This is a genomic window from Hymenobacter jeollabukensis, from assembly GCF_005771675.1.
Lineage (GTDB): Bacteria > Bacteroidota > Bacteroidia > Cytophagales > Hymenobacteraceae > Solirubrum > Solirubrum jeollabukense.
This window is the reverse complement of the sequence record NZ_VAJM01000002.1, coordinates 343766-401098: the sequence shown is the minus strand read 5'-3', so window position 1 is coordinate 401098 and position 57333 is coordinate 343766. Positions and strand designations below refer to the sequence as shown.

Annotated in this window: 50 protein-coding genes (2 of these 50 only partly in view); 24 read left to right on the top strand and 26 right to left on the bottom strand. The window is 64.8% G+C overall.

Features of this window, described 5'->3' with window-relative positions:
- Together FDY95_RS05800 and FDY95_RS05795 are read right to left on the bottom strand one after the other, a co-directional pair.
- On the bottom strand, window positions 1–190 hold the 5' end (the start) of the coding sequence (locus FDY95_RS05800) for a porin family protein (protein ID WP_138075803.1). The gene continues 449 nt to the left of window position 1, outside the view; the window shows 190 of its 639 coding nt (coding positions 1–190); its start codon is at window positions 188–190; its stop codon lies beyond the left edge, outside the window.
- An 82-nt stretch (window positions 191–272) separates the two neighbouring features.
- The gene (locus FDY95_RS05795; protein ID WP_138075802.1) at window positions 273–890 is read right to left on the bottom strand and encodes a porin family protein; all 618 of its coding nucleotides are present in this window, start codon (window positions 888–890) and stop codon (window positions 273–275) included.
- 115 nt (window positions 891–1005) lie between these two features.
- On the opposite strand from FDY95_RS05795, the gene FDY95_RS05790 reads away from it, so the two are divergent.
- Window positions 1006–1629 carry a DUF4159 domain-containing protein gene (locus FDY95_RS05790; RefSeq protein WP_138075801.1) on the top strand — a complete coding sequence of 208 codons (624 nt, stop codon included), beginning with the start codon at window positions 1006–1008 and terminating at the stop codon, window positions 1627–1629.
- Between the two features lie 3 nt (window positions 1630–1632).
- On the opposite strand, the gene FDY95_RS05785 is transcribed toward FDY95_RS05790, so the two are convergent.
- On the bottom strand, window positions 1633–2217 hold the full coding sequence (locus FDY95_RS05785; RefSeq protein ID WP_171025548.1) for a hypothetical protein: 585 nt from the start codon (window positions 2215–2217) through the stop codon (window positions 1633–1635).
- Window positions 2218–2540: 323 nt separating this feature from the next.
- On the opposite strand from FDY95_RS05785, the gene FDY95_RS05780 reads away from it, so the two are divergent.
- The 6 genes from FDY95_RS05780 to FDY95_RS05755 all read left to right on the top strand — a co-directional run bounded on the left by FDY95_RS05780 (window position 2541) and on the right by FDY95_RS05755 (window position 11079).
- On the top strand, window positions 2541–3320 hold the full coding sequence (locus FDY95_RS05780) for an outer membrane beta-barrel protein (protein WP_138075799.1): 780 nt from the start codon (window positions 2541–2543) through the stop codon (window positions 3318–3320).
- 109 nt (window positions 3321–3429) lie between these two features.
- A complete protein-coding gene (locus tag FDY95_RS05775; protein WP_246073940.1) occupies window positions 3430–4407 on the top strand; it encodes an AAA family ATPase in 978 nt (325 codons plus the stop codon).
- Window positions 4408–4523: 116 nt separating this feature from the next.
- Entirely contained in the window at window positions 4524–5408 is an 885-nt protein-coding gene (locus tag FDY95_RS05770; protein ID WP_171025547.1) for a DUF58 domain-containing protein, read from the top strand.
- A 109-nt stretch (window positions 5409–5517) separates the two neighbouring features.
- On the top strand, window positions 5518–7056 hold the full coding sequence (locus tag FDY95_RS05765) for a BatA domain-containing protein (RefSeq protein ID WP_171025546.1): 1539 nt from the start codon (window positions 5518–5520) through the stop codon (window positions 7054–7056).
- Window positions 7053–9269: a DUF4175 domain-containing protein gene (locus FDY95_RS05760; RefSeq protein ID WP_138075795.1), complete on the top strand. Its 2217-nt coding sequence runs from the start codon at window positions 7053–7055 to the stop codon at window positions 9267–9269. Before FDY95_RS05765 ends, FDY95_RS05760 begins: the two co-directional genes overlap by 4 nt.
- A gap of 1 nt (window position 9270) precedes the next feature.
- The gene (locus FDY95_RS05755) at window positions 9271–11079 is read left to right on the top strand and encodes a hypothetical protein (RefSeq protein ID WP_138075794.1); all 1809 of its coding nucleotides are present in this window, start codon (window positions 9271–9273) and stop codon (window positions 11077–11079) included.
- Window positions 11080–11436: 357 nt separating this feature from the next.
- Here FDY95_RS05755 and FDY95_RS05750 read toward each other — a convergent pair whose 3' ends face one another.
- Entirely contained in the window at window positions 11437–11667 is a 231-nt protein-coding gene (locus FDY95_RS05750) for a hypothetical protein (protein WP_138075793.1), read from the bottom strand.
- Window positions 11668–11805: 138 nt separating this feature from the next.
- Between FDY95_RS05750 and FDY95_RS05745 the strand changes: the two genes are divergently transcribed.
- Together FDY95_RS05745 and FDY95_RS05740 are read left to right on the top strand one after the other, a co-directional pair.
- Complete coding sequence (locus FDY95_RS05745; protein WP_138075792.1) at window positions 11806–12393, top strand: RNA polymerase sigma factor; 588 nt, start codon at window positions 11806–11808, stop codon at window positions 12391–12393.
- Between the two features lie 43 nt (window positions 12394–12436).
- Window positions 12437–13597 (top strand): trypsin-like peptidase domain-containing protein, encoded by a 1161-nt coding sequence (locus tag FDY95_RS05740; RefSeq protein WP_138075791.1) that lies wholly within the window; start codon window positions 12437–12439, stop codon window positions 13595–13597.
- Window positions 13598–13975: 378 nt separating this feature from the next.
- Here the strand turns inward: FDY95_RS05740 and FDY95_RS05735 are convergent, their stop codons facing one another.
- Window positions 13976–14824 (bottom strand): hypothetical protein, encoded by an 849-nt coding sequence (locus FDY95_RS05735; protein WP_138075790.1) that lies wholly within the window; start codon window positions 14822–14824, stop codon window positions 13976–13978.
- Window positions 14825–15016: 192 nt separating this feature from the next.
- Here FDY95_RS05735 and FDY95_RS05730 point away from each other — a divergent pair, with 192 nt between their 5' ends.
- The 4 genes from FDY95_RS05730 to FDY95_RS05715 all read left to right on the top strand — a co-directional run bounded on the left by FDY95_RS05730 (window position 15017) and on the right by FDY95_RS05715 (window position 17450).
- Window positions 15017–15589 carry a DUF4142 domain-containing protein gene (locus tag FDY95_RS05730; protein ID WP_138075789.1) on the top strand — a complete coding sequence of 191 codons (573 nt, stop codon included), beginning with the start codon at window positions 15017–15019 and terminating at the stop codon, window positions 15587–15589.
- A gap of 52 nt (window positions 15590–15641) precedes the next feature.
- On the top strand, window positions 15642–15881 hold the full coding sequence (locus FDY95_RS05725) for a hypothetical protein (RefSeq protein WP_138075788.1): 240 nt from the start codon (window positions 15642–15644) through the stop codon (window positions 15879–15881).
- Window positions 15882–16013: 132 nt separating this feature from the next.
- Window positions 16014–16616 (top strand): DUF4142 domain-containing protein, encoded by a 603-nt coding sequence (locus tag FDY95_RS05720; protein WP_138075787.1) that lies wholly within the window; start codon window positions 16014–16016, stop codon window positions 16614–16616.
- Between the two features lie 129 nt (window positions 16617–16745).
- A complete protein-coding gene (locus tag FDY95_RS05715) occupies window positions 16746–17450 on the top strand; it encodes a TMEM175 family protein (RefSeq protein WP_171025545.1) in 705 nt (234 codons plus the stop codon).
- 1 nt (window position 17451) lies between these two features.
- Here the strand turns inward: FDY95_RS05715 and FDY95_RS05710 are convergent, their stop codons facing one another.
- Complete coding sequence (locus tag FDY95_RS05710; protein WP_138075785.1) at window positions 17452–17859, bottom strand: hypothetical protein; 408 nt, start codon at window positions 17857–17859, stop codon at window positions 17452–17454.
- Between the two features lie 131 nt (window positions 17860–17990).
- Window positions 17991–21083 carry an excinuclease ABC subunit UvrA gene (uvrA, locus tag FDY95_RS05705; protein ID WP_246073939.1) on the bottom strand — a complete coding sequence of 1031 codons (3093 nt, stop codon included), beginning with the start codon at window positions 21081–21083 and terminating at the stop codon, window positions 17991–17993.
- A 271-nt stretch (window positions 21084–21354) separates the two neighbouring features.
- Between uvrA and FDY95_RS05700 the strand changes: the two genes are divergently transcribed.
- Window positions 21355–21828 carry a hypothetical protein gene (locus FDY95_RS05700; RefSeq protein WP_138075784.1) on the top strand — a complete coding sequence of 158 codons (474 nt, stop codon included), beginning with the start codon at window positions 21355–21357 and terminating at the stop codon, window positions 21826–21828.
- A gap of 68 nt (window positions 21829–21896) precedes the next feature.
- On the opposite strand, the gene FDY95_RS05695 is transcribed toward FDY95_RS05700, so the two are convergent.
- A complete protein-coding gene (locus FDY95_RS05695) occupies window positions 21897–22616 on the bottom strand; it encodes an SH3 domain-containing protein (protein ID WP_138075783.1) in 720 nt (239 codons plus the stop codon).
- 184 nt (window positions 22617–22800) lie between these two features.
- Between FDY95_RS05695 and FDY95_RS05690 the strand changes: the two genes are divergently transcribed.
- Entirely contained in the window at window positions 22801–23505 is a 705-nt protein-coding gene (locus tag FDY95_RS05690) for a hypothetical protein (RefSeq protein WP_138075782.1), read from the top strand.
- A gap of 131 nt (window positions 23506–23636) precedes the next feature.
- On the opposite strand, the gene FDY95_RS05685 is transcribed toward FDY95_RS05690, so the two are convergent.
- Window positions 23637–25292, bottom strand: a complete 1656-nt coding sequence (locus FDY95_RS05685) for an FAD-dependent oxidoreductase (protein ID WP_138075781.1) — start codon at window positions 25290–25292, stop codon at window positions 23637–23639.
- A gap of 82 nt (window positions 25293–25374) precedes the next feature.
- Here FDY95_RS05685 and FDY95_RS05680 point away from each other — a divergent pair, with 82 nt between their 5' ends.
- The gene (locus tag FDY95_RS05680; protein ID WP_138075780.1) at window positions 25375–25620 is read left to right on the top strand and encodes a hypothetical protein; all 246 of its coding nucleotides are present in this window, start codon (window positions 25375–25377) and stop codon (window positions 25618–25620) included.
- A gap of 10 nt (window positions 25621–25630) precedes the next feature.
- Entirely contained in the window at window positions 25631–26164 is a 534-nt protein-coding gene (locus FDY95_RS05675; RefSeq protein ID WP_171025544.1) for a DUF3592 domain-containing protein, read from the top strand.
- Between the two features lie 69 nt (window positions 26165–26233).
- Here the strand turns inward: FDY95_RS05675 and FDY95_RS05670 are convergent, their stop codons facing one another.
- The 3 genes from FDY95_RS05670 to asnS form a co-directional block, all read right to left on the bottom strand.
- The gene (locus FDY95_RS05670) at window positions 26234–26809 is read right to left on the bottom strand and encodes a transposase (protein WP_138075778.1); all 576 of its coding nucleotides are present in this window, start codon (window positions 26807–26809) and stop codon (window positions 26234–26236) included.
- Between the two features lie 76 nt (window positions 26810–26885).
- Entirely contained in the window at window positions 26886–28736 is a 1851-nt protein-coding gene (locus FDY95_RS05665; RefSeq protein ID WP_138075777.1) for a tail fiber domain-containing protein, read from the bottom strand.
- Window positions 28737–29258: 522 nt separating this feature from the next.
- Window positions 29259–30653 (bottom strand): asparagine--tRNA ligase, encoded by a 1395-nt coding sequence (asnS, locus tag FDY95_RS05660; protein ID WP_138075776.1) that lies wholly within the window; start codon window positions 30651–30653, stop codon window positions 29259–29261.
- Window positions 30654–30984: 331 nt separating this feature from the next.
- Between asnS and rpoN the strand changes: the two genes are divergently transcribed.
- Together rpoN and FDY95_RS05650 are read left to right on the top strand one after the other, a co-directional pair.
- The gene (gene rpoN, locus FDY95_RS05655; protein ID WP_138075775.1) at window positions 30985–32565 is read left to right on the top strand and encodes an RNA polymerase factor sigma-54; all 1581 of its coding nucleotides are present in this window, start codon (window positions 30985–30987) and stop codon (window positions 32563–32565) included.
- Between the two features lie 85 nt (window positions 32566–32650).
- On the top strand, window positions 32651–33271 hold the full coding sequence (locus FDY95_RS05650) for a hypothetical protein (protein ID WP_138075774.1): 621 nt from the start codon (window positions 32651–32653) through the stop codon (window positions 33269–33271).
- A gap of 6 nt (window positions 33272–33277) precedes the next feature.
- Here FDY95_RS05650 and FDY95_RS05645 read toward each other — a convergent pair whose 3' ends face one another.
- Window positions 33278–34675 (bottom strand): FAD-dependent oxidoreductase, encoded by a 1398-nt coding sequence (locus tag FDY95_RS05645; RefSeq protein ID WP_138075773.1) that lies wholly within the window; start codon window positions 34673–34675, stop codon window positions 33278–33280.
- A 587-nt stretch (window positions 34676–35262) separates the two neighbouring features.
- Between FDY95_RS05645 and FDY95_RS05640 the strand changes: the two genes are divergently transcribed.
- Window positions 35263–37896 (top strand): TonB-dependent receptor, encoded by a 2634-nt coding sequence (locus FDY95_RS05640; RefSeq protein ID WP_171025543.1) that lies wholly within the window; start codon window positions 35263–35265, stop codon window positions 37894–37896.
- Between the two features lie 125 nt (window positions 37897–38021).
- Here the strand turns inward: FDY95_RS05640 and FDY95_RS05635 are convergent, their stop codons facing one another.
- The 8 genes from FDY95_RS05635 to FDY95_RS05600 all read right to left on the bottom strand — a co-directional run bounded on the left by FDY95_RS05635 (window position 38022) and on the right by FDY95_RS05600 (window position 45981).
- Window positions 38022–38624: an alpha-ketoglutarate-dependent dioxygenase AlkB family protein gene (locus tag FDY95_RS05635; RefSeq protein WP_138075771.1), complete on the bottom strand. Its 603-nt coding sequence runs from the start codon at window positions 38622–38624 to the stop codon at window positions 38022–38024.
- Between the two features lie 3 nt (window positions 38625–38627).
- Window positions 38628–39272: a hypothetical protein gene (locus FDY95_RS05630; RefSeq protein WP_138075770.1), complete on the bottom strand. Its 645-nt coding sequence runs from the start codon at window positions 39270–39272 to the stop codon at window positions 38628–38630.
- Between the two features lie 96 nt (window positions 39273–39368).
- Entirely contained in the window at window positions 39369–40667 is a 1299-nt protein-coding gene (gene kynU, locus FDY95_RS05625) for a kynureninase (protein ID WP_138075769.1), read from the bottom strand.
- 242 nt (window positions 40668–40909) lie between these two features.
- The gene (locus FDY95_RS05620; protein ID WP_171025542.1) at window positions 40910–42271 is read right to left on the bottom strand and encodes a SulP family inorganic anion transporter; all 1362 of its coding nucleotides are present in this window, start codon (window positions 42269–42271) and stop codon (window positions 40910–40912) included.
- Window positions 42272–42275: 4 nt separating this feature from the next.
- Window positions 42276–42713 (bottom strand): hypothetical protein, encoded by a 438-nt coding sequence (locus FDY95_RS05615; protein ID WP_171025541.1) that lies wholly within the window; start codon window positions 42711–42713, stop codon window positions 42276–42278.
- Between the two features lie 248 nt (window positions 42714–42961).
- Window positions 42962–43996 (bottom strand): amidohydrolase family protein, encoded by a 1035-nt coding sequence (locus tag FDY95_RS05610; protein WP_246073937.1) that lies wholly within the window; start codon window positions 43994–43996, stop codon window positions 42962–42964.
- Window positions 43997–44063: 67 nt separating this feature from the next.
- Complete coding sequence (locus FDY95_RS05605) at window positions 44064–45350, bottom strand: glycosyltransferase family protein (RefSeq protein ID WP_138075766.1); 1287 nt, start codon at window positions 45348–45350, stop codon at window positions 44064–44066.
- Window positions 45351–45453: 103 nt separating this feature from the next.
- Window positions 45454–45981 carry a 3-hydroxyanthranilate 3,4-dioxygenase gene (locus tag FDY95_RS05600; RefSeq protein ID WP_138075765.1) on the bottom strand — a complete coding sequence of 176 codons (528 nt, stop codon included), beginning with the start codon at window positions 45979–45981 and terminating at the stop codon, window positions 45454–45456.
- 209 nt (window positions 45982–46190) lie between these two features.
- Between FDY95_RS05600 and FDY95_RS05595 the strand changes: the two genes are divergently transcribed.
- Window positions 46191–46982 (top strand): SDR family oxidoreductase, encoded by a 792-nt coding sequence (locus FDY95_RS05595; RefSeq protein WP_138075764.1) that lies wholly within the window; start codon window positions 46191–46193, stop codon window positions 46980–46982.
- Window positions 46983–47214: 232 nt separating this feature from the next.
- Here the strand turns inward: FDY95_RS05595 and FDY95_RS05590 are convergent, their stop codons facing one another.
- The 4 genes from FDY95_RS05590 to FDY95_RS05575 form a co-directional block, all read right to left on the bottom strand.
- Entirely contained in the window at window positions 47215–47751 is a 537-nt protein-coding gene (locus tag FDY95_RS05590; protein ID WP_138075763.1) for a carbohydrate binding domain-containing protein, read from the bottom strand.
- A 139-nt stretch (window positions 47752–47890) separates the two neighbouring features.
- Window positions 47891–48175, bottom strand: a complete 285-nt coding sequence (locus FDY95_RS05585) for a hypothetical protein (protein ID WP_138075762.1) — start codon at window positions 48173–48175, stop codon at window positions 47891–47893.
- Window positions 48176–48477: 302 nt separating this feature from the next.
- The gene (locus FDY95_RS05580; RefSeq protein WP_246073936.1) at window positions 48478–49899 is read right to left on the bottom strand and encodes a glycosyltransferase family 39 protein; all 1422 of its coding nucleotides are present in this window, start codon (window positions 49897–49899) and stop codon (window positions 48478–48480) included.
- Window positions 49900–50201: 302 nt separating this feature from the next.
- A complete protein-coding gene (locus FDY95_RS05575; RefSeq protein WP_138075760.1) occupies window positions 50202–50741 on the bottom strand; it encodes a hypothetical protein in 540 nt (179 codons plus the stop codon).
- A 77-nt stretch (window positions 50742–50818) separates the two neighbouring features.
- Here FDY95_RS05575 and FDY95_RS05570 point away from each other — a divergent pair, with 77 nt between their 5' ends.
- Genes FDY95_RS05570 through FDY95_RS05560 form a run of 3 tightly spaced genes read left to right on the top strand, consistent with a single transcriptional unit; the run spans window position 50819 to window position 55856 of the window.
- A complete protein-coding gene (locus FDY95_RS05570) occupies window positions 50819–53293 on the top strand; it encodes a hypothetical protein (RefSeq protein WP_138075759.1) in 2475 nt (824 codons plus the stop codon).
- A 52-nt stretch (window positions 53294–53345) separates the two neighbouring features.
- A complete protein-coding gene (locus FDY95_RS05565; protein ID WP_138075758.1) occupies window positions 53346–54293 on the top strand; it encodes a glycosyltransferase family 2 protein in 948 nt (315 codons plus the stop codon).
- Window positions 54294–54305: 12 nt separating this feature from the next.
- Complete coding sequence (locus FDY95_RS05560) at window positions 54306–55856, top strand: DUF2079 domain-containing protein (protein WP_138075757.1); 1551 nt, start codon at window positions 54306–54308, stop codon at window positions 55854–55856.
- A 101-nt stretch (window positions 55857–55957) separates the two neighbouring features.
- Here the strand turns inward: FDY95_RS05560 and FDY95_RS05555 are convergent, their stop codons facing one another.
- A protein-coding gene (locus tag FDY95_RS05555; protein WP_138075756.1) for a hypothetical protein crosses the window boundary here: on the bottom strand, window positions 55958–57333 show its 3' portion. The gene runs 370 nt beyond the window's last position; only the last 1376 of its 1746 coding nucleotides appear in the window; its start codon lies beyond the right edge, outside the window; it ends in the stop codon at window positions 55958–55960.

Below are 57333 nucleotides of genomic sequence, written 5' to 3'. Positions count from 1 at the left end.
GGCCCACCAGGTTGTAGTTGTAGAACGCGCCCGCGTGCCAGGACGTGTTGTAGCGGGTGCTCTGCTGAATCTGCTCCCCGTCGAGCACGGCGGCATTCACGCCGCCCTTGATACCAAAGTACTGCGCCTGGGCGGCAGTGGAGAGGCCCAGACCAGCCGAGCAAAGCAGAAAAAACAAGGGTTGTTTCATAGCCGAAGAGAGTAAGCGTGGTGCCAACAGTAGCCGATCTGTATACGCAGGTCGGGGTCGGGGTATTGCCCGGCGGCGCGGTTTAGCGCGCGGCGGGCTTCTTCCCGAAGAGCTTGCCAACGCTTAGCTGCAGCACGCGGTTGTGCAGCCCGCCCAGGCCCGCCCGGTCCCGGAGGGCTTGACTATCCTTATCGTTGTCGATGCTGGTGAGGCCGTAGTTCAGCCGGCCATCCAGCATCCAGCCGGTGGGGCTTTCCCAGCCGATGCCGCCCACCGCGGCCACGTCGGACTTATAGGCGTCGTTGGAGTCGCCCAGCAGCACGCCCAGCTGCGGGCCCACGTTCAGGTAAAGGCCCGGACCGATGTACTGGCGTAGCAGCACCGGCACGTTCAGGTACATGGAGTTGCGCTTGTCGGAGGCAATGTAGTAGTTCCCGCCGCCGGTCATCTGAATGTACTCGATGCGGGCGCCTTGGCTGCTGAGGTTGGCTTCGAGCTGCACGGCGAAGTTCTGGCTGGTGGGCTTGAAGCGCACCATGCCGCCCGCCACCACGCTGTTCAGCCACTTCGGGCTGGCATTGACGACGCCGCTCAGCGTAGAGCGCGACAGGCCCGCCTTCAGGCCGAAGCAGGTTTTGGATTGGGCCCAAGCGGGCGCGGCGGCCAGCAGCAGGCCAGCGGCGATTAAAACACGTTTCATCAGTAGACTTGCAAACCAGCAATACGAATGGGCCCACAAGTTATCCTCCGAGCACGGCTTGGTGCAAGCCACCTTCGCAACTCATTCGTTGTCTATTGCCCGCTACCTGCCCCCCATGCCCACGCCTTTCACCTTCGTGCGCCTCAGCTACCGCTCCGGCGACTGGGACGCCGTGGACGAGCGGATGCCCGCCAACCTGCTGCACTCGCTCATCGAGTACACCACCGTCAAGGTCAACCTCAAGGAAAAAGTGGTAGCCCTGGACTCGGCGGAGCTGTTTCAGTACCCGTTCTGCTACCTCTCGGGGCATCGGCTGGTGCAGTTCACGACGGCCGAGAAGAAGAACTTCGTGCAGTACGTGCGCGGCGGCGGCTTCGTGTTCGTCGACGACTGCAACCACGACATTGACGGGCTGTTTGCCCGCTCATTCGAGGAGCAGATGCGGCAGTGCTTCGGCACGGGGGCGCTGAAGAAGCTGCCCAACACGCACCCCATTTACTCGCAGTTTTTCACCTTCAAGGAAGGACCGCCCAACACCGCTTTCGAGCTGAACGGCTGGGGCGACGACCTCGTGCACGACTACCTCAAGGCCGTGGAAATCAAGGGGCGCATCGGGGTGCTGTACTCCAACAAGGACTACGGCTGCGAGTGGGACTACGACTTCCGCAACAAGCGCTTTTTGGCCGAAGACAACACCAAATTCGGGGTCAACATCCTGCTCTACGCTCTGACGTCCTGACCGTTACAGGCACAACCTGATGGTGCAGCGAAAGTCGTAGTTGATGGGCAGAATCACCACCGGCAGCAGCTCGTTGGCCACCATCTGGCTCATTGGAGTCCGGTCGTAAGCGCCGTTTTGCCAGAGCATATGCTGGCCCGAACACGCCGCCGCGAAGCCCATCATCAGTTGCGGGCGCTGCCTGGTCAGAGCGCCTTCCACACCCATCACGAAGCCGGCGCTAACCCAGCCCGATTTGGGCGTGGCCTCCCGGTAGCGCAGCATGGGCCAGGCCATGCGCCGGTAGGCCAGTAGCGGGCCCAAGTAAAAGATGCTGGGGTCGTCGGCGCGGTCGGTGAGCTTTTCGGCTACCAGGTGCAGGTGGGCCGCTACGCCCTCCACCTCGCGCGGCCGGGCCCCGCCGCGGTGCAGCCAGTCCAGCTGCAGCGTTTTGCGGGTACTCAGGTAATATTCCGCCGATACCAGCCAGCTGGGCCGCACCCAACCGGTCGACAGGGCCACTGCTACCGGCCGGGCCAGGTCGGCTTTCAGGATCAGGCGCCCCCGCAACGAATCTACTGGACTAATCGTCTGGGCATCAGCCGCCAAAACAGCCGCGCACGTTACGCCCAAAGCCACTGTTATCACCCTCAATGTCTGGCCTGCACGCCGCCAGTAGGCTCGGATATTCATCGGGTAAGGGCTCCGGATGGTCACGGCGTTAAGTCGGGTGAATTTACCCGTTTGCGGCTCCCTAGCCGGCCGTTCGTTCCCCGATTCAGACATTGGTTTTCCGGCCTATCCTCTAGTGGTCAAGGCTTAGCCCTCTCCCTACCCATTCAACCTGCTCCGGTTTCAGACTTTACCACCTCCATCGTTGCGCGCGGCGCATTAACTTGCCGCGCATCATTTGTTCTGATTTTTTTCCCGGTATGAAAACTCCGTTACTCTTCACCGGCCTGCTGGCAGCCGGGCTGCTCACCCACCCGGCCGTGGCCCAGATTGACATCCACTTCCAGACGCCGGGCCCGCTGAAGCTGCGCTACGGCCTGCGGGCGGGCGGCCTCTCGACGCGCACCACCACGCCCACGCAGTACATTGTTTACGACGGGCAGGCCCACCTCTACGGCTACCAGGGCGGCATAGCGGCCGAAGCAGCCTGGGGCTGGCTGGCCGTGCAACCGGCCCTCGTCTACACCCAGAAAGGCCACCTGTACGACGCCGTGACACCTTATACCTACCAGGGCGGGCAGTACAAGGCCCGCCGCCGCGACGAGTTGCGGATCAATTACCTGGAGCTGCCCATCAATCTGGTAGCCACCGTGCACCACGTGCAGCTGCTGGCAGGCCCGTACGTGGCCTGGGCCTTGTCGGGCTACACCAAGCAGTGGTCGGTAGCCGAGGGGGCGACGCCGCCGGGCGCCACCTTCGGCACCGTCTACCGCGACGACCTGCATTTCGGCCGCGGCCACAACTACCGCGTCGTCGATTACCGCCGCTTCGATGCGGGCCTCAACGCGGGCCTGGGCTACCAGGTGGGCCCGGCGCAGGTGCAGCTGACGTATGCCCTCGGGCTTACCGACTTCGACTACCCCGCTCCCGACCCGGCCAACCGCAACCCGTACTCCGGCTATTCGGGCAATACCATTAACAAGCACCGCGGCTGGCAGCTGCACGCCACGTATTTCTTCGGCGGCAAGCAGGCAGAGTAGGCGGCCGATGCGCGACCGGGTAGCCCCGGCGAATAATTTGGGGAGCAGAGGCAGCCCGCGCCCTAAAAAGCCGGACTTTGGACCGGTTTCCTTTTGCTTCCCTACCGCCTTGACCGAACAAGAACTCCACCGCCTGCTCGACAAACTGCCCCGCCTGCGCCAGGAAATCGGCAAGGTCATCGTGGGCCAGCACGAAGTGCTGGATGAAGTGCTGGTGGCCCTGCTGGCCGGCGGCCACGCCCTGCTCGAAGGCGTGCCCGGCCTGGCCAAGACCCTGCTGGTGCGCACCTTAGCCCAGGCCACCGACCTTTCGTTCCGCCGCATCCAGTTCACGCCCGACCTGATGCCCACCGACATTCTGGGCACCGAGGTGCTGGAGGAAGACCACGCCACCGGCCGCCGCTCGTTTCAGTTCGTGCGCGGGCCGGTATTTGCCAACCTCGTGCTGGCCGACGAAATCAACCGCACCCCGCCCAAGACCCAGGCCGCGCTGCTGGAGGTGATGCAGGAATTTGAGGTGACCTACGCCGGCCAGACGCACCCGCTGCCCGACCCGTTTTTCCTGCTGGCGACGCAGAACCCCATCGAGCAGGCCGGCACCTACCCGCTGCCCGAAGCCCAGCTCGACCGTTTCCTGCTCTACATCCGCATCGGCTACCCCTCGGAGCAGGAGGAGCTGGCCATTCTGCAGGGCACCACCGGCATCGGCGGGCAGCAGCCCGAGCCCGTGGTGGGGGCCGCGGAGCTGAGCCAGCTGCGCCGGCTGGTGCGCGAGGTCAGCATCAGCCCCGAGCTGCTGCAGTACGTCACGCGCCTCGTGCGCGCCACCCGGCCCGAAGGCTCCCCGGTGCAGTTCATCCAGGACTACGGCCGCTGGGGCGCCGGCCCCCGCGCCGGGCAGGCGCTGGTGCTCTGTGCCAAGGCGCGCGCCCTGCTCCACGGCCGCTTCGCCGCCACCTTGGACGACGTGCGCCAGCTGGCCGCCCCGGTCTTGCGCCACCGCCTGCTGCTGAACTTCCAGGCCGAAGCCGACCGCCTCACCCCCGACGACGCCGTAGCCGCGCTGCTCCAGGCGGTGAAATGGTGAGATGGTGAAATAGTGAGTTTGATGTGCTGGTGGCGCAAACCACGCAGGTTGCGCAGCCAGAACGATACTCACTAGTTCATCATCTCACCACCTCACCATTTCACCATCTCACCACTGTGCTCGACGCTGCTGCCCTTCTTGCCCTTGGCAACCTGCCCCTGGTGGCCCGGCTGATTGCCGACGGCGCCCAGGCCGGGCTGCACCCCAGCCGGCGGCGCGGCGCGGGCCTGGAGTTCAGCCAGTACCGCCCCTACCAGACCGGCGACGACCTGCGCCGCCTCGACTGGCGCCTGGCCGCCCGCTCCGACCGCTACTACCTGCGCGAATCGGACGTGGACACGCGCCTGACGGTGCGCCTTGTGCTCGATGCCAGCGCCTCGATGAACCACGCCGACGCGGCCGGCGTGAGCAAGCTGGCCTACGCCCGCCTGCTGCTGGCCGGCCTCGCCCACGTGGCCCAGCAGCAGGGCGACTCCCCCGGCCTCTACGTGCTCGGCCCGGCCGGGCTGCGCACCACGCCGCCGCGCGCCGACGCGGGCCAGCTGCCACGGCTCTTTCACGCCCTGAGCACCACCACGGCCGCCGGCCTGCTGCCCACCGATGCCGCCACGGCCGGCCCGCTGCTCAGCCGCCAGGGCAACACGCTCACGGTCGTCGTCTCGGACTTCTACGACCTGGAGCCGGCCGGCCCGCTGGATCGTTTGCTCACCCAGCTGCGCGCCGCCGGCGGCGACGTACTGGCCCTGCACCTACTGGCCCCCAACGAATTGACCTTGGATTATCCGGCCGCAGCTACACTCGAAGACCTGGAAACCGGCCAGCGCCTACAGCTCGACCCGGCCCAGCGCCCGGCCTACCAGCAGCAGCTGCAGGCCTGGCTGCGTCAGACCGAGCAAGCCATCCGCGGCCACGGCCTCGACTACTACCGCCTGCTGACCGACGAGCCGCCGGCCGGGGCCCTGCGCACGGTGCTGCGCCGCCGGCAGGGCGCGGCCCGCTGAGCCCCTCGGATGTAACGTCCTCCGGCTATTTTGCGCCCGGCTCCGGCCACCACCTAAGCAGCCTCGTCCGCAGTGCGGCCGTCTGTCCTCCGCCACTATCCTTCTCCCGTTGCTGTTCTTCGCCAATCCTGCCGCCTTGTGGGCCCTGCTGGGGCTGCTGGTGCCGCTGGCCATCCACCTCTGGAACCGGCGGCCGGGCCGCGTGGTGCCGGTGGGGGCCCTGCGCTGGCTGACGGCGGGAGCTAACCGCCGCATGCGCCGCCTGCACCTCACGCAGTGGCCTTTGCTGCTGCTGCGCCTGACCGTGGTGGCGGTGCTGGCTGCGGCGCTGCTGGGGCCGCGCTGGCAGCGGCCGGCCCGGCCCGCCCGGCCGCAGGTGCTGGTTAGCCCCGAGGCGCTGGCTTCGCCGAGCTGGCCGCTGCTGCGCTCTACGGTCGATTCGCTGCGCCGGCGCGGGGCCGAGCTGCGCCTGTTCGCGCCGGGCTTTCCGCGCCTCGCTGATTCCGTGGCCAGCCAACCTCAGCCCTTGGCCAATAACTCTGATTCAAGCACTATTACCGCTTGGTTCTGGCCACTGGCCGCCGAAGCCGCCGACAGCTTCCCCAGCCAGCCGCTATATCTGTTTACATCGGCCTCGCTCGCGCATTTTGCGGGTTCGCGCCCGGCGCTGCCGCCCCGGCTGCGCTGGCAGCTGCTGCCCCTCGACTCCGCCACGCGCCCCTGGCTGCAGGCCGCCGCCCGCCCTACGGCCGATTCGCTGTGGCTGACCATCGGCCGGACCGACGCCAGCGGCATAACCTTCCGCCGTCGGCGCTTGGCCTGGCCCCAGCAGTTGCCGCAGCTGCTCACGGTGCCCGGCCTGCCGCCGCTGCAGCTGCGGGCGCGCGGGGCTGGCTTCGTCATTCAGCCCGCTGACTCGACTACGGCGGCTGTACCCGTAGTGCGGCCTCTGCGCATCGGCATCGGCTACGACAGCACCCGCCGCGCCGATGTGCGCTATGTGCGGGCAGCGCTGCGGGCCGCTGCCCCCGCGCTGCCGGCGGGTTTGCTCCTTCGCATGCACCCGGCCGCGCGGGCCGAAATCCTCGCCGCCGATTCGCTGGACTGGTTGCTCTGGCTCACCGATGCTCCCCTGCCCGCCGCGCTGAACCGGCAGGTACCCAATGGGCTGCGGGTGCTGCACGATGCGCCAGGTCCGGGCCGGACGGCCGCCGCCACCGTTGCTTTCCACGACTTTCAGGACGCCACTACGCGCCTGCTGCGCCGCAGCAACGCACCGGCCGGCACCACGCCCTGCTGGACCGACGCCACCAACCAGCCCGTGCTGAGCGAGCAGCGCCGGGGCCGGGGGGCCGACTTCTACCTATGCACGCGGTTTCATCCGCAATGGAGCACGCTGCCCGACGACGGTCAGCTGCCGGCGCTGTTACTCTCGCTGCTCGACTCGGTGGCGCCAGCCCGGCCGGAAGTCCGCAGCCTGGACGCGCGCCAGCTCCGCGCCAGTGGCCCCACGCCTCCGCCCGCCACACCAGGGCCCGCGCGGCGCGCCTCCCGCGACTTGCGGCCCTGGCTGGCGCTGGCGGCCGGGCTGTTGTTCGGCCTTGAACGCGTGCTGGCTTCCCGCCGCCTTTCCCGCGCTGCCGCATGATGACAACCACCACTTCTATTGCTACGCCGCAGGCAGCCCGGCAAGCGCTACAACGGGCCCAGCGGCGCTATCAGGCCCAGAAGGTTGCCTCTGTTTCGCTGGTGGCCGGGGCGGCGGCGTGGACGCTGGTTGCGGCTTACGTGCGCTGGCCGCAGGCCACGCCGATGCTGCTGGGCATCGGCGCGGCCGGGCTAACCTTGCTGTTTGCCGCGCTGTGGCCGCAGCGGCGCGTCGATACTACGTGGACCGTCCGCCGCTTCGACCGGCATTTCCCCGCGCTGGAAGACAGCACCGGCCTGCTGATGGCGGAGCCGACGACCTTGCTGACCCAGCTGCAGCAGCAGCGCGTGGCGGAGCGGCTGCTACAGCTCCCGTTGGCCGAAGCCCTGCCCGTGGCGTGGCGGCCCCGGGTGCTGCTGGCGGTGCTGCTGGGAATGGTTGGCACGGCGCTGTGGCTGATTCCGCGGCCCGGCCCCGCATCAGCCCCGGCCCTACAAGCTCATTTTCCGACGCGACCAACGACGTCACCTGTGCCGCCCGCGTCACCGCGCCTGCTCAGCACGGAGGTACGCATCGTACCGCCCGCCTACACCCGCCGGCCGGCAAAGGCCGCGCCGCAGCTGTCGTTTCGCTGCCCGCAGGGCTCAGTAGTGCGCTGGACCTTGCGCCTGAGCGCGTCGGCGCCCGCCCCGCAGCTGCTGCTGACGGGCCAGCGGCCGGTGCTGTTTCGGGCCGTAGCGGGCCAGCGGGCAACTTACGTGGCCGAATACCGCTTCACCCGCTCGGGGTTGTACCGCTTGCTGGTGGCCGGCCAAACCTCCGACGACTACGCCGTGGAAGTGCAGCCCGACGCGCCCCCCACGCTACGCCTGCTCGCTCCGCGACCCTACACGCTGATTGAGCGCCACCAGCCGCCCGCCGTCACGGTGCGCACCGAGCTGCGCGACGACTACGGCCTGACCCGGGCCCGGCTGGTCGTCACCACGGCCCAGGGCGCGGGCGAGGCGGTGAAGTTCCGGGAAACGGTGATGGACCTCAGCGCCGGGCTGCGCGGGCAGCCCCGGCAGCACCGCACCGCCACCACCCTGCGCCTGCCCGCCCTGGGCCTCACCTACGGCGACGAGCTGTACGTGTACGCCGAAGCCTGGGACGCCGCCGGCCACCGCACCCGCACCGACGCCGCCCTGGTGCAGTGGCAGGACACCGCCGCCACCGGCGACGACGTGGCCGCCATTTCCCTCGGCGTCAATCAGATGCCCGCCTACTTCCGCAGCCAGCGCCAGATCATCATCGACACGGAGAAGCTGCTGGCCCAGCGCCGCAAGCTGCCGGCCGCCGAATTTCGCGCCCGCGCCAACAGCCTCGGCGACGACCAGAAAATCCTGCGTTTGCGCTACGGCAAGTTCCTTGGCGAAGAAGGCGACCATGCCATGACCGAAGCCGCCGCCACCCTGCCCATTGCCGAAGACGACGCGGACGAGCCCGCCCCTCACGCCGAAGCCGACGAGCACGACCACCACGCCGCCGCGCCCACGGCCGAAGGCGGGCTGCCCACCGCCGAAAGCCTGCTCACGCCCTACCAGCACCTGCACGACGACGCCGAAACCGCTGATTTTCTGGAGCCCCAGGTGAAAGCCAAGCTGCGCGCCGTGCTCAGCCAGATGTGGGATGCCGAGCTGCACTTGCGCCTCGCCCAGCTCTCCGAGGCCCTGCCCTTCGAAAACCGCGCCCTGCGCCTGCTCAAGCAAGTGCAGCAGCAAACGCGCCTGTACGTGCGCAAATCGGGCGTGGAGCTGCCCCCGCTGCCCGAGGCCGAAAAGCGCCTCACCGGCGACCTGAGCAAGGCCGCTGCCCCGCGCCGCCAGGGCCAGCAAACGGTGCCCGAAACCCAGGCGGCCATCCGCCGCGCGCTACCGCTGCTGGCAGCCTACCGCGCTGGTCAGCGCCCCGCTCCGGCTGATTTGCCGCGGCTGCGGCCCGCCGGGCAGGAATTGGGCAGCGCCGCCCTGCGCGAGCCGGGCGCCAACCTGGCCGCGCTGCGGTCCTGGCGCCGCCTGCTTGCCCGGGTGCAAGCCGTCCAGCCCGCCGCACCGGCCGATATCGACGCCGTGGAGCGGGCGCTGATGCAGCTGCTGCCGACTCCCACGCCCGCCCCGCAGCGCGCCCCGGCGGCCCCGCTGGCCCGGCGGTATTTCCAGGAACTCAGCCGCTGATATGCTTTTTTCTGCTTCCCCCGGCTTGTTTCTCTACTTGGCCCACGCGGCGCTGTGCGTGGCGCTGGCCGTCGGCCTTACGTGGCAGGCCTGGCGCCACGCTACCGGCCCCCGCCGGGCTGGCCGCTTGGTGGCGGGCTGGCTGGCGGCGGCGGCGTTGTGGCTAAGTGTTTATCCGCTGCAGCACCGCGTGGCTTCGGCGGAGGCCGGCGCGGCCATCGTCCTCACGCCCGGCTATTTCCTTGATTCCGTGCGCAATCTGCGGCGGCGCCTGGGTCCGCTGCCGCTGCTACGCTACCGCCCTGCCACCCAGCCCGGCGGCGACACGCAGGCCCTGACCTCTTTACCAAGCCTGCGCACCCGCTACCCTGATCTGCGCCGCCTGCACGTGCTGGGCACCGGCCTGCCCGTGGCCGATGTTCCCGCGCTGCCGGCCGGAGTTGAGCTTGTGTCACACCCGGCTACGGCGGGGCCGCAGTTCACGGCAGCGGCCTGGAATCAGCAGCTGCTACTGGGCGAAACCCTGCGCCTCGAAGGCCATTTCCGCGGCGCCGGCTCGCAGCCCGTGTGGGTGCGACTGAGCGCCGCCGGCCGCCCGCTCGACTCCGTGCGGCTGCCAGCGGCGGGCGGCTCGTTTACCGTGCGCTACCAGCCCCGTTACGTGGGGCAGCAACTGATCCGGCTCGAAGCCCGCCAGGGTCGCGCGTTGCTGGCCGCCGAGCCGGTGCCGCTGCAGGTACTGCCCGCCCGCCGTCTGCGCGTGCTGATACTGGCCGGCACCCCGTCGTTTGAGCTAAACCTGCTGAAAAATCACCTGGCCCGGCGGGGCCAGCAGGTGGCGCTGCGCCTGCGCCTGAGTCGTGGCCTGCTGCAGTCCGAGACGCAGAACCAGCCTGCTACCGACGTAGCCACCCTCACGCCCGCTCTACTGCGCTGCTTCGACGCCGTGGTAACCGATGCGGACGGGTTGAACGGCCTGACGACAACCGAAGCCCAGGCCCTGGCCGCCGCTGCCGTTGATGGCTTAGGCGTGGTGCTCATCGGGACTACCGAGCTGCCCCGCAGCCTCCCCGGTCGCGCCGATTTCGTGCTGCAGCCCCGCCCCGCTACCCAGGCCGAACAGCCCCAGGCCATCAGCTGGGAGGACAACCGCGCTACCGCCGCGCTGCCGGCCGTGCTGCGCCCCACCCCGAACACCCGCACGGTAATAGCCGGCCCGACAGCCACAGCTGTTGCCGTAGCCAGCCGCCGCACGGGCTGGGGTACGGTGCTGGTGTCCACCCCGGCCAGCACCTATCCATGGCTGCTCAGCGGCGCCACCGCGCGCTACGATTCGTATTGGCGCACCGTGCTCGGCGCCGCCGCCCGCCCGCTGGAGCCGGCGGCCCGCTGGCAGCTGCCGCGCTGGCCCCGCCCCGACGAGCCGCAGCTTGTGCAGCTCACCACGCATCAACGCCAACTCCGGCCCTCGGCCATCATCACCGATGGCGCCGGCCTCACGGCATCAGCCGCCCTGCGCCAACTGCCCACGCAGTCCGACGTCTGGCAGGGCACTTACTGGCCAGCCCGCGCCGGTTGGCACACGGTAGCGGCTCCCGGTCAGGACACCGCGGCCCTTTACGTGGTCGGCCCGGCCGACTGGCAGGGTCCGTTGCGGGCCCAACGGGCAGCCGCCGCAGCCGGACGAAACGCAGCTGCTGTTTCTGCTGCCGCGCTGGTTACGCACACCGAACCGTGGGTACCGGCCGGCTGGTTTTTCGCTCTGTTTGTGGTGGCGGCCGGCTGGCTGTGGCTCGACGAAAAGCGCTGAGCCCGCCGAGCCGCTAATACCGGATGCCGGGGTGCCCCGTAAGGCGTGGATCGGATGCTTCGCCTACGAGATACTCACCAACCTGCATCACGCGTCCCCCGAGGGCGCCTTCGAGGTCGAACGGTATTGTCGGCGGCAGTGAGGGACTGGGATTGGTAAGCGAAACGGGCTGTTCTGTGAGCGGAGCGGTGGTACTGGGAGCAGGCACGGGCACGAAGGCGGTGAAGAATGCCGCAAAAATACGGCGCGTGGCGCGTTTGAAAAAAGCGCGAAACGCAAACCGCCCGGACTTCTCCGAGGAGAAATCCGGGCGGCAGCCTAAAGCAACAGTGGCTGACGCGCGGTCAGCCAGCGTAATTACTTGGCAGCTTCCGTGGTGGTGGTAGCTTCCGTGGTGGTCGTGGTGGTAGCCGGAGCAGCAGCCGTCGTGTCAACCGGGGCAGCAGCAGCCGTCGTGTCCACTACCGCAGCTTCGGTCGTGGTGGTTTCCGTCGTCGTAGCTTCGGTGGTTTCAGCAGCTTTGTCACCACCGCACGAAGCAAGGCTAACTACGGCGAACAGGGCGGCTACTTTCAGCAGATTGGTCATCTGAGTGGTAAGTTTGAAAATGGTTGGTCTGAAAAACGCCGTTCATACCAGAATCCGATAGAGGTAACCCGCTGAAGAAATTATTTTTTTCTTGGGTTACCGAACGAGCGTTAAGGCATTAAGAACGAGTAACTGCGCATGGGCAAGGGACAACCTTCCTACACCGACGAGGAGCTGCTGGCGGGTATCCGCCACGGCGACGACCGGGCATTGGCACACATGTACCGCCAGTATTTACCCACGGTCATTCACTTGGTCACGCAAAACAGCGGAACCGAGGACGAGGCCAAGGATATTTACCAGGAGGGCGTGATGGTGTTTTACGAGAAAGTCCGCGAGGGCACGCTCGAGCTGAGCTGCCAGATCAAGACCTACTTGTACGCCGTGTGCCGCCGGCTGTGGCTGAAGCGGTTGGCCGAGAAAGGCCGCTACGGCGGCCGCCTCGACGACTTCGAGCCCTACCTCGAAACCGGCGCCGAGGCCGACCTGGTCGACGCCGAGGAACGCGACCGGCAATTCGCTTTGATGAGCGAGGCGCTGGTCCGGCTTGGGGAGCCGTGCCGGTCCTTGTTGGAAGGGTTTTACCTGCTCGACAAGTCCATGCAGCAGCTCACGGCGGAACACGGCTACACCAACGCCGACAACGCCAAGAATCAGAAATACAAATGCCTGGTGCGTTTGAAGAAGTTGTTTTTCACCCAGTACAAGGAAGAGCCGCTTTCCTGACCGACGCCCCTCCCCTGGCGGGACTCACACCCGCCCTACCGCTATGATGACCGAAGCAGATTACTACGCCTTCTTCGACGATTACCTCCAGGATCGGCTCGACGCGCCGGTGCGCCAGAACCTGGAGCGCCGCCTCGCCGCCGACCCGGTACTGGCCGAACGCCTGGCCGACTACCAGCGCCTCACCGGCACGCTGAACGCCTACGGCCAGCGCCTGCGCGTGAGCGACAAGCTGCGCGCCATTCAGGCTGAAATCGACGCGGAGCAGGAAGAAGCGCTGGAAACGGGCCGCCCCGGGATGCCCGTCATGCGCATCTCGCGCACCGAGCAGTGGCTGCGCGAGTTCTGGCACGGGCACCGCGCCACCATGGGCGTGGCCGCGTCGGTGGCCGTGCTGGCCGTGTTTGCCACCTTGCTGGGCCTGCAGTGGTGGAACGCCCACAACCAGCCCACCACCCGCGCCGTGCAGTACCTCAGCAGCAAGGTGGATAAGCTGGCCAAGGCCCAGCAGAAGGACCGCCGCGTGATGAACAAGGTTATCAACCAGATCGGCAGCACCCCGCCCGTAGCGGTAAACCCCGGCAAGTTCAGCGGCACCGGCTTCGCCCTGACGGCCGACGGCTACGTGGTGACCAGCTACCACGTCATCGACGGGGCCGATTCGGTCATCATCGAGGGCCGCGACAAGCAGCGCCTGCGCGTGGAGCCCGTCTTCTCCGATGCTGCCCACGACCTGACCATCATGCGCGTCATCGACCGCAACTTCCACGGCTTCGGCCGCCTGCCCTACACGGTGAAGCGCCGCCAGGCTGAGCTGGGCGAAAAAATCTACACTCTGGGCTATCCGCGGGAAGACCAGGTATATAATGACGGCTCGTTGAGCGCCCGCTCCGGTTTCGAGGGCGACACGGGCTTCTACCAGATCAGCATTCCGGTGAACCCCGGCAACTCGGGCGGCCCGGTGCTGGATGACCGGGGCAACCTCATCGGCGTCATCAGCAGCCGGCAGATGGACGTGCTGAGCACGGCCTTCGCCACCAAGTCCTCGTACCTGGCCCGCCTGGTCGATTCGCTGTCGGCCGCGCCGCACCCGCATACCTATAACCTGCCCAAGCAGAACCAGCTGGTCGGCCAGACGCGCCCCCAGCAGATCCGCAAGCTGCAGGACTTCGTGTTCGTGGTGAAAGTGTTTGACCGCGACTAAGCTTTCCGCCTCACATAAACAGCCGAGCGCCGTGGCCCCAAGCCACGGCGCTTTTCGTTTGGGGCCGCCCTGACGGTGGCTCCAGTAGTCATTGCGAGGCGTAGCCGAAGCAATCGGTCCTGGCCAACATGCCGACCAAATAAGAAGCACCGACTGAGCCTGGCATCTGCCGTTTCGGGCAGCGCTATTCTCGGGCAGTAATTATTGGGGCGTTTGTGCCGCGAGAGGAAAGATTGCTTCGCTTCGCTCGCAATGACGGCCGGTGCTGCCGTCGGCCGTGGCCCGCTCTTTCCAAAAACAAACAAGCCCCGACGAGGCGCCGGGGCTTGAGGCAGAGGCAGCGGGTGGAGGACGCTGCCGGCAGTGGAAAGCGGCGGATTAGCGAATCCGGATGGTGCGGGTGCGGCCGTTCACCGTCACCGACACGATGTTGTCGCAGGCTTCGGTGCCGGTGGGGTCGTAGTTCAGCAGCAGGGTTTTCTCCTTCGAGGTGTTGATTTCGACGGTGCCCGACACGAACAGGCGGGCGCAGCCGCGCTGGAATACCTTCTTCAGCGGCTGCTGAATGGTGGCGGTGAACGAAACGCCCTTGCGGTTGGTGCCCGAAGCCGAGCCGGTTACCGAATACTCATCGTCGAGGATGGTGCGGGTGCCCTGGCCGGCCGTCTGGGTGTAGGTGCGCTGCGAGGCCCAGGTGAATACCCCCTGCGCGGTGGTGACGCTGGCGGCCTGCACGTCGAGGGTGTAGGTGCCGTTGCCGAGGTAGGTGATGGTGCGGGTGCCGGCGTGGGCGTTGCCGTTGACGGAGTAATTAACCAGCGAAATGACTACCGATGAGCCGGCCTGGCGGTGCTGCCCGCTGAACACGGCTACGATTTGCCCGCGGCGCACGCGCCCGTCGCGGCCGGTGCAGCCGTTCGGATCGAAGGTGATGGTGAGCGTGCGGGTGGCCGCGTCGTAGCTGCGGGTGGCGCAGCCGCTGCCGATGGCGGCCAAGTCGGCAGCCGGGGCGTAAGTACCGGACGTACCGCGGTTTACGTCTTCCGGCGCGTTGGCGTCCACGTACTCATAAGTGGCCGCATCAGCACCTTCAGCGTCGGAGTTGTCTTCGGCCGAATACGTGCTGTCGGGGCCGAAGTCCTTGTCTTTGTTGCAGCTGGCCAACCCGGTCAGCAGGCTGGTACCCAGGGCTGACAGGAGCAGGGAGCGGTAAAAGGAGCGTTTCATGGGAGAGTGGAGATGCAGTGGTGAAGAAAGTGAGGTCCCGGGTTTCGCTGGCTTGGAAGCCCGGGGCCGCCTGGAGTTTAAGCCGGTTCGGAAAAAATTTTCCAAAGCGGGAACTTCTCCGACCAACCGCCGCCACAGCCCGTCGTATAGCCTTGATTGTCGGTTCACTGCCGCTGCTTCGATCCTTCTACCATGCCCATCACCGTTCGTACGCTGCTAGCCGTTCCCCTTTCCCTGCTGCTGGCCTGCGGCTCGGGCGAGCGGGACCCCGTGGCCGATGCCAAGTTTGCCAACGAGCAGCGCATCGGGCGCGAAGACATTACCAAACGCCAGCAACGCGACGCCGACTTTATGGTAGAAGCCGCCACCGGCAGCCGCTTCGCGGCCGAGCTGGGTCAACTGGCACAGCGCCGTGGCAGCAGCCCGGCGCTGCGCGCCTGGGCTCCGCAACTCACGCGCGACGCCACTGCCCTCGGCGACGCGCTGCGCCCCGTGGCCGAGCAGAAGGGCCTCACCCTGCCCGATGGCCTTAGCACCGAGCAGCAGGACATCATCAGCAAGCTCACCAGCCTGAGCGGGCCCGCGTTCGACGGCCGCCTGCTGGAAGCTGCCCGCGACTACCTCGACGATGCCCGCGACGATTTCGACGACATGGGCGACGATGCCTACGACGGCGACATCCGCGCGCTGGCCGCCCGGTACGCCCCCATTCTGAAACAGCACTACCAGCAGGCCGACGAGCTGCACGACCAGCTGAAGCCTTAAGGCCGGCCCGCTCCTTTTCCTACTTCACCCAAGACACCCAAGACACCCGCTTATGAAACGCTCTGCCCTGCTGTTAGCCCTGCCAATGGCCGCCCTACTAAGCCTCAGCGCCTGCTCCGACGGCGCCAAGCGCGACGACGCCACCGCCGGCGACGCCGTTACCGACATCGACAAGGCCCGCGAAGAAGGCGGGGTGAAGTCCGATGCCGTCGTTATCGACAACGACGCGGGCCCGACCGTCACGGCCAATGCCGACTCGGCAGCCGCCGCGCCCGCCGATTCGGCCCGCTAACGCACTTGCTCCCGCCTTGGCTGCGTTCATGCCAAGCTCACGGTCAGGTTTTTATATAGGCATGCAACTACCCGACCGGGCCCGTACAGGCCCGGTCGTTTTCCGCCCCCACAACCCTACACCCCACTACTTATGCACTCATTCACGCTGGCCGCCGTGGCGGCCCTGGCCCTGAGCAGCCTGGGCGCTTGCTCGGGCAACAAAGACCCACAGGAAACCGCTCAGGAGCAGAACGAAGTCAAAAACGACGCCGCCACGCCTTCGACCGAAATGGGCAAGGTGGAGGAGAAAAAGATGGACTTCGACTCGGAATTTCTCACCAAAGCCGCCAGTGGCGGCATGCTGGAAGTGGAATTGGGCAAGCTCGTTAGTCAGAAAGGCGTTTCGGCCGAGGCCAAGCAGTTTGCCCAGCACATGGTGACCGACCATACCAAGGCCAACGAGGAGCTGAAAGCCATTGCCGCCCGGAAGAACATTACCCTGCCCGACGGCCTGGCCGACGACCACAAGGACGTGTACGACGACGTGGCCGACGAAAAAGGGCTGGACATGGACAAGAAGTACCTCAAGGAAATGCAGAAAGACCACGAGGAAGACGTGAAAGAATTCACGGAGGCCTCCGTCAAAGCTTCCGACCCTGACATCAAGGCGTTTGCGACCAAAACCCTGCCCACGCTGAAAATGCACCTCGACATGGTCAACAAAGACCTGCCGAAGGTGGAAGCCATGAAGTAAGCCGCTGCTTCCTAAAGCAGTGCAAAGCCGCCTGGACCTGCTGATCGGGGCGGCTTTTTTGCGCGCAGCATGGCCGGGTTGCTATATTTAGCCAGGCCGCCGACGACACCCCGGGGCCGGGATGCCACCATGAGTCAGCACGCCGAACTGCTCCCGCTGGAGCACCACGACCGGACGGAGTTTCAGCTGGAGCGGCTGATTCTGTTCACCGACGCGGTATTTGCCATTGCCATTACCCTGCTCATCATCGAAATCAAGGTACCGGAGCTGCACCACGCCACCGACCGCGCCGCGCTGAGTGCCTTGCTGCGCCTGACGCCTAAGTTCGTCGGCTTCTTCATTGGCTTCTTCGTCATTGCCATCTATTGGACGGCACACCACCGCATCTTCCGCTTTCTGCACCGCTACGACGGCCGGCTGATCTGGCTGAACATCCTGTTCCTGCTCAGCATCGTGCTCATGCCGTTTACCTCGGCGTACTACAGCGAATACGTCAACGGCGTGAACGTGCCCTTCGTGGTGTACTGCCTGAGCGTGAGCACGACCGGGCTGATGCAGGTGCTGCTGCAGCGCTACCTGCGCAACCCCGCCCACGGCCTCATCGACCCGCGCGACGCTCATCACCCCGACCTGGACATTGTGCGGCCGATGGTGGCGCCGCTGGCATTTGTCATCGGCATTCTGCTCACATTCGTCGCTCCGTGGTGGGTGAGCCGGTTTGCGCCCATGCTCATCTGGCCGCTGATGACGCTCTACGGCCGCCGCTACCGCCGCCTGACGCGCGCGTACGCCGCGGCCCAGCAGCCGCAGGAGCCCGAACCCGTAGCGGCCTAGGCTACTGCCCCGGGGCGGCCGTCCACTGCAGTTTGTAGGTGTCGCAGCTCAGGGCGTTGATATTCATGCGGAAGGTACCCTTGGCGGCCGTTTTGCCGATGTCGCCGTCGAACTCGAAGCGCCAGGCGGTGGCCCCGCCCTTGGGCGGATCGACGACCACGCCGCTGGCTTTGCCGTTTTGAATGGTCAATGCCTGTTTGGGGCCGGCTGTCATCTGCTCCAGCTTGCCGCCGCAGCGCCAGTAGCCCTGGAAGGTCAGGTTCGAGAGGGTTTTGCCGTCGGGCGCCACGTCGAAGCTGATTTTGTCGCCTTTCATGCCGTTGCTGATGGTGCCGGTCCAGTGAACGGGTTTGGGCGGAGCGGCCACCACGGCCACGCCGAGCAGCAGGGGAAATACGAGAACTTTCATGGACGGTGGGTGGGGTGCGAAGAACGAAGCGACCAAAATAAGAAGCTCGACCATTCGGGGCAATAAAAAAACGCCACCAGCTACCGTGAAATAGCTGGTGGCGTTTTTTCGTGGCCGGATGGCCCGCGGGGCTAAGCCGTCTGGTCTTCGCCGTTGTCCTTGCCCGTTTCCACCGGCTTTTCCTCGGCGTACTTGCTGACTTTCAGCTCCTCGGCCAGGAAGCGGGCCGTATGGCTTTTCTTCACCTTGGCCACCTGCTCGGGCGGGCCCTGGGCCACGATGGTACCGCCGCCCGCCCCGCCCTCGGGCCCGAGGTCGATGATGTGGTCGGCAACTTTGATCAGGTCCAGGTTGTGCTCGATGATGAGCACGGTGTTGCCCTTGTCGGCCAGCTTCTGCAGCACGTCGGAGAGGTGGCGGATGTCCTCGAAGTGCAGGCCGGTGGTGGGCTCGTCGAGGATGTAGAAGGTCTGGCCGGTGTCCTTTTTGCTCAGCTCGGTGGCCAGCTTCACGCGCTGCGCCTCCCCGCCCGAGAGCGTGGTGGCCTGCTGCCCGAGCGTGATATAGCCCAGGCCCACATCGGCCAGCGTCTTGATCTTGCGCAGGATACGCGGCTGATTCTCAAAGAACTCTACCGCCTTCTCGATGGTCATGTCGAGCACGTCGGTGATGCTCTTGCCCTTGAAGCGTACTTCCAGCGTTTCGCGGTTGTAGCGGCGGCCCTTGCAGGTTTCGCACTGCACGTGCACGTCGGGTAGGAAGTTCATCTCGATGGTGCGGATGCCGGCGCCCTCGCAGGTTTCGCAGCGCCCGCCCTTCACGTTGAAGGAGAAGCGCCCCGGACCGTAGGCCCGGATTTTGGCCTCCGGCAGGTTGGAGTACAGCTGCCGGATTTCGGTGAACACGCCGGTGTAGGTGGCCGGGTTGGAGCGCGGCGTGCGCCCGATGGGCGACTGGTCGACCTCGATGACCTTGTCCAGGTGCTCCAGCCCCTCGATGGCGCCGAACTGCAGCGGCTCCTTCTTGGCGTTGAAGAAGTGCTTGTTCAGAATCGGGTACAGCGTGTCGTGGATGAGCGACGACTTGCCCGAGCCCGACACGCCCGTCACGGCCACCAGCTTGCCCAGCGGCACTTTCAGGGTGACGTTCTTGAGGTTATGGCCCTTGGCGCCTTTCAGCAGCAGCTCAGTACCGTGGCCTTCGCGCTTTTTCCGGCGCAGCTCGATGTGCTTCTCGCCGCTCAGGTATTGGGCCGTGAGCGAACCGCTGCGCAGGAAGCTGTCCGGGTCGCCCTCGGCCACCACGTGCCCGCCGTGGATGCCCGCGCCGGGGCCGATGTCGAGCACGTGGTCGGCGTGGATGATCATGTCCTTGTCGTGCTCCACCACGATGACGGAGTTGCCCAGGTCGCGCAGGTGCTTCAAGGCATTGATCAGCCGCTCGTTGTCGCGCTGGTGCAGGCCGATGCTGGGTTCGTCCATGATGTAGAGCACGCCCACCAGCTGCGTGCCGATCTGGGTAGCCAGGCGGATGCGCTGCGACTCGCCGCCCGACAGGGTCCGCACGGAGCGGTGCAGGTTCAGGTACTCCAGGCCCACTTCCAGCAGGAAGCCGATGCGCTTGCGGATTTCCTTAAGCAGCTCCCGGGCAATAAGGTTCTGGCGGTCGGTCAGCCGCTCCTCCAAGCCTTCGAACCAGCGGCTCAGCTCGCCGATATCCATCACCGACAGCTCGCCGATGTGCTTGTGGTCGATTTTGAAGTGCAGGGACTCTTTCTTCAGGCGGTAGCCGTGGCACTCCGGACACTCGGTGGCCTGGGTGTACTGCTGAATCCACTCGCGGATGTTGTCCGATTCCGACTCCATCTGCCGGCGCAGGAAGGGAATGATGCCCTCGAACGGCTCGGAGTAGGTGGCTTTCTTCTTGTCGTCCTCGTCCTCCGGCTCGGGCACACCGTTGAGCAGACGCTCCACCAGCTCCCGCGGCAGCTTCTCGATGGGCGTGGTCAATGACACCTTGTGCTTCTTCAGAATCAGGTTCATCTGCTGGAAAATCCAGATGTCGCGGTACTCACCCAGGGGCGCGATGCCGCCGCGGCTGATGCTCAGCTTGGGGTCGGGAATGACGGATTCCTCGGTAATCTGCTGAATCTCGCCCAGGCCGTTGCAAACGGGGCAGGCGCCGTAGGGCGAGTTGAAGGAGAAGGTATTCGGCGCCGGGTCGTCGTAGGCAATGCCCGTCGACGGGTCCATCAGGAAGCGCGAGAAGAACTGCGTCTTGTTCGCGTCCGGGTCGAGCACCAGGGCGGTGCCCTTGCCGTGCGTCAGCGCCGACTGCATGGAGCCGGACAGCCGGAACCGGTCGTCCTCCTTCACCACCAGCCGATCGATGACGATTTCGATGTCGTGGATTTTGTAGCGGTCCACCTGCATCTTGCTGGTAATGTCCAGCAGCTCCCCGTCGACGCGCACCTTGGTGAAGCCCAGCTTGGCTACCTGCTGGAACAGCTCGCGGTAGTGGCCCTTGCGGCCCTTCACCACGGGGGCCAGCACCACCAGCTTGCGGCCCTCGAAGTGCTTGAGGATGTAGTTGATGATCTGGTCATCGCTCTGCCGGATCATCTTCTTGCCCGTCACGTAGCTGAAGGCTTCGGCGGTACGGGCATAGAACAGGCGCAGGAAGTCGTATATCTCGGTGATGGTGCCCACCGTGGAACGCGGGTTGCGCGAGGTCGTCTTCTGCTCGATGCTGATAACCGGCGAAAGGCCCTCAATCTTGTCCACGTCGGGGCGCTCCAGCCCGCCCATGAAGGAGCGGGCGTAGGCCGAAAACGTCTCCATGTAGCGGCGCTGCCCCTCGGCGTAAATGGTATCGAAGGCCAAGGAGGACTTGCCCGAGCCGCTGATGCCGGTAAACACTACCAGCTTGCCGCGCGGAATCTGCACCGATACGTTTTTGAGGTTGTGCTCCCGGGCCCCGTACACCTCGATGAACGGCGCCTCAATGGTAGCCGCCGAGGAGTGCGTAGCCGACGTGGCCGGCGCGGCTACGGCCGTAGCCGCGGGCGCGTGGCCGTTGCCGCCGGGCGCCGCGGTCAGCGCGGCCCCGTTGGCGTCGGGCTTGGAAGCAGCTGCCTTGCGGGGCTTGGCGGCAGCGGTGGACGTTTTGGGCGCCTTGGCCGGGGCCTCGGCTGCGGCCGGGGCCGCTGGTTTTTTCTTAGCCATGCAGTGCGTAGCAGATAAGCCCGCGAAAGTACGTTAAAAGCCTCCCGCATGCCAGCCGCAACAAGTTATTTGCTAGCGGAATTAGCCAGATTGGCTAAGCGGGTTGCAGAAGGTTTTAACCCCGATGGCGGCAATTTCGTTCGGGCTTCCCGAGTTCTACCCCGGTCGTTTCGGCCACTGCCTTCCAGGTTACGTATTGCGCTGCGGCGCAGTTTGGCGACGTTCTTGCCTTACGCCCGCCAACACCGATTCCTCCATCTACTCATCTCCCATGAAAACGCTCTCAAAAACCTTCTTCGCGGCCCTGCTCCTGTTGGGCACGGCTGGCGCCTTCACCGATGCCCAAGCCCAGGTAACCATTAATATCAACCCGCCGAGCTGGGGCCCAGCCGCACCGGCCGGCACCCAGTACTACTACGTGCCCGAGTACGGCGGCTACTACGACCTGCGCGCCCAGCAGTACATCGTGCAGCAAAACGGCCAGTGGATGCGCGTGGCCTCCCTCAACGGCTACGACCCGCGCGGCTTTCACCCCGTCGTCATCGACTACGTGGGGGCCCAGCCCTGGGTGTACGTGACCCAGCACAAGGCCAAGTACGGCCACCCGCACGGCATGCCTCCCGGCCAGGCCAAGAAGATGAAGGGCGCCTACGTGGTGCCCGCCGGCACCAACGTCATCGTGGTGGACGACCACGGCGGCAAGGGCAAAGGCAATGGCAAGGGTAAAGGCCACGGCAAGCACTAAGCGCGGCGGCTTCTGCAGCCTGACTCACAGCCAAACCGGCGCTACCTGCCCAGGTAGCGCCGGTTTTTTTATTGCCCCGAACATGGACCGTTCAGGTTCACATCGGCCTCGGCCACGTAGCCGGGAGCAGCCTGGCCAGGCACCTCGATTTCCGTCCAGCCCTTGCCGGTTGCGCTGGTCTGCGCCCGGATGCGGGCGTAGCTGCCTGCCGGTATAAGGCTAATCTGCGCGGCGTTACCGGCCGGGCGGGCGCGTACCGGGACCGGGTGCGTAGCCATCAGCAGGCACCCGGCGGGCGGAGCCTGCACCAGCGGCAAGTCGGCACAAGCCGGGGCGGCCGGCCCGAAGGCGTCGGCGGCCCGCACCCAGCGCAGGCGGAAAACGCCCACGTTGGCGGCCTGGGCCGTGGCCGGGTCGAAGCCCACCCAGCCGTCGGCGGTGCGGGCAAGCAGCGTTACGTTCTCGCCGCTCGTCAGCTGGCCGAACTTCGGGGCCTTCGCGCCGGGCCGCTGGTAGACGGTCGCGGCCCGCGCGGCGACCCGCGCGCACCGGTTGGCGGCGGTGGGCTGAAACGGGACGGGCCAGACCACGGCCGCACTCGTGGCGGAATCAGCGGTGCCGCTGATGATGGCGGGCGGCACCGGCGTAACCGGCGAATCGGGGTCGGACACCAGGGAGTCGGCGGGCACGGGCGGCGGGCCGCTGTCGACGGCGGCATCAGCGGGCTTTTCCTGGGAGCAGGCCAGCAGCAGGCAGCTGCTCAGCAGGAGCAGGTGTAAGCGAAACATGGTTGGTAATCAGCAATAAGTGGAATGAGGAAGACTCACCGGTGCCGAACGGCCGGCACCGGTGAGTCTTCATACGAAAGCCGGCGGCGGGGTGCTATCTTGTACTGAACGCTCCACCCGCTGGTGGAAAATTATGGTGCTGTTTTTGCGTTGACGGCGAGTAACTTCTCTGTTTTCCCTTCTCATGAAACCATTGCTCAAATCAGCCCTGCCGCTGCTACTGCTGGCGCTGCTCTACGGCAGCCCCATGCAGGCCCAGGTGCAGGTCAACGTGAACGTAGGCGCGCCCGCCTGGGGCCCGCCCGTCGGCCCCGGGGTGCAGTACTACTACATTCCCGAAATCGACGGCTACTACGACCTCTACACCCAGTCGTACGTGTACTTCGACCCCTACTACAACACCTGGGTTAGCGCCCCGGCCCTGCCGGCCGCCTACTACGCCGGCTACGACCCGCGCTACTTCCACCCGGTGGTGGTGCAGTACGTGGGCCGGCAGCCCTGGGGCCTGATCTACGACCACCGCGGCTACTGCAACTCCCGCGGCTGGCGCCCCGGCTACTACCGCTCGGCCCCCGGCCCGCGCTGGCAGGGTGGCTACGGCGGCTACGGCTACCGCAGCCAGAACGGCGGCCGCTACGACAACCAGCCCTACGCCCACAACGGCCCCGGCCGCGGCGGCTACCAGGGCGGTAACTCGCAGGGCGGCCGTTACGACAACGACGACCGGCGCGGCGGTGGCTACGACGGCCGCCGCGACCAACCCAACGGCGGTGGCCGCCCCGACTACGGGCAGGGTCAGCCCGGCCGGGGTCAGGGCGGCTTCGGCGGCAATGGCAACGGCAACCCTGGCAACAACGGCCACGGCGGTGGCCGGGGCCGCGTGCGTTAGGCCGGCTCCTTGAATCAGCGAAAAAGCCGCCCCGGTCATTTGGCCGGGGCGGCTTTTTTATGTTCAGCAATGCCCGCAGCCGTGCTGGACGTTGCTCGACTCTTTTTTCATCCGACGAGTTAAAAAGCTCACTACCGCGCCTGTGCCGCCCGCAGCCGCTCGGCCCAGTCGACCTCGCGGCGGGCTTCGGCGGGCGTGGGCATGCGGTCCAGCGCCAGCAGGGCTTCGATGCAAATCATATCCGCGTCGCGGTTCATGGCGGCGGCGGCCAAGATGCGGCCCTCGCCCACGTACAGGGCCAGGAAGTTCTGCTGCTCGACTTCGCCGTGGTAGATGATGTCGTCCCAGTGCGTGGCGTGGCCGGCGTAGCGCAGGCTTTTGCCGAACTGCTGCGTCCAGAAGAAGGGTATTTTATTGAACGACTCGGCCCGACCCAACATGTTGAGCGCGGCCACGCGGCCCTGCTGCTGCGCCACCCGCCAGTGCTCGATGCGCGTGCGGCCACCCGCCGGGTGCAGCTCGAACGCGGCCACGTCGCCGGCGGCCCAGATGCCTTTCTGCACGCCCAGCCGCTTGCCTACCTTCAGGCCTCCATCCTTAGTCATCGGCAGGTCGTCTTTCAGAAAATCGGTAGCCGGCCGCACCCCGATGCCCAGTACCACCACGTCGGCCGGCAGCGTTTCACCCGATTTCAGCACTACCGTCGCCAGCTGCCCCGTCGGGCCGGTACGCAATTCGGCTACTTCCGCCCCGCCCCGAAAGCTGACGCCCTTTGCCGCGTGCAGCCCGCGAAACATGGCGCCAATGCGCGGCCCCAGCACCCGTTCAAACGGCTCGGCTTCCTGGGCCAATACCGTCACGGTGCGCCCCGGCTGCCCGGCCAGGCTGGCCGCCGCTTCCATCCCGATAAAGCTGCCGCCGATGACGACCACGTGCCGGGCATCCTGGGCCGCGTCGCGCAGGCGGTGCGCGTCGGCGTGGCTGCGGAGCACGAACAGGCCCGGCAAATCGTGGCCGGGCACGGCGGCGGGGAGGGCGCGCGGCGTGCTGCCGGGGCACAGCAGCAGCGCGTCGTAGTGAAGCGGCGCCCGGCCATCGGCGAAGTGCAGCTCGTGTTTGGCCGCGTCCAGCCCGCTGACGGGTGTTTCGGTCAGGCGCTCGATGTGGTAGTCGCGGTAAAACGAGTCGTAGCGCAGCGGCAGGTGCGCGTCGTCGGTCTTGCCGGCGAGGTAGGCTTTGCTGAGCTTGGTGCGGTCGTAGGGCGCCTCGGCCTCGGCCCCAATGAGCAGCACGCGCCCGGCAAAGCCTTCGGTGCGCAGCGTCTGGGCGGCCATCTGCCCGGCGGTGCCGGCCCCTACGATGACGAACACGCGGGCGTCGGTGGGGCGCCCCTGACGCAGTGCCGGAGCCGCCCCGCCCGTTTCGGCCGTCGGCGTAGCGTCGGGCGACGCGGGCACTTTGGGCGCGGCCGGGGGCAGCGTCACCCACAGGCGGCCGTCGACTTCGCGCAACGGGTACCGGGGCAAATCGTCCAGGGCGGGCGGCTCGCAGAGCTTGCCATCGGCCACCCGGAAGCAGGCGTGGTGCCAGGGGCAGACGAGCTGCTCGCCCACCAGCCGGCCTTTTTCCAGCGGGGCGCCGTAGTGCGGGCAGTGCGCGGCAAAGGCGCGGTACTGCCCGTGGTGGCGCAGCAGCAGCACCTGGGTATCGGCGGCGGGAAAGGCTTTCAGCTCCCCGTCGCGCAGGGCGTCGGCGGGGGCCAGGTCAAATTCCGGGGAATCGGCCATGAGAACGGGGCGGCAGGGGTGACAACTGCTACTCCCAACGTTTACGTGCCCACTTGGGTTAAGCAGCTAAATCCCCCACGCCATGAGCGACTACCGCCCCATCAGCTGTTCCTTCTACGACGAGCTGGAAGCCCGCGCCACCACCCGGCAGCGCTGCGTCCTGCATTTCCGCGAAACGCCCGCCGCCCCGCTCAGCACCCGCGAAGGCGTCATTCAAGACCTCTACATCCGCGCCAAAGTGGAGTACCTGCGCCTGACCGACGGTTTCGAGTTGCGCCTCGACAAGCTGGCGGCGGTGGATGACCGGGAGCTGCGCAACTACTGCTAGCTTTGGCGGCATGGCCCCCAGCCCTGCTTCTACCGCCGGCCGTCCCCACGCGGCGCACTACATTGCCTCCTTGGTAGCGGCGGTGTTCTGCGTGGTGCTGCTCTACCTGGCGGCGCAGGAGGCGCGGGGCGTGCTGGCCCGGCGCACCGAGGGCGTACCGCTCGTCGGTACCGTGACACAGCGGCGCGTAATTCTGCCTTCATCCGATAAAAACGACAAGCGCGCCACTACCCGCAAGCCCGGCGACGCTACCATTGAGTACAGCGTCGCGGCCAGCTACCAGGGCCGTGCGGTGCGGCTGGTCAACCGCTTCCACAACTCCCCGGCGACTTACCAGGTAGGCGACAAAGTGCCCATCATCTATGTACCAACTCAGCCCGAGCACAGCCGCCTGGCCACCACCACCGAGCAGTACGGGCAGCTGCTGCAGCTCACGGGCTTTGGCCTGCTGAGCGGCTTTGCGGCGGCGCTGCTGTGGCTGCGCCGAGCTACAGCCGGGGCGTTGTTTGGCGACTCGCCTAAGCGGCCGGGCAGTACACACTGACAGTAGGTGTTGCATTATTCAGAAGCCACTAACCCGCGTACTGTTCCACCCTGATTTAGCTTTGGTGCTCTAGATGGCTGTTATGGACAAGTGGTCAGAAACACACCTTTTGCTAATAGCTAAGGTGACAAAGGCAAGAAAGTGAAACTGCTGCATCGTCAGGGCCAAGCATTCGTAGTCGCGGGCCAGGCGGTGGAAGCGGGCGGCCCAGCCGAAGCTGCGTTCAACGACCCACCGGCGGGGCAACAGGACGAATCCCTTCCGGCCTTCGAGCTTGACAACAACCTGTAAGTCAATGGTGTGCACAGCGGCGCACGCCGTTTCTTCGCCCGTGTAGCCCTGGTCCGGGTAGGCGACCTGCAGCTTCTGGCCCGTGACGCGCTGCACCTGTTCACAGAGGGCAGCGACTTGCCCGCGGTCCGGCTCGTTGGCCGTTGTGACCACGGCAGCCAGCAAATGGCCCAGCGTGTCCACGGCCACATGCACCTTGCTGCCCTGGCGCCGCTTGGCGCCATCATAGCCCGGGCGTACTCTGAATCGTGCGCGAGTCCAGAATAATGGCGGTTGGGTAGGCCCCGCACCCGGCCAGCAGCCGCGCCAACTCGCGCAAATCAGCCAGCAGGTACTCGAAACGGCGGTTGTCACGCCAGCGGCCCCACTGTTTAAAGGTTATGGATAAAAGTAAGTGCACCGGAGCGGACGGACCGCTCCGGTGCGGGTGTTACCGCCGGGCCTGCCCCTCCCCGGCCGCCTCCAGCCGCCGCAGCCGGGTCTCGAAGGTTTCCAGCGTGGCGGTGGCTTGGGCTTTAGCGGCGGTAGCTTGGGCTTTCACCATTTGTAATTCGGCCTGAGCGTGGGCGGCACGGGCTTGGAGGGCCTCAATCTGCTGCTGCTGCTCCTTGAGGGCCTCGATGAGCACGGGCGTGAGCTGGGCGTAGTTGACGGCCTTATAGCCATCGGCGCCGGTGCTCACCAACTCGGGGTACACTTGCTCGACTTCCTGCGCCAGCAGGCCCACCTGGCTGGCCCCGGCTGTGCCGCCGTGCTGCACCCCCAGCGCGTTCCACTCGTAGCGCACCCCGCGCAGGGCCAGCACGGCGGCCAGGGCGCTGCCCAGGGGACGAACGTTGGTTTTGAAGCGTCGGTCGGAGGTGACGTTCACCCCGTTCACCGTCATGGAGCCCGTCACCGCGGCGTTGCCGTTCACCTTCAGCGCCGTGGCGTTGGCTCCGTACACGTTTAGGGTGCCGCCCGAACTGAGCAGGCGGCTGCTGTAGTCCACGCCGCTGGTTTCGGCCAGGTCGACGTAGGGCGTGACGGCCGTGGCGCCGCCGCGCAGCTCCAGGTTAGGGTTGCCGGTGGGCGGACCGCTGAGGATGGCCCCCGTGCCGCTGGCCACGCCGCTGTTGCCCGTGATTACGTGCAGGCCCCCGCCGGGGGTGCTGATGCCGATACCCACGGTGCCGTTGCCCAGTACTCGCAGCAGCGGGGTGCCGTCCGCGTCCTGGGTGGCCTCCTGACTTACGTCGAGGGCGGCGGCGGTACCAGTGGCGGCTATTTTAACGGCTAAGCCGGAGGCGTTGCTGGCGGTGCTGGCGTTGTAGAACATGCCCACGTAGCCCGCTTGGCTGGCGGCCCAGGCCAGGGAGCCGGGGTTGCCGCCGGTGCCTTCGCTGCCGATGATGTTGGTGGCCGTATTGGCCAGCTGCGAGTAGGGCGTGGTGGTATTGATGCCCACCCGCCCCGCGCTGGTAATGGCAATGCCCGTGGCGCCGCCGTTGCCCACCAAGTAGTACGGGCCCAGGTTGAAGTTGCCCCCAGCCACCGTGGGGGCGGGCACCGGCTGCCAGGTACCGTAGCCGGCGCCGTCCGACGTCAGCACCTTGCCCGCGCCCTGGGTGCCATCGACGATGCGAATGGCCGAGCCGGTGCCGTTGTAGCCCGGGTTCTGGCAGATGCCTACCCAGCGCAGGGGCGTGGTGATGTTGCCCGCCGAGAAAAAGCCCGCCCAGCCGCCGCCACGGTAGGCCGTGGCCCAGATGCCGTAGTCGTTGGCCGTGCTGGTACCCTCGGGCAGCTTGCCGTAGCCCGAGAGGATGGCGCGGGAGTACTTCGCCCCGAAGTTGCTGCGGGTGATGAGCGCGGCGCTCTGCGTGCCCACGCTGGCGTTCAACTCCACCTGGGCGGCGGAGTCGCCCAGGGAGTTGCTTACGCTGCCCAGCAGGCGCTGCTCGTTCAGGTTTAAGGTCTGGGTGGCCGTGTGGTTGCCCAGGTTGTCGGCCCCCAGGCGCACCCAGGCCGTGCCGTCGTAGGCATACAGGCCGGGCGTGCCGTCGGTGAGGTAGATGAGCAGGCCCGGCACGGGCGGGGCGGTGGTGCTGGCCGTGAGGGCGTCGCGCTGGGCCACCGTCAGGCGGGGCAGCAGCAGCCCCTTGCTGGTGCTGCGCACTTCCAGCGCCGCCGAGGCGGCGGGGCTGGTGGTGCCGATGCCCACCGAGCCGGTGGTCTGGGCCAGCGCGGCGGGCGCGGCAGCCGTCAGCAGCAGGGCTGCTAGCAGGTACTTATGAATCATGGCAAGAGGTGTGGAGGTAGAGCGTGATGGTGGCCCCGATACGCAGGCACGATAAAGGTAAGGCGAATGCCTAGGCGTTTTTGTCGCATGTTGATGCGACAAAAACGCCCGGCCTAGGTGCAGCAGGATGGGTTTGGGCGGGCGCGGCGGACGGACTTCCGGTAAAGCCCGCGCGGCGGGGCCGCTCGTTACCCAGCAGCGGGCACGGCTTCGGTGGCCTGCGCTTTCTTAGCCAGCCAGGACGCATGCAGCAGGTGTATCCCCCAGCCGTTTATCTTCACTTCAATCCATGACCAGTCAGCCGGCGGCCAAGCGGTAAACGTGGCTCGTACGACGAACGTCTTCCAACTGACGGTGCCGAAATACCGCAGCGTCCAGACTAGGGCATTCCCAAAATCAGTTGATACCCTCATGCCCACAACATACAAAAAGCCGCTCCGGTCAAGTGACCGGGCGGCTTTGAGTGTTGGCTAAGGATAAGCTATGCTAGCCGGACGTTGTTGTTTGGCGCCGCCTGAGCGCTTAAAACTCCGCGTTCTTCGGGAAGCGCGGGAAGGGAATCACGTCGCGGATGTTGGTCATGCCGGTCACGAAGAGCACCAGGCGCTCGAAGCCCAGGCCGAAGCCCGAGTGCGGGGCGGCGCCGAAGCGGCGGGTGTCGAGGTACCACCACAGCTCGTCCTCGGGCACGTGCATTTCCTGCATGCGGCCGCGCAGCTTCTCCAGGTCTTCCTCGCGCTGCGAGCCGCCGATGATTTCGCCGATGCCGGGGAAAAGCACGTCCATGGCGCGCACGGTGCGGCCGTCCTCGTCGAGCTTCATGTAGAAGGCCTTGATGTCCTTCGGGTAGTTCGTCAGAATCACCGGCTTCTTGAAGTGCTTCTCCACCAGGTACCGCTCGTGCTCCGACTGCAGATCGGTGCCCCAGTCCACCGGGAATTCAAACTTCTGCTTGGCCGTCTTCAGGATATCCACTGCCTCGGTATAGGTCAGGCGCTGGAAGTCGTTGTCGATGACGAAGCGCAGGCGGTTGAGCAGCTCCTTGTCGTACTGGTCGTTGAGGAACTGCAGATCGGCCGGGCACTTCTCCAGGGCGTAGCGCACCAGGTAGCGCAGGAAATCCTCCGCCAGGTCCATGTTGTCTTGCAGGTCGTAGAAGGCCATTTCCGGCTCGATCATCCAGAACTCGGCCAGGTGGCGGGCCGTGTTGGAGTTTTCGGCGCGGAAAGTCGGCCCGAAGGTATACACCTGGCCCAGGGCCATGGCGGCCAGCTCGCCCTCCAGCTGCCCCGAAACGGTCAGGTTGGTGGCTTTGCCGAAGAAGTCCTCCGAATAGTCGACCTGCCCGGCGTCGTTGAGCGGCGGGTTCTGGTCGGGCAGGGTGGTCACGCGGAACATCTGGCCCGCGCCCTCGGCGTCGGAGCCGGTGATGATGGGCGTGTGGACGTAGAAGAAGCCCCGGTCGTTGAAGTACTGGTGAATGCCGAAGGCCAGCGCGTGGCGCAGGCGCAGCACCGCCCCGAAGGTGTTGGTGCGGGGGCGCAGGTGGGCAATTTCGCGCAGGAATTCCAGGGAGTGGCCCTTCTTCTGCAGCGGGTAGGTCTCGGGGTCGGCCTTGCCCAGCACCTCGATTTCGAGAGCCTGCACTTCAGTGGCCTGGCCCTTGCCCTGCGAGGCCACCAGCTTGCCGCGCACGGCAATGCACGAGCCGGTGGTGACGTCCTTCAGCGTTTCCTCCGGAAACTTCTCAGCGTCGGCTACTACCTGCAGATTATTGATGGTCGAGCCGTCGTTGACGGCAATAAACTGCACGTATTTGTTGCCGCGGCGGGTTCGCACCCAGCCTTTTACGAGCACTTCGCGGTCCAGCTCCTGGCTGGTCAGCAGCGCCTCTACGCTTGATCTTCTGACGGACATCGTCTTAGCAATGAAGTTGAGCCGGCAAAAATACGCGCCTTGCCCGTCATTCCGAACAAACCCATTCGTCATTCAGAGCAAATCAGAACGTCATGTCGAGCGAAGTCGAGACATCTCGCGTGCTGACTGCGGATAGTAACCGGATGATTGGAATTACTATCCAGCGAGATGTCTCGACTTCGCTCGACATGACGTTCTTCGTCATTTGGCCTGCATTACCGGTCCTCCCCCTCGCTCACCAACCTTTCGCCCCGAACTCAAGTACACAGTAGGCTATATTTGGCAGGCCCGCGCCTGCTACTTTTGGCGCCCCGCACCGCTTACCTCCGCCATGCAAAGACTGGACATGAAGCAGCTTCTCTCGCAGAAGCTGTCCCCCCAACAGATCCAATTCATCAAGCTCCTCCAAATTCCTACGGCGGAGCTGGAAATGCGCATCAAGGAAGAGCTGGAGATGAATCCGGCCCTGGAAGAGGGCGACGCGGAGGAAGCCGACCTGGCCGATGAGGACGCCGACGACGAGTTTGGCGACGACGCGGACGACGATACGCCCGACGAGCCGGCCGAGGGCGAAGAGTACGACAACGAGGAAAACATTCTCGACGAGGACTTCGACGAGGTGCCCGAGCCCGAAATCGAGCTGCCCAAGGACGAGGACACCAGCGAAACCAAGGAAAGCGACGACCTCGACATCGATGACTACCTCAACGACGACGAAATAGCCGGCTACAAGATGCAGGGCGACAACGGCGGCGACGAGGAAGAGCGCGACATGCCCCTGGCCGATACCAGCAGCACCCTCACCGACTCGCTGTTCGAGCAGCTGCGCTTCATGGACCTCGACGACAAGGAAGAGGCCATCGGGCGGCAGCTCATCGGCTCCATCGACGCCGACGGCTACATCCGCCGCGACCTGGGCGCCATCGTCAACGACCTGGCCTTCTCGCAGAACATCGACGCCACGGAGGCGGAAATCGAGCAGGTGCTGCGCCTGATTCAGACCTTCGACCCGCCCGGCATCGGGGCCCGCGACCTGCGCGAGTGCCTGCTGCTGCAGCTGGACCGCCGCCCCCACGACGACATGGTGGACCACGCCCAGCACATTCTGATGGACACGTTCGACGAGTTCACCAAGAAGCACTACCAGCGCATTCAGCAGAAGCTGGACCTGGAAGACGACGAGCTAAAGGACGCCATCAGCCTGATTCTGAAACTCAACCCCAAGCCCGGCGGCTCCGGCCCCACCGGCGGCGGCCGGGTGCAGTACATCATCCCCGACTTCATTCTGACCAACGACAACGGCGACCTGAGCCTGACCCTGAACGCCCGCAACGCCCCGGACCTGCGCGTGAGCCGCGACTACCAGGAGATGTTTCAGGCCTACGACAAGGGTGCCCGCAAGGACAAAAAGCTCAAGGAGGCCGTGACCTTCGTGAAGCAGAAGCTGGACGCGGCCAAGTGGTTTATTGACGCCATCAAGCAGCGCCAGAACACCCTGCTGCGCACCATGGACTCCATCGTGCGCTACCAGCGCGAGTTTTTCCTCGACGGCGACGAAAGCAAGCTACGGCCCATGATTCTGAAGGACATAGCCACCGAAATCGGCATGGACATCAGCACCGTGAGCCGGGTGGCCAACTCCAAGGCCGTGCAGACGGAATTCGGCATTTACCCGCTGAAGTACTTCTTCTCCGAAGGCATTGCCACCGACTCGGGCGAGGATGCCAGCTCGCGGGAGGTGAAGCACATTCTGAAGGAAATCATCGAAGCCGAGGACAAGCGCCGCCCGCTGTCGGACGACAAGCTGGAAAAGATGCTCAACACCCGCGGCTATAACATTGCTCGGCGCACCGTGGCCAAGTACCGCGAGCAGCTGAACATTCCGGTGGCGCGGCTGCGCAAGGAGCTATAAGCAAGTCCATTCCCGCAAAAGCGAAGAAGACGGAGTTGGTGGTTTGCCGCCGTTCCGCCTTCTTCGCTTTTCTTTTTCCGTCGATTTGAAAGACCGTCTGGCTTACGGCCTGTCCGTTGTGCTACACCCGATGCTGGTGCCCACGTACTTGGTGCTGCTGCTCTGCTACGGCTGGCCCGGCCGGCTGCCGGTGTCCGGGGTGGCACCGGTGCCAGCGGCTTTGCTGCTCCAAGCCTGGGCGCTGAGCTTCTGGCTGCCCAGTTTGCTGATTGGCCTGATGGCCCGCTTCGGCCTCATCAGCTCGGTGGAACTGCCCGACCGCCGGCAGCGCACCGCCCCGCTGCTGCTGGCCGCCGGTGGCTTTGCGGCGGCGGCCGTGCTGCTGGCCAGCTACGCCCCGCAGGCCAGTCTGCTAAGTCGGCTATTCGCCGGCATCACCGTATCGGTGCTGCTGACTACGCTTATTACGCTATGGTGGAAAATCAGCGCGCACGGCGTGGGCATGGGCGGCGCCAGCGGGCTGAGCCTGTGGCTGCTGACGGCCCCGGGCAGTGGTAGCGCCGCCCCGCTCACTTTGCTGGCCGTAGTGCTGCTGGCGGCGGCCGTGGGCTGGGCCCGGCTGCGGCTGCGCGCCCACACCCGCGCACAGGTGCTGGCCGGGCTGGGCCTGGGCACGGTGATAGGGCTGACGTTCAGCGCACTCTAACGCCGGTTACCCGGCCCGCTCCAGCTCCTTTTCCACCATTGCCTGCACCTCGGGCCGGTCGTAGTCGGCTTCGGTCTCGATGTGCTTCATCAGGCGGGCCATGATGGCGTCCTGGCGCTGGCCGTTGGCCCAGGCTTCGGCGTAGGGTCGGTGCGAGAAGGTGACCTGGGAGTAGAGCGAAGTCCACTGCCCGGGGTACTGGGCCGATATTTTGCCCTCGATTTTCTTCTGCAGCAGAAAGCGCGGGTCGGCCACCTTGTCGCGCATTTCCACGAAGTTGTACACGGCCAGGTCGGCCACGGCGTCGGTGTTGGGCTTACGCAGTTGCTGAAACTCGCGGAACACCGTCTGCCAGTCGGCGCCGTGCCGCTCCATCAGCTCGTCGAGCACGGTGCAGTCTTCGAAGCCGGCGTTCATGCCCTGCCCGTAGAAGGGCACGATGGCGTGAGCCGCGTCGCCGAGCAGCAACGCCTCGTCGCCGAGCGACCAGGGAAAGCACTTCACCGTCACCAGCGAGGAGGTGGGGTTGTGGAAGAAGTCGTCGGTCAGCTCCGGCATCAGCGGCAGCGCATCGGGGAAGACGCGCCCGAAAAACTCCGTCACGTCGGCGGGCGTCTGCAGCGAGGCAAACGAGTCGGCACCCTCGAAGGGGAAAAACAGCGTGCAGGTGAAGGTCCCATCGAGGTTGGGCAGGGCAATCATCATGTAGCTGCCGCGCGGCCAGATGTGCAGCGCGTGCTTTTCCAGCACCCAGCCGCCATCCGGCGCCGCCGCAATGGTCAGCTCCTTGTAGCCGTATTCGAGGTAGGACTGCGAGTAGTCGAACCGCTCCGTTTTCTGCAGGGCGCCGCGCACGGCCGAGAAGGCGCCGTCGGTGCCGAAGAGGTGCTGGTAGCCCACGTGCTGCTCCGCGCCGGTTTCGATGTCGCGCAGGTGCAGCTCCTGCTGGCGCAGGTTCACGTCGAGGCACTGCTGGCCAAAGAACAGCCGCACGCCGGCTTCGGCTTCGGCCAGCTCCAGCAGACGGCGGTTCAGCCCGCCCCGCGACACCGAAAAAATGCCCTGCCCGGGCTGACCGTAGGGCTGCTGGCTGAGGTTGCCGTGCGCGTCGTGCATCACCCGCCCATACATCGGAATGGCCACTTCCCGCACCGCTTCGGCAATGCCCACGCCCTCCAGCGCCCGCCAGCCGCGGTCCGACAGGGCCAGGTTGATGGAGCGGCCGGCATCGACGCCGGCGCGGCGCGGGTCGGGGCGCCGCTCGTACACATCTACCTGGTAGTCACGGCGGGCCAGGTACAGCGCGAGCAGGGAACCGACCAGGCCGGCACCGGTAATGGTCAGACGGTTGGTATCGGCGGCCGGAGTCGGGATGCCCGGCGTGGGGGTGGCAGAAGTCGTCATACGGGGAATGCGTGGCGCCGAAAGTAAGGCATTCCGCTTATACGCACACTGAATACTTCTTCCCCGATTGTAACAGCAAATGCTACTACAAATGATACTATTACCAGAAAATACACAAGCATTATTGACTTAGTACAGTAAACACCGTATGATTACCTACCTTACCATTAATTCTCCCTTAAGTACCAAAGCACCCTACCCCAACATGATTGCATTTCCTACTCCCCGTCTAATCACACCGCAACCAATATTTGGAGCTGTAAGCCAAGATAGTACGCCCAAACCTGTAGCAAGCGAAGCAGCCTACGCGGAGCAAGCAGCTGCTACAGATGCTGGCCCGGGCCAGCTTCAAATCGGTGATTTTACCCTCGGCGACCTGGACTGCCCCAGTCTGACTGGACACCCGGATATTCGATATTAACAGCTTTAGGAGGGCTGAAAATGCATTTAGCACCAGCCCAGCGGGAATTAGCTAGCATTATATTAATCAAGGCATTATAAATCCGGAAAGATTACGGAAATTTGTAGGCATGCAGCGTATCCCGGAACGTTATGCTGCGTCTTTCTTCCCTCTTTCTTCTCTTGTTATGCGGCAACTGTACCCTGGCCTACTGGCCCTGGGCGGCGCTGTGCTGGCTCTGCCAGCCCTGGCGCAATCAGAAGCCGGCGTGGGTGGCGTCGTGCGCAATGATGCCGGTCAGCCCATTCCCGGCGCTACGGTATTTTTAAAAGGCACCCTGATCGGCACCGGCACCAACCGGGAAGGGCAGTTTTCGCTGCCCGCCGACTTCAGCGACGGGCCGGTGGTCATTTCCGTGTCCTTCGTGGGCTACGAAACCCGCGAGCTGGAGCTGAGCAAGCCCACCCCCGACGTGGTGGTGACGCTCAACGAAGCTGTGACGCTCAACGAAGTGGTGGTGGCGGCTTCCCGCGTGGAAGAATCCCTGCAGCAGGCGCCGGTGACGGTGGAGAAGGTGGGTGCCGTCCAGGTGCAGCGCCTGCCCCCGCCCGACGTGCTGGCCGGCCTCAACCAGTTCAAGGGCATCGACGTGAACTCGTCGAGCATGGTGATGAGCAGCCTCAGCACCCGCGGATTCAACTCGCCCAAGTCGGAGCGGGTGATTCAGCTGGTCGACTACTTCGACACCCAGTCGCCCTCGCTCAACATCAACTCGGGCAACCTTACCGGCCTGCCGGAGCTGGATATTGCCAGCATCGAAGTAATTCACGGGCCGGCCTCGGCGCTGTACGGGGCCAACGCCTTCAACGGCGTGGTGCTGCTCAACTCCAAGGACCCGTTCGTGACGGAGGGCTTCTCGGCGCGGGTGCGCGGCGGGCAGCGCAGCTACTTCGACGGGCAGCTACGCTACGCCCACAAAATCGGGAAGCGCTTCGCCTTCAAGGTGCTCGGCAGCTACCTGACGGCCGATGACTGGCTGGCCAGCAACTACAGCCCGGCCAGCCTGCGCGTGACGCCCAATAACAACCCGGCCGGCTCGCCCCTGGGCTACGACGCGGTGAACCGCTACGGCGACGTGTCGAACACCTTCAACCCGGCGCAGCAGCTGCCGGGCGGCACCAGCCCCGAGCTGTACGGCAAGACAGTATTTATGCCCGGCTTCGCGGAAACCACGCTGGTAGCCGACGACAACAAAGCCAAGGCCTTCAAGGTGGTGCCGACGGTGTCGTACCTGCTCACCGACAAGATAAAGGCGACGGTGGGGGCCAGCATCAACCGGGGCACGGCCAGCTACCAGAGCTCCAGCCGCTACCGCCTGCGCGACTTCGGCACCAACCAGTACCGCGGCGAGCTGCGCGGGGAGCGGTGGTTTTTGCGCGGCTCTTCCACCCAGGACTTCGGCAACAACTCCTACGATCTGGGCTTTCTGGGCGCGTTCATTCAGAACTCGCCGATAGCCGAAGGTTCTGCCACGACCTATGCCCAGCGGTTCTTTGGCACCTACAACGGCGCCTACAAGCAGGCCCGTGCGGGCAGCCTGCCGGTGGAGCAGGCCCTGGCGGAGGCCCAGAAGGCCGCCAACGCCACCCAGCTCGCCCCCGGCGACGCCCGGTTCGGGGAGCTGCGCGCGGCCATCATCCAGGACAACCGGCCGGGCCGGGGCGCGCGCCTGAACCCCAGCTCCCTGCTCAACGAGGGCAACGCCCAGTACGACTTCCGCTTCGGCAAGAGCACCAGCCTGATTCTGGGTGCTTCGTACCGCAAGTTCCGCCTGGGCTCGAACGGGCAGTTCTTTTCCGACGACGACCAGCGCATCCAGAACCACGAAATGGGCGCCTACACCCAGTTCAGCCAGCAGCTGCTCGACGACCGGCTGAAGCTGGCCCTGGCCGTACGCGTCGACGCTTTCAAGAACTTCGACCCGGCCGTGTCGCCGCGGGCCTCGGCGGTGTACTCGGTGGGCGAAAACCGCCAGCACAGCTTCCGCGCCAGCTACGGCCGCGCCTTCCGCTCCCCCACCCAGCTCGACCAGTACGTCCGCCTCGACGTGGGCCCGGTGCTGCTGCTCGGCAACGTGGGCAAGGGCTTCGACGGCCTGACGCTGCCCTCGACCACCGCGCCTTCGGTTCCCATCCACGTAGACCCGCTGCAGTTGGAGCGCCTGAGCACTTACGAAGTGGGCTACCGCGGCACGCTCAGCAACAAGCTGTACGTCGACCTGAACTACTACCGCAGCCAGTACAACGACTTCATCGGGGCGCAGCGCTTCATTGGCAACCCCAACGGTACCCCGCCCAACCCGGGCCGGGTGTTGCAGGTGTGGACCAATGCCGACCAGGAAGTACACACCCAGGGCGGCTCGGCCGGCGTGAACTACACCGTGGTCAAGCCACTGACCCTGAGCGCCAACTATAGCCTGAACGTGCTGGACCGCTCGCGCATCTCGGATGAGAACTTCCAGACGTTCTTTAACACGCCTAAGCACAAGTTCAACCTGGGTGCCAGCGGCACGGCCGGGCAGCTGAGCTATTCCGCCAACTACCGCTGGGCGCAGGGCCACCTCTACGAAACGCCGTTTGCGGTGGGCGAGCTGGCCAACTACAGCTCCCTGGATGCCTACGTGGGCTACACCATTCCGCGCCTGGCCACCACGGTGCAGGCCGGCGGCGCCAACCTCCTGGACAGCAACAACGTGCAGGTGTACGGCGGCCCCAACATCGGGCGCCTGGCCTACGTGGGTTTGCTGGTTGATATTAAGTAATTGGTATTGAGCCGGTAGTCGGAAAATTATTCGGCTTCTGACCTGCTCAGACAAAGCCAAAAGGCCTGCTGATATATTCAGCGGGCCTTTTTTATTATGAACGACCATAGTTGTCCGGTCACGGACTACCCGCTACCTACCACGTTTCGAAACGTCAGGTTCAGGCGCGGACCGACGGCCTGGGCGGTTTTGGGCACCGCGTGCTGCCAGTAGCGCTGCGTGGGGCCCTGCATCAGCAGCAGGCTGCCGCTGCCCAGCTCCAGACCGACGGGGGCGTGAACCGGGCCGCTGCCAGGCCGGGGGCGCAGCCGAAACCGCCGCGTGGCACCCAGGCTGACGGAGGCAATGACGGGCGCCGGACCCAGCTCGGGCTCATCATCGGCGTGCCACCCCATGCTGTCCTGCCCGTGGCGGTAGAGGTTGAGCAGCACGCTATTGAAGTGGGCGCCGCTGGCAGCTTCCACGCGCTGGCGCAGGGCCTGCAGTGCGGGCGTCCAGGGCGCGGGCTGCAGCTGCAGGCCGGAGTAGCGGTAGCTGGCGCCGGCGTCGCCGTGCCAGGCGGTGAGGCGGGGCTGCAGCACCGGCTTGCCAAAGAGCGTAATGGGCTCGTGCCGCCAATGGATGGTGGCCGTCAGCTCCCGCAGCAGCGCGGTAGCCTCGGCGGGCAGGAGGAACTGCTCATCGAGGCGCACATCGGCCTGGGGCAGGGCTAACGACCGTAGGGCCATAGGCTACTTCAGCCCCGGCATGGGCACGCCCATCGACTGCGCCAGCATCATCAGCAGCATCACCAGCGCGAAGGTGATGATGAGCGGCGGCAACCAGCTGCGCGACTGGTAGGTGCGGGCGCCGATGAAGTAGGGCCACAGCACGAACACGTAGATGAGGGCGGCGGCAATGTTGCTGCACAGGCCCACCACGTTGGGGTTGAGCTTCAGGTTGAACAGCAGCCACAGGTGGGCCGACAACATGGTGATGGACAAGGCCATCAGCAGGGCCGCGCCACCGTAGCGGCGCAGGCGCAGCAGGTTCAGCAGCATCAGCACCGCTCCCACTGGGTACGACAGTACCACCGAGAGAATGGCAATGGTACCGGGCGAGTAGAGCGCGGGCGCGTCGTCGGCTACTTCCGGCTCTTCGACTTCCTCGGTCCGTGCCCACGCGGGCGCGGCCGGCGGGGCGGCGGTGGCGGCCTGACGGGCAGCGGCTTCCAGCTCGGGGCGCAGGGCGGCAGCGCCGGGCACTACGTGGCCGCGCCGCTCCAGCTCGGCCAGGGCGGCCAGCACGGCGGCTTCAATGTATTCGACCCGGCGCTCCACATACCGGAGCAGCTCCGCGTCGGGTTTGCCGGCCATCTTGGCCGCATAGTCTTCCATTTCAGTCGGGCAAGCGGAGCACCGGGCCGCGCCTGGCCCCCTGGCCGGCACGCGCGCTCCATCATCAGCAATACGAGAAACAGCGCGGGGCGGCTATTAGTTGGCCGGAGCGGCGGCAAGCACCGCGCTCCAGGCCGCCACGCCCTGCCCAATGCGCCACACGTCCTCGAAGGAATTGTAGAGCGGCACCGGCGCGAGGCGGATGACGTTGGGCTCGCGCCAGTCGGCCATGATGCCGCGCTCGGCCAGAAAATCGAACAGCTGCCGGCCCTGGCGGTGCACCAGCAAGGACAGCTGGCAGCCGCGCTGGGCGGGGTCCTGGGGCGTGATGATTTCGAGCAGCTCGGCGGGCAAACCAGCCTGCCGCAGCACAAATTCCAGGTAGCCCGTCAGCTGCTCGCTCTTCTGGCGCAGCGCGGCCATGCCGCCGGCTTCATCCACAATGGCCAAGGCGGCGCGGTGAATGGCCATGGGGAAAATCTGGGCATTGGAGAGCTGCCAGCCGGCGGCCCCGGGCATGGGCCGGAAGCCCTTTTTCATCTGGAAGCGCACCGAGGCGTCGTGGCCCCACCAGCCGGCGAGGCGCGGCAGGTCGGGGCGCTCGGCAAACCGCTCGTGCACGAACACGCCCGAGGTGCCGCCGGGGCCGGAGTTGAGGTACTTGTAGGTGCACCAGCAGGCGAAGTCTACGTCCCAGTCGTGCAGCTGCAGCGCGAGGTTGCCGGCGGCGTGGGCCAGGTCGAAGCCCACGGTGGCGCCCACGGCGTGGCCGGCGCGGGTAATGGCCGGCATGTCGAAGGCCTGGCCGGTGTAGTAGTTGACGCCGCCGAGGATGACCAGGGCCAGCTCCTCACCCAGCTCCGCAATTTTCGCCTCAATATCTTGGGTGCGCAGGGTATGCTCGCCGGGGCGGGGCGTCAGCTCCACGATGGCGTCGTCGGGCTGGTAGCCGTGCAGCTTCACCTGGCTTTCCAGCGCGTACTGGTCGGAGGGAAACGCGCCGCCTTCCATCAGCACCTTGTAGCGGCGGCCTTCGGGGCGGTAGAAGCTGATGAGCAGCAGGTGCAGGTTGACGGTGAGGTTGTTCATCACCACCACTTCCACCGGCCGGGCGCCCACGAGGCGGGCCGTGGCGTCGGTCAGCGTCTCGTGGTAGTGCATCCACTCGGACGGCTCGCGGAAGTGGCCTTCCACGGCGTGCTCCTCCCAGCTCCGGAACTCGGCTTCGACGGCGGCGCGGGCGGCGCGGGGCAGCAGGCCCAGGGAGTTGCCGCAGCAGTACACGGCTTCCGCCCCGTCGGGGGCCAGCGGAATGTGAAACCGCTCACGGAACGGGCGCAGCGGGTCCTGCGCGTCGAGCTGGCGGGCGAAGTCGGGGGTATTCTGGAAGGTCATCGAGCGAAGATAAAGGGCAATCGGTTGCGGTGCCCAGTTTCAGTCCCGTTGCCCGGATTTGTGCTCGGGCAGCGACACGTCGCGCTACGGATGCTGCTGGCTCAGTCCGCCGCACGCCAGCGCCGATTGAAGCAGGTGCGCCGTTCTGATTCCGGGTCGCGACGCATAAGCCGGGGCTCCTTATCCTTTTAGCACCCAAAAGGCAGGCAATTCTCTACCTATTCACCTCCTCTATCTGGGGCTTAATTAATCCAGACACCCTCCAAAAACAGGTTGAGCATATACACCAGGGCCAGCAGGTTGATACCGTATAAGCCAACCGACAGCTCCCGGTACCACCGAAAATCTGCCTTACCGATGAAGAGGAAGGCAAGACAGTACAACGTGAAGAGCACGAAATACCAAGTAGCCTCCAGAGGCATAAAGTTATCGAAGTACCAAGGCCACCCGACCAAGGTAGCCACCAGCACACAAGCCGTCAGCACCCCTAACCAAAGGCGCGGCTGCGTTTGCTGGTACTGCCAGGCCCAGGCCAGTATCACGAAAAAAAATGGGCTGGCAAAAATATACCTGCTCAGGCCCACGATATCAGGGTTTTGGTAGAATACGATAAAGTATCCGGCTCCCACGGCGTAGCCAAGCGAAAATAACACTGCCTTGGAAAGCCTTGGCGCATCCGTGTGCGCCTTGCCCAGCCCCAGCAGCCAACGCACGCCCAAAGCCAGGCAGGCTACCAATGCCACCACTACCACGACCAGCGCCGCCAGATCAAGCCACAAGACGTTGATGCCGGCGGAATCGTTTAGCAGGGTCTCGGGCAGGTGGAATTTGTGGCCCCACAACGAGTGTACATTGTAAAACGCAAGCGCATCCCCGTGCCGACGGTACTGCAACCACATTACGAGCACCACGGCCGCCACCACGGCCAAAATACCAGCCAGTAGTTCCCCGAGTTGCCGCCCGAAGCTCTTGCGCCGGTCCCACGTGAGCAGTTCGGCAAACAAGTAAGCGGGCAAAAAAGTCGTGCCGGCCGAACGGGCCAGGCAGCAGCCAGCTAGCCCGAGCAGGACAAGCGCTACCTGCTGCCGATGCAAGCCGCGCAGCAGCAGCGCCCCGAAAAAGAAGAATAAGCCCTCGCCGTATGGCACCATGGTAAACAGCAGGGAAGGCAAGGCCAGCAGTAACAGCAGTTGCCGCCGCGTCAGGCCAAACGTAAGCGCCAAGACGCCAGCGCCCACCCACGCCCAAATGGCATTTAGAATGCTGATGCCAACGGCATCGAGTCCGGTGAGGCGCCACCAATAGGGAAACAATGGAAAAAAGGCGTTGGTACCCAGCTTCGAGTCCGTTGGGTAATCGTTGACGGCTATGGAATAGAAATTATTTCCGTCCCAATTAAGCAGCCGCGCCTGTTCCGGCAAATAGTCGAGCAGGCCGAAGCAGTAGCAAGCAGAGTAGAGCGCCGTCAACAGTCCGGCGTGCAGCAGAATCGTCAGAGCATAATCAGTCCAGCGCAGCGGCTCGCGCTGCACCGGCATCGGCGAACCAATGCCAAGCGGGTACTCCGGAACGGGGCCGGAGGAAGAAACGGAGGTAAGAGCCATGATCCTAAGACAATTTATCCAAGCGCAGATCATCCAGGTAAATAGCGTCGACCATGCCGCCACTCTTCCATAGATACATAGTCACTTTATCGGTGGGCACCAGACCAGCCGGCAAGACCAGCAGCTTGTGCACTGGCACCCACTGATTATAATGTTTGATGACGCCCGGTAGCGAGATACTATTCCAGTATAATGTAGAATCATTGCGGCTCACACTCACCACCAAATTGAGCTTCAGCCGGCCGTGTGGCAGCAGGGCCCAGGCATTCAGGCGCAGTTTGCGGGGGCTGCCCAAATCCTTCCAAGAGCGATTAAATTGCATGGTGTACTCATCGCCCCCAGTCATCCGGCAGCTGTAACGCCCAGAATGCGCTTTTTCATCACTCAGCCACGAGGGCGGGGCCGGAACCCAGCCATCTAGATCCTCAAAGCTGGTGCTCAACACGGGTTCCTGAGCGGCTGGTTGGCAATGGCTCAGTCCGGAAATTATTAGCGCCGCCATACCCAGCTGCACGAACAACCTACGTATGAGCGCCCTACACGAGAAAAGATGAGCCACAGGCAAGTAATTAAAAAATCTGTGTGTGCGGGTGTATAGCAGTCCTGCTCAACAGGGGCCATACAGCAAATATACTTCAGTTGCTTGTAGGATGGCGGAAGCCGGGCAAGCCGACCAAGCCCCGTTGGCGCCTACGCTCGGTACGCCGAGCCGGCGCGCCGGAACTGCTCCACTCGTACCCCCATCCAGTCCAGCGCGTTCTGCCCCAGCATGCGCGCCTTCACGTCGTCGGGGTAAGGCATGCTGCGGATGAGCTGCCCGGGCTCCAGCTCGCCGAGCGGGAAGGGGTAGTCGGTGCCGAGCGTGATTTTGTCGGCGCCGAGGGTTTTCACTAGGTAGTCGAGCATCAGCGGGTCGTGCACCAGCGAGTCGACCCAGAACTTGCCCAGGTACTCGCGCGGGTTCACCGGGTTGTCGATGGCGCAGAGGTCGGGGCGCACCTGGAAGCCGTGCTCGATGCGGCCGATGGTGCTGGCGAAGGTTCCGCCGCCGTGGGCCACGGCCACGCGTAGCCGGGGCAGGCGCTCCAGCACCCCGCCGAAGATGAGCGAGCAGAGGGCCAGGGTGCTTTCGGCGGGCATACCCACCAGCCAGGGCAGCCAGTACTTGGGCATTTTCTGCTGGGCCATCATGTCCCAGGGATGCACGAACACGGCCGCGCCCAGCTCCTCGGCGGCCTGAAACACCTCGAACAGCTCCTGGGCGTCGAGGTTCCAGTCGTTGACGTGGGAGCCAATCTGCACCCCGATCAGGCCCAATTCCTTCACGCAGCGCTCCAGCTCCTTCACGGCCAGGTCGGGGGCTTGCAGCGGAATGGTGCCCAGGCCGGCAAAGCGGTCGGGGTAGTCGGCCACCACGCCGGCAATGTGGTCGTTGAGCAGCATGCTCAGGTCCAGCGCGTCGTGGGGCTTGGCCCAGTAGCTGAACATGACGGGCACCGTGCTCAGCACCTGCACGTCGACGCCGAAGTGCCCGCACTCGCGCAGGCGCACGGCGGGGTCCCAGCAGTTGTCCTGGATTTCGCGGAAGAACTTGTCGTCCTGCATCATGCGGGCGCAGCAGGGCTTGTGGTGCTCCAGCCGGATAAAGCCGCCGTAGCCGTACCGCTCGCGCAGGTCGGGCCACTGTTTGGGCAGGATGTGGGTGTGAATGTCGACGGTCAGCAAGACGGGGGTGGGTGGCAACGGGCCGTGGGTGGCGGCCGGTGGAGGGAAAAGGAAGAGCCGCCGCGGCTTAGAGCTTGCGGCGGAAAAAGTTACGAAAATACATGTCGGCCGTGGTGTCGTCCCAGTGCAGCACTCCGCCGGCGTACTGCCAGCTCTGCCAGAGGTTCAGCACGATAAAGGCCACCACCACGGTGCGCAGGGCCCAGCGCCAGCGGGCGTGGGCCAGCAGGCTGGCTAGCGGCAGGGCCAGCACCGGGTAGAGGCTCACCAGCGGCCGGCAGCTGAAGCTGCCGCCGTAGGACCAGGTGCGCCAGCTGAAGGTCACGTAGATGGCCACCGGCACCATCAGCAGCACCATCAGCCAGGCGGCGGGCACGTCGCGGCGCAGCCACCACAGGCCACCCAGGCTGAGCAGGGCCATAGGGGTATACAGCCACCAGCCCTTGCGGAAGCTGATCAGGCCCTCGACGAGGTGCGGGTGCAGGAAATCGAACTTCTCGCCGGTGTAGGAATACACAATCCAGTGCCCGCTGACGGCGTGCCAGAACAGCGCCTGCAGGCTGACCACCGCCAGCAGCAGCACGGCCGCCAGCAGCAGCTGCCCGCGCCGCTCCCACCACCACTGGGCCCGCTGCCGCAGGGCCGGCGCGGCCAGGGTGAGGCCCCAGGTGAGCGGCACCAGCCCGTACATAGCCTCCGAAGGGCGGGTGAGAATGGCCAGGCCCAGAAACAGGCCGATGCCGGCGGCAAAGCCCGGGCGGCCGGTTTCGTACCAGCGGGCCGAGCAGTAGAGCAGCGCCGCCTGCCAGAGGAAGAGCACGGCGTGGGCCATGTTGGCGTCGTAGCTGGCGTAGCAGAACAGGTTGGTACCGAGGCCGATGCCCGCCAGCGCCCAGGCCGTGGTGCCGTCGTCGTAGTAGCGGCGCAGCAGCTTGCGCAGAATCCAGAGGCCCAGAATGCCGTGGAACAGGCCCGCAATCATGATGATCTGCTGGTAGGGCCGGCTGAAGCCGTCGGCGGCGTATTTGTCGCTGGCGCCGGCCCAGGCATGGGCGCCGAGAAACCAAGGCAGGTCGGCCAGGGCCTTGCCGAGGGTGTATTTGCTCATGAACCGCTTGCCGGGCAGGGGCTTGAGCCCGATTTCGGCCGGCTCCTCCGCAGGGCGGTAGATATGGCGCAGGGCGCCGAGCGAGTCGGGCCGGCCCAGGTCGCCGTAGATGAAGGCCGAGGGCAGGTACACGTAATAGCCGCCGGGGTCGGAGTCGAGGACTTCCATGGCCTTCCAGCGCTTGTCCTGAAACATGGCCAGGGTCAGCAGCGCCGCCGCCAGCCAGAATACGACGTTAGATTTCATTAACAGCAGGCCACTTAGCAGGATTCAAGACACAAAGAAAGCCGGTCGGCGCGCATGGGCCATGCGCGCCGACCGGCTGGCGGCGAAAATCCGGGTCTGGGGCTTACTGCACCGGGGCGGGCGGCTGCATCACGGTGCCGCAGTTCTTGCAGGTGCGGCGCTCCTCGCTCTGCCAGAAGTTGCCCATGATGACGGGCAGCTGCTTCACGATGTCGGTGACTTCCGTAAACTCCTCGTATAGCTTGGTGCCGCAGTTTTCGCAGTACCACTGAAAGCCGTCCAGCTCGCCGGGCTTGCGGTAGCGCTCCACCACCAGGCCCACGGTGCCGGCCGGGCGCTGCGGGGAGTGGGGCACGCCCGCGGGCAGCAGAAATATCTCGCCGGCCCGGATGGGCAAATCCACCGGCTTGCCGTCCTCGATGATTTTCAGCGTCATGTCGCCTTCCAGCTGGAAGAAAAACTCCTCGCTGTCGTCGACGTGGTAATCCTTGCGGGCGTTGGGGCCGCCCACCACCATCACGATGAAGTCGTCGTTGCCTTTGAACACCTGTTGGTTGCCGACGGGCGGCTTGAGCAAGTGGCGGTGTTCGTCAATCCACTGCTGGAAGTTGAAGGGGCGCGTGACGGGCATATTGGGGTGACGGGTAACACGTGCCGAGCGGCACGTGGTGGGTGGATGGGTTTGGGGTGACACGTAACGCGTGCCCGGGGACAAGTTATAAACTGCCACCGGAACCACCGGATTTTCAGTACCCGGGCCGAAGTTCAGCCGCTTCTGCGCGGCTTCCCCGTTACCTGTCACGTGTCACGTGTTACCTGTCACCTAGCTACCTTGCGGCCATGCTTACCGACCAACTCACCGACCGCCGCGCCGTGGTGTGCGGCAGCACCCAGGGCATCGGGCGGGCCGCCGCCGAGGCGCTGGCCGCCCGCGGCGCCCACGTCACCCTCATTGCCCGCAACGAAGACGCCCTGCGCGAAGTAGCCGCCGCCCTGCCCGCCGAGCACGGCCAGCAGCACGACTACCTGGTGGCCGACTTCAGCCGCCCCGCCGAGCTGGCCGAGCGCCTGGCCGAATACGTAGCCAAGAACCCGGCCACCCACATTCTGGTCAACAACACCGGCGGCCCGGCGGGCGGCCCGCTGCTGGCCGCCTCCGTCGACGACCTGCGGGCGGCGTTTGAGCAACACGTCGTCTGCAACCACCTGCTGGCCCAGGCCCTGGTGCCAGGCATGAAAGCCGCCGGCTACGGGCGCATCATCAACGTCATCAGCACCTCGGTGAAGCAGCCGCTGCCCAACCTCGGGGTGTCGAACACCACGCGCGGGGCGGTGGCCAGCTGGGCCAAAACCCTGGCTAACGAGCTGGGTCCCTCGGGCATTACCGTCAATAACGTGCTGCCCGGGGCCACGCTCACCCAGCGCCACCACAGCCTGCTGGCGGCGCGTTCGGCCAGCACCGGCACACCCGTGCAAGAGCTGGAGGCCCAGATGCAGCGGCTGATTCCGGCCGGGCGCTTCGGGGAAGCCGAAGAAGTGGCGGCGGCCATTGCGTTTCTGGCTTCGCCGCTAGCCAGCTACATCAACGGCATCAACGTGCCGGTGGACGGCGGGCGCACCAGCAGCCTGTAGGTTAAGCCGCGGCCAGCACGGCCTCGGCCTCAGTCGACCGGTTGTCGTTTCGTTTCCTCAGCTTATCCAGCACCGCTAAGGGTTTCCGTCCGGTAGCCTTACCGGCAGTAAAGCACCCGAGTCGGTGTTGTCGGCACCGTTCTGGCTGGCCAATCAACTAAGCAGCCGCCGCTTGGCCCGAAAACCCGGGACCAAGCGGCGGCTGCTTAGATGCGTTGCCATGAAATCAGACTTACTCCGCTTTTTCGATAACCATGTCGTCGATGTAAGCGGTTTCCGCCGCGGGGGTGCGCCACATATAGATGCTTAAGCGGTCAGTGGAAGTCGCCTCTGCCGGCAGGGTGATGGTTTTCTCAATTTCCACCCACTTGTTAGCAGCTTTGGCGGCAGGGCCTAGGTCAACGCCTTCCCACAACAGCTGCTTGTTGGTGGTGGGATTAGCAATACCAATTACCATTTTCACCGGAGTATTGGCCTTTGCCAAGAACACCCACGCACGGACTTTAAACGCGGTAAGCTTGGTGGGGCTGAGTTTGCCGAGCAGGTTGTTGTAGCCGGTGCTGTACTCCACGCTTGGGTCTACTTTCACTGCATAACGGCCGGAATGCGCTTTGGCCGTAGTTAACGAAGCCAGAACGCTGGGGTCGTTGACCCAGCCTTCCATAGCTTCAAAATCGTTTCCGGCCAGCCGGTTGGGCGATTCGGTACCCGTCTTATCACCGCAGGATACCATGCACAGAGCGGTGAGTGCGTAAAGCACTTTTTTCATAAATCAGCGAAACAGAAGCTTTTGAAAGCCCAAAACTAGGTAAAAAAAGTATTAAGGCGTTGTCTTTCGCAGCACGATTTGCCGTGAATTCTGGTCAACAGGCTTCACTTGAAATTACCGCCAGCCAAAGCGCAACCCATCACCGAATTTCGGTTATCCGCAAATCGTCGAGATACACGGGCTGCTGGGCCTGCCTGCGCCACATGTAAAGGGTCAACTGGCTGTTGTAGCCCGCCTCAAACGGCATGTCGATGTAGAAGTCCAAAGGCTTCCACTTTTCGTACGGACCGGCATCGGCCAGCGGGTAAGCGCGGTAAAGAACCGTGCGGTCGGGCTCGTTTGGGGCCGATACTGCCGTTATCAGTGCCGCGTCGTCTTCGAATCGCGGCACCCAGGCCCAGGCACTGATGTGGAGCTTGCGCACGCGTAGAGGGAAAACCTGCCCCAACCGCACGCTGTATTTCATAGAATACTCGTGGGCAGAATCTACGCGGATAGCGAAGCGCCCGGAATGGGCCCGGCGCTGGGTAAGCGTGGGTAGCAGAGAATCGGGCTGCAGGCTGGTCATCGACTCGAAATTGCATTGCATGACCAACCGTTCCCGAACATCCTCCCGCCCGTCGCGCGGCCGACAGCCCGGCAGAGCGGACATTAGCCCTAACCCCAGCAGAATAAACAAACAGCCCCGGGACATGGTCCGCCAGTTGTTGTGAATGATGAGCGCTTTTACCACGGCTGACGCATATCAAGGCGACGCAATACGACAAACGGCTGCTGCATAACCGGCGCAAAAGCCGTTGGCAGGGTGGTGTGGTGCTGCACCATACCGGTGTAGAAATCCTGGGGCATGAGCACGTATTCAAGGCTGTCCCGCGCCATCAGCTCGGTCAGGTACTGCGGGGTTGCGTCGGCGGGCACGGCGCTGAGGGTGCGCCCACGCCGGTCGGCGTACACCAGGGGCGTATTGATGACCTCGGTTCCCAGAATGAGCACCATAGCCTTCTTCGGCACCCCGGATTCATCCAGCCGCGCCCCGCCTTCTTGCAGCCAAGCGTAGGTGTCGTCTTCCATGCGCTGGTGCAGGTGCTTGTAGCCGTCGCGCAGCAGCACAAAGCATAACACCGCCAATCCCACGCTGCTCACCCAGCGAAACCATCCGCCAAACCGGCCCAAGTTCAGCAGGGCCAGCAGCAGCAGCAGCAGCGCGGCGGGCACAAACGACGCAATAACGTAGTAGTCGTGTATGGGCAACTGCTCCCCCATCATCCAAAAGAAGGTGTAGCCGATAGCCAGGGCGGGCAGTAGCAGCAGCACCAGCGGTAAGAACCGGCGCAGGTTGGTACGCGCAAATACGAACAGCAGCGCGGCACTGGCCAGTAACATCCGGTACTGCGTCACGGTGCCGTATTCCCGCCACATCCAGCCTCGGACGGCCCGAGTAACGGTGTGCAGCGAATCGTCGTCTTTAATGGGCATGAGCTGGGCCAGGAATTGCCACGACTGGTAGTAGGTATTCAGGGCCTGATTATGCAGGAAGTACCCCACAATCAGGCCGACGCTTACCGCCGCCAAGCCCACGAACCACCGCCGTTGCCGGCCGTTCATCAGCGGCGGCTCGAAAAATCCCCAGACCAACGTGAGGCCCAACACCGCCGCCAGAAACAGGGCCGTGGTGGTTTTGATGAGGGCCGCTAACGTCAGCACTGCCAAGGCCACTAGCATGTCGCGGAACAAGCGGTGCTCTATAAAACGCAGCCAGTAGTAGTATCCGACAAAGCTCAGCGCCAGACTGGCCGGATCGGGCAGGTAGTTACCGGAGTAAAAGCCCACGACGGGTGAGCCCAGCAGGAAACATGCCGGTAGCAACGCGGCCACAAAGTGCCCGGTGCGCTCGAACACCAGCCGAAACAAATAGAAAAATCCGACCAGCGCGCAGGCAATGTCCAGCAAACGAAACGCGGGGTTGATAGCATCCCGACCAAAAACGCCCCCTATCAGAGCCGCCAAATAAGCTTGGATTGGGAATTCTACCCCGGTAATGCCGCCAATAGAAACGAGCGACGAAGTGCGGGGATGCCAGAAGTCGAAGCCGTAGTCGTAGAAATTGATAGCCAGCGCCAACCGGTCGCCCTGTGCCCAGGAATGCATCCCGGAGGGCATAGCCGTAATAAAGGGCCAGTAGAAAAAAGCCCCCAACGCCACGAAAAATACGGCTGCTCCGATGTGGTAAGGGTGCGTCTTTAGCTGACGGTTGGCCGACGAGAAAAAAGACATGTAAGTGATGTTCTAAGAGTTCATCCCGGCGCCAGCCCAGTAATCTAGCCCGCAAATCCAGGCCCTTAAGCTGCATTTGGTCAGCGCGGGCTGTAAAGGCGTATTGTACCGCGTTAGGGCCTGCAGACCTTAGCACTTGGTGGTGCTGCAAATCCGGTGCGCGGCCTCAAGCCGGATTATTCGACAAGCTGCAGTTCGACATCGTCAAGGTAGACGGGCGCGCCGCTGCCGGCGCGCCACAAGAACACCCGCAGTTCGTCGGTCGATATTGCCTTTTCTGGCAGGACGAACTCGTGGCTTACTTGTTGCCAGCTGCCGGGCTTTTTGACCTGCTCTTTCACGTTCACGCCTTCGTTAAATACCGTAGACCCGTCCTTGGAACTCAGGATTTGCAACGACAAAATGGCGTCGGCATCGGGTCCGGAGGTGTTGACCCACCCCGTCAGACGAAGCTTGCGGGGCTTCGACGACACCACGTCCGCGAGCAGTTGCCGGTAGGTGAGGCTATACTCGATGTCCTTGTCCGTCTTGATGGAATACAGGCCCGACCGGGCCCGTTCTTTGGTCAGCGAAGGCGTAGCTGGCACCCAGCCAGCCATATCATCGAAACCAGTGTTTATCAGCGTGCTGTGGTCACCAACTTTACCCGTAGCCCCATCCGAAGAACAGGCAGCCGAGAACAAGAGCAGACCAGCGCTAAGAATCGAAAAACGCATGGGCAGGAGTACAACGAAGGGCTCTAGAAGCCAGCAAATATAGGGAGCGAATCTTCATAAACCGCGGTTCTAATCCCTTGCCAGCCGGGAGCCCGCCAGCAACTTCTGGACCTGCCGGCACACTGGTTCCCCGACTACCTGTTCTGCATCCGCTCCGCAAGAACGTACCCTACTGGTCCTTATCTTCGCACGTTTCGAGCCTGCGTCCAACATCCGTTTACCTACTTGCCCGTCTTCTTTTGTTGCTAGCGACTCCCTCCCCCTATCGGCGCTGGTTGCCTCACGGCATCACCCTTCTGCTGTCTGCGCTTGTTGCGTGCCTATGCTATACGCCGTTGCTGCCCATCAATACCCGCGTGGTCAATGTCAATGGAGACGCTATTAAGACGGTATACAGCCTGGTGTACTACGTGCAGCACGGCGGGGGCAACTACAGTAATGCCATGCTTTATCCCTACGGGGAGCATATCAATTATTACGACCTGATTCCGCTGGTGGCCTTGCTGCTGCGGGGCATTTATCTGCTTGTGCCGATGAGCCCCGCCGCCATCATTGCGGGCATGAACCTGGCCCTGCTGCTGACGCTGATCGGGGCGCCGCTTGTGCTTTTTGCGGTGCTCCGCCGCTTGGGGCTGCCGGCCTGGGTGGCCATTCCGGCGGCTTTGGTGCTGGTATACCTTTCGCCCCAGCAAGGGCGCCTCACTACCCATCCGAGCCTGTTTGCGCCGCTGGTAGTGCCGGCGCTCTGGTACGGGCTGATGCGCATGCTGGAACAGCCGAGACAGTGGCGCTGGCCGCTGGCGTACGTGCTGGTGGCCGTTGGGGCCGCCCTGATGCACACTTATTTTTTATTGATAAGCGGTGTACTGGCCGGTGGCAGCGCGCTGGCCCTGCTGTTGCAGGACCCGCTGCGCACGGTTCGCGCCCGGCTGCTACCGCTGCTCATAGGTGCCGTAGTACCACTAGGAGCATTCCGCATTTGGCTGGCGCTTACGGACCACGTGGCGGACCGCCCCCTGAATCCGTACGGTACGTTTGTTTATACCTCCCGGCCGAGCAGTATATTTCTGCCCTCCCAGGGCTTCTGGCACAACCAAATAGCCGCCATCCACGACTGGAAATTAGGTCCCTGGGAAGGCTTTGCCTACGTAGGCATTCCCGGGGTGCTGGTGCTGCTGTTCTCGATGTGGCGTTTTGGCCAGCGCCTGATGCGCGGCCAGTGGCAACAGTTGCGGCGCCCCATGCTACCCCGCCCCTTGCGCACTGCGTTGGTAGCGGGTGTTTTGGCGTTGCTGCTAGCTATGTCTTTTCCCTTTATTCTACCCGGTGGCGAAGCCTTACTTATCGGCCCGGTCAAGCAATTCCGGGCCCTGGGCCGCATGGCATGGCTGTTTTATTACGTGTACACCGTTTACGCGGTGTACTACCTATACCAGCTGTACCGCTGCCTGGCTTGGCGGCACCACACCTGGGCCGGGGCCGCTTTGCTGGCTTTGTCGGGGCTGATATGGACCTCCGAGGCGTGGGAAAACGTGCGCCCGGTGCGCGACACCCTAGCCCAACAAACTACTGCCCGGGAATATACAGCCGATGAATACCTGCGCCTGCTGAATTACTTTGGCCGGCAGCCGACTGATTTTCAGGCAGTCCTGCCGCTGCCTTGGTACTGCGTAGGCACCGATAAACTGGCTATCGAAGCGCACGGCGAAGTCCTGCGGCAAAGCAGTCGGGTCATGATGAATACGGGCCTACCCCAGGCGGCCGTGATGATGACGCGTACGTCGGTAGGGGAAACGCTGAACCTGGCTCAGCTCCTGGCCAATCCGCTGTTGCCCCGCTCACTAGCCGCTCAGCTACCTTCGCGCAAGCCGTTTCTGTTGTTGGTGCTACGTGGTGCCTGGCTGACGCCCAACGAACAGAGCCTGTTGCAGCGCGCCAAGCTGCTGGGGGAAGGCTGGGTGGCCAACCTCTACGAATTGCCGGCCGACAGCTTGGTAAGCAGCGAACCGGCCCGGGCCCTGCGCCAACTAGCCGCTGCCAAAGGCAGCATGCGCCGTTCTGCCGATAGCCTGTTGTGGCTCAATGGTAGCGGCACCGCCCTATATCAATCGTTCGACAGCCTGCCAGCCAACCCGGGGCTTTTTGGTCGGGGTGCGCTGGTAGCCGCCGGCCGGCCCTACGACAGCTTCTTTACGACCGTTTACGAAGGAGCTGCACCCGCCGACACCGGCCGGTACGAAGCTTCCATCTGGATCCAGGCTACCCGGGCGCATGGCCTCGGAAACTTCCAGGCCAAGACCTTCGATGGCCAGGGCCAACAACAGGAACACACCTACGTCAATAATGCGCTTAGCACTGATATTTATCATGGCTGGGTTCGGGTGGCAGTACCCGTGCACGTGCGGCCCGATACGCGCCGCTTGCAACTGCTTGTCGACAACCCCGACCTAGCCGCCGACGAGCTGCTGATTCGCCCGGCCGGCACCGACGTCTTTCATCATCACGGGGCGGTCTGGTTGAAAAATAATTTCCCGCTGAACTCCGCCCGTTGAAGCATCCTGCGTTGCTTGCTGCTCCATTCTTGACCTAACTTCTTCGCCACCCGTGGACCTCTCCGTCATCATTCCCATCTACAACGAGGAAGCCAACATTTCGACGCTCTACCAGCGCCTGCGCGGGGTCATCGACCCCATGGGCATCCAGTGTGAGTTCATTTTTATCAACGACGGCTCACGCGACAGCTCCCTGCCGCTGATTCTGGACCTGGCCGCGCGGCACCCGGACGTGCGCTACATCAACTTCAGCCGCAACTTCGGCCACCAGATTGCCGTAACGGCCGGCCTCGACCTCTCGCAGGGCCAGGCCGTGGCCATCATCGATGCCGACCTGCAGGACCCGCCGGAGCTGATTCCGGAGCTCTACCGCAAGATGCGCGAGGGCTACGAGGTGGTGTACGCCAAACGTCGCCGCCGCGAGGGCGAAAGTGCCATGAAGCTGTTCACGGCCAAGATGTTCTACCGCATCCTGGCCAAAATCACCAATGTCTCCATCCCCGTCGACACGGGCGACTTTCGCATCATTTCGCGCAAGGTGGTGCAGGCGCTCAAGCAGATGCCGGAGCAGAACAAGTTTCTGCGCGGGCAGATTTCGTGGATCGGCTACCGGCAGACCTACGTGGAGTACGACCGCGCCCAGCGCGCCGGCGGCGAAACCGGCTACACTTATCGCAAGATGATCAAGCTGGCGCTGGACGGCATCACCGCCTTCAGCGACGTGCCGCTGAAGGCGGCCACGCTCATGGGCTTTGGCGCTACGGGCATTGCCTTCCTGGTGCTGCTGTATACCTTGTTCGAGCGGTTCGTCACCCGCAACTACCAGCCGGGCTGGGCTTCGCTGATGGTAAGCATCCTGTTTTTGGGGGGCGTGCAGCTGATTGCCGTGGGCATCATCGGCGAGTACCTGGCCCGCCTGAGCGCCAACGTACGCCAACGCCCGCTCTACATCATTTCGGACACCAACATCAGCGAGCCGGCACCCGTCGGCCGCGGTTAAACGCACAACCCGGTGAATCGGCACAGCACGCTGACGAAGGCGGAACCGGGCACGGCCCGGCAGCGCAACTGGGCCCGGGGGCTGCTGCTCGGCTTCGGGCTCATCTACGCCCTGGTGTCGCTGGTGAATCATTACCTGATGCGTACGGCGGCCTTCGACCTGGGCATTGCCACCCACGCGCTGCGCAGCTACGCCCACCTGCGCGCGCACTACGTCACGGAGCTGCTCGACACGCCGGCCACCAACTTCCTCTCCTCCAACCTGCACTTCGCGCTGGTGCCGCTGCTTGTGTCGCCGCTGTACTGGCTGCTGGGCTCCTGGACGCTGCTGGTGGTGCAGATTGCGGCCGTGCTCTGGGGCGGCTGGGGCGTGCACGTCTTCGCCCGCGCCCGCGGCGCCAGCTACGGTCAGGCCAACGTGCTGATGGCCCTGTTCTTCAGCAGCTGGGGCATCTACTCGGCCCTGGGCTACGACTACCACGACAACGTGGTGGGCGCCATGGCCGTGCCGTGGCTGGTGCATTGGTTTGAGCAGCGCCGCTGGGGCCGGGCCCTGCTGGCCTTCGCGCTGCTGCTGGTGAGCAAGGAAAACCTGGCGCTGTGGGCCGCCACCATCATGCTGGGCCTGGCCTGGAAGCACTGGCGCACCCGCCCGCTGCTGCTGGCAGCGGTGCTGGGCGCCGTGGTGGCCCTCATCTACTTCGCGGTGATTACCAAAGTAGTCATGCCCGGGCTGTCGGTCACGCACCAGCAGCTGACGCAGATTCAGCGCTACCAGCACCTGGGCGGCTCGTTGGAAGCGGCCGTACTGAACGTGGCCACCCACCCCAGGCTGCTCTGGCAGTGCCTGTTCGAGAACATTACGGCTGATCCGAACTATAACTACATCAAGGCTGAGCTGTGGGCCGTGCTGCTGCTTTCGGGCGGGCTGGCCCTGGCGTTGCGCCCCTGGTACGCGCTGATGCTGGCGCCCATCCTGGCCCAGAAGCTGCTGGCCAACGACTTCGGTCTGTGGGGCATCAACGCGCAGTATTCCATCGAGTTTGCGCCGGTGCTGGCCCTGGCCGTCACGGAGCTGGGCCTGCAGCTGCGCCAGGGCCCGCCGCGCCAGCGCTACTACGCCGCCTCGCTGGCGCTGGCCGCGCTGGCTACCGTCGTCACGCTGTACACGCGCCAGAGCAAGTGGTACCAGCGCGAAACCACCAACTTCCTGCTGGCCAAGCACTACCGTTCCACCCAGGGCCTCGACGTGCGCCGCCTGCGCCGCGCCCTGGACGAGCTGCCCGCCGAGGTGCCGCTGAGCGCGCAGGCCAATCTGGCGCCCTGGCTGGTCAACCGCGACAAGCTCTACCACTTCCCGGTGCTGCGCGACGCTCAGCTGGTGGCCCTGCTCAAAACCGACAAGCTGCCCTGGCCCCTGTCGCCCGAAGGCTACTTGCAGGCCCAGCAGCTACTGCGCACCCGCGGCGACTTCCGCGTGCGCTACGAGGACGACCAGCTGCTGGTGCTGGAGCGCACCCGCCCGCCGGCCCAGCCCGATGAGGTGCTGCCCTTCAAGCTGTAGCGCGACGCGCAGGATGTAGCGCGAACTTTCAGTTTGCGTAGCTCAGCACGATAATCACTCGAACGTCAGTCGTGCCGGAAAACGCGAACTGAAAGTTCGCGCTACATTTTGCGCAGCAGCACGTACTCGCCGATTTGCTCTTCGCGGTAACCCTGCGCGGGCATAGCTTCCTGCAGGTACCGATGCACCGCCGAGCCCCGGAATTGCGGCGCCACGATGAAAGCAGCCGGGTGGTACACGCGCAGAAACTCACGCACGGCGGCGGCTGAAGGGTGTTGCAGGGTGGTATCGGGGTGCTCCTGCAGGGTCAGCAGGGTGTGCATTACCGAGTCCTGGTCGAAGCTGGCAAACACCTCGGCGGGCACGCGTGAGATGTAAGCGCCGGGCAGCTTTTTGTGGTGGCGCGTCTGGTAGAACAGGTCGTCGCCGTCCATCTGGCCCACTTTGCGGTAGCCGTCGAGCAGGCCGAAGGGCACGGGGAACAGCACGTCGCCGGGCAGCTGCGCGGCGGCCAGGTAAGCGGCGGGCACGTCGGCGAGCTTCAGCAGGGGCTGGGCCTTGGGCTGCAGCTCCAGCAGCACCAGCCCCAGCAGCCCCACCGATACGCCCAGCCGGGCCGCCGGGCGCAGGCGGGCGCGCAGCCAGGGGTCGAGGGCGGCAAATACCACGATGGGCAGCAGCAGCGAAAGGTAGGCCACGTGGCGCGTGGGGCAGCGGATGTTGTTGAAGAACGGCACGTAGTGCAGCAGGCCGGTGGGCAGGCGCAGCACCTCCTTGCCGAACACCCGCACGGCCGGCAGCGTCAGCATGAAGAACAGCAGCGCCAGCCAGGGCAGGGCCCGGCCGCCGCGGTCCTCGTCGTGGCGCAGCACCGAATAACCCCGCAGCCCGACGAGCGTGAACAGGGCCAGCAGCGGCAGCACGTAGCCCAGGAACATGATGTTTTCGACCGAGCCGGGGGCATTGAACATGCCGCTGTTGAGCAGGCGCTCCGTAGCGGCGGTGCTCAGCCAGCGGCTGTGCGGGGGCGGCAGCAGGTAGCCGGCCAGGTCGCCGCCCCACCAGAAGCCGCTGTTGTCGGGCACGCCGGCCAGCTTCAGCATCCGGGAGCCGATGTGGCAGACCACCAGCACCACGACCAGGATAATCCAGGGACGCGGCCGGCGCCAGTTGATGCTGCCTAGGCGCAGCCGGTAGTACAGCGCGTAGCCCAACGAGAAGTACAGCAGCCCGAACAGGGTGTAATAGTCGCTCAGCAGGGTGATGATGCCCAGCGCGGCGCACAGCCCGACCTGCCCCCAGCGGCGCACCTGCGGCACGAAGCGGCCCTCGCGGAAGCGGAAGGCTTCGAGGAAGGCGTAGAGGTAGAACGGCGCCGGCGCGGTGAGCAGCAGGTGGTAGTGGTCGGGCAGGTGGGCCAGCTTGTAGCCCGAAAACGCGAAGAGCACGCCCGCCAGCAGGCACAGCACCGGGTTGT

Excerpts from the sequence above, each read along its gene's own strand:
- FDY95_RS05795 (WP_138075802.1), bottom strand. The coding sequence starts at position 890 with ATGAAACGTGTTTTAATCGCCGCTGGCCTGCTGCTGGCCGCCGCGCCC.
- FDY95_RS05790 (WP_138075801.1), top strand. The coding sequence starts at position 1,006 with ATGCCCACGCCTTTCACCTTCGTGCGCCTCAGCTACCGCTCCGGCGAC.
- FDY95_RS05780 (WP_138075799.1), top strand. The coding sequence starts at position 2,541 with ATGAAAACTCCGTTACTCTTCACCGGCCTGCTGGCAGCCGGGCTGCTC.
- FDY95_RS05760 (WP_138075795.1), top strand. The coding sequence starts at position 7,053 with ATGATGACAACCACCACTTCTATTGCTACGCCGCAGGCAGCCCGGCAA.
- FDY95_RS05755 (WP_138075794.1), top strand. The coding sequence starts at position 9,271 with ATGCTTTTTTCTGCTTCCCCCGGCTTGTTTCTCTACTTGGCCCACGCG.
- FDY95_RS05750 (WP_138075793.1), bottom strand. The coding sequence starts at position 11,667 with ATGACCAATCTGCTGAAAGTAGCCGCCCTGTTCGCCGTAGTTAGCCTT.
- FDY95_RS05745 (WP_138075792.1), top strand. The coding sequence starts at position 11,806 with ATGGGCAAGGGACAACCTTCCTACACCGACGAGGAGCTGCTGGCGGGT.
- FDY95_RS05740 (WP_138075791.1), top strand. The coding sequence starts at position 12,437 with ATGATGACCGAAGCAGATTACTACGCCTTCTTCGACGATTACCTCCAG.
- FDY95_RS05735 (WP_138075790.1), bottom strand. The coding sequence starts at position 14,824 with ATGAAACGCTCCTTTTACCGCTCCCTGCTCCTGTCAGCCCTGGGTACC.
- FDY95_RS05730 (WP_138075789.1), top strand. The coding sequence starts at position 15,017 with ATGCCCATCACCGTTCGTACGCTGCTAGCCGTTCCCCTTTCCCTGCTG.
- FDY95_RS05725 (WP_138075788.1), top strand. The coding sequence starts at position 15,642 with ATGAAACGCTCTGCCCTGCTGTTAGCCCTGCCAATGGCCGCCCTACTA.
- FDY95_RS05720 (WP_138075787.1), top strand. The coding sequence starts at position 16,014 with ATGCACTCATTCACGCTGGCCGCCGTGGCGGCCCTGGCCCTGAGCAGC.
- FDY95_RS05715 (WP_171025545.1), top strand. The coding sequence starts at position 16,746 with ATGAGTCAGCACGCCGAACTGCTCCCGCTGGAGCACCACGACCGGACG.
- FDY95_RS05710 (WP_138075785.1), bottom strand. The coding sequence starts at position 17,859 with ATGAAAGTTCTCGTATTTCCCCTGCTGCTCGGCGTGGCCGTGGTGGCC.
- uvrA (WP_246073939.1), bottom strand. The coding sequence starts at position 21,083 with ATGGCTAAGAAAAAACCAGCGGCCCCGGCCGCAGCCGAGGCCCCGGCC.
- FDY95_RS05700 (WP_138075784.1), top strand. The coding sequence starts at position 21,355 with ATGAAAACGCTCTCAAAAACCTTCTTCGCGGCCCTGCTCCTGTTGGGC.
- FDY95_RS05695 (WP_138075783.1), bottom strand. The coding sequence starts at position 22,616 with ATGTTTCGCTTACACCTGCTCCTGCTGAGCAGCTGCCTGCTGCTGGCC.
- FDY95_RS05690 (WP_138075782.1), top strand. The coding sequence starts at position 22,801 with ATGAAACCATTGCTCAAATCAGCCCTGCCGCTGCTACTGCTGGCGCTG.
- FDY95_RS05685 (WP_138075781.1), bottom strand. The coding sequence starts at position 25,292 with ATGGCCGATTCCCCGGAATTTGACCTGGCCCCCGCCGACGCCCTGCGC.
- FDY95_RS05680 (WP_138075780.1), top strand. The coding sequence starts at position 25,375 with ATGAGCGACTACCGCCCCATCAGCTGTTCCTTCTACGACGAGCTGGAA.
- FDY95_RS05675 (WP_171025544.1), top strand. The coding sequence starts at position 25,631 with ATGGCCCCCAGCCCTGCTTCTACCGCCGGCCGTCCCCACGCGGCGCAC.
- FDY95_RS05665 (WP_138075777.1), bottom strand. The coding sequence starts at position 28,736 with ATGATTCATAAGTACCTGCTAGCAGCCCTGCTGCTGACGGCTGCCGCG.
- asnS (WP_138075776.1), bottom strand. The coding sequence starts at position 30,653 with ATGTCCGTCAGAAGATCAAGCGTAGAGGCGCTGCTGACCAGCCAGGAG.
- rpoN (WP_138075775.1), top strand. The coding sequence starts at position 30,985 with ATGCAAAGACTGGACATGAAGCAGCTTCTCTCGCAGAAGCTGTCCCCC.
- FDY95_RS05645 (WP_138075773.1), bottom strand. The coding sequence starts at position 34,675 with ATGACGACTTCTGCCACCCCCACGCCGGGCATCCCGACTCCGGCCGCC.
- FDY95_RS05640 (WP_171025543.1), top strand. The coding sequence starts at position 35,263 with ATGCGGCAACTGTACCCTGGCCTACTGGCCCTGGGCGGCGCTGTGCTG.
- FDY95_RS05635 (WP_138075771.1), bottom strand. The coding sequence starts at position 38,624 with ATGGCCCTACGGTCGTTAGCCCTGCCCCAGGCCGATGTGCGCCTCGAT.
- FDY95_RS05630 (WP_138075770.1), bottom strand. The coding sequence starts at position 39,272 with ATGGAAGACTATGCGGCCAAGATGGCCGGCAAACCCGACGCGGAGCTG.
- kynU (WP_138075769.1), bottom strand. The coding sequence starts at position 40,667 with ATGACCTTCCAGAATACCCCCGACTTCGCCCGCCAGCTCGACGCGCAG.
- FDY95_RS05620 (WP_171025542.1), bottom strand. The coding sequence starts at position 42,271 with ATGGCTCTTACCTCCGTTTCTTCCTCCGGCCCCGTTCCGGAGTACCCG.
- FDY95_RS05605 (WP_138075766.1), bottom strand. The coding sequence starts at position 45,350 with ATGAAATCTAACGTCGTATTCTGGCTGGCGGCGGCGCTGCTGACCCTG.
- FDY95_RS05600 (WP_138075765.1), bottom strand. The coding sequence starts at position 45,981 with ATGCCCGTCACGCGCCCCTTCAACTTCCAGCAGTGGATTGACGAACAC.
- FDY95_RS05595 (WP_138075764.1), top strand. The coding sequence starts at position 46,191 with ATGCTTACCGACCAACTCACCGACCGCCGCGCCGTGGTGTGCGGCAGC.
- FDY95_RS05590 (WP_138075763.1), bottom strand. The coding sequence starts at position 47,751 with ATGAAAAAAGTGCTTTACGCACTCACCGCTCTGTGCATGGTATCCTGC.
- FDY95_RS05580 (WP_246073936.1), bottom strand. The coding sequence starts at position 49,899 with ATGCATTCCTGGGCACAGGGCGACCGGTTGGCGCTGGCTATCAATTTC.
- FDY95_RS05575 (WP_138075760.1), bottom strand. The coding sequence starts at position 50,741 with ATGCGTTTTTCGATTCTTAGCGCTGGTCTGCTCTTGTTCTCGGCTGCC.